The sequence below is a fragment of the Nocardioides sp. Arc9.136 genome (assembly GCF_030506255.1).
Classification (GTDB): Bacteria; Actinomycetota; Actinomycetes; order Propionibacteriales; family Nocardioidaceae; genus Nocardioides.
In genome coordinates this window covers 4052599-4109985 of record NZ_CP113431.1, presented here as the reverse complement: position 1 = coordinate 4109985, position 57387 = coordinate 4052599, and the positions used below count along the sequence as shown (strand labels likewise).

Here is a 57387-nt window from a genome sequence, read left to right as displayed (position 1 = left end):
GAGCTGGTCGTCGTGGAGTCCGGGGCGCACCGCCTCACCCGGGTGCCGCTGGGCTCGGCCGGCACCCGCACGGACGGCTTCGCGCACTCCACCCAGCGGCCGGTCACCGAGGTGACGGCGACCCTGGAGCTGGTGGTGGCGTTCACCCCGCCCCCGGGGCAGAAGGTCGACGACCGCTTCGGCCCGCCGTCGCAGCTGCTCGTCGAGGCGACGCCGCCCCAGCTGATCCGCGAGGGCGGGGGACGCGGCACGGACCTGGCCCGCACGATCGTCCTCGACCCGCACGTCGGCGACGGCGTGCTCCACGTCGCGGCGCGCGCGGCCTCCTGCGACGAGGCCGGCGGCGAGGGCGCCGCGTGCCACATGCACCAGCAGGACTGGGGCGTCCCGGTGCGGATCGCCGGGGGCGCCGAGCCGCGGCTGGTGCTGCCGCTGGGCGGCGTGGAGGGCTGACCCCGGTCAGCCGCCGGTGGCGAGCCGCAGCGCGATCGCGAGCATCGTCAGCCCGATGAGCACGTCGAGCACCTGCCAGGCCCGCGCGCTGGCGAGGAACCGGGCGAGCAGCCGCGCGCCGTACCCCAGCCCCGAGAACCACAGCACGCTCGCCAGGCAGGCGCCGACCGCGAACCACCAGCGACCGGGGTCGCCGTGGGTGGCGGCCACCGACCCGAGCAGCAGCACCGTGTCGAGGTAGACGTGGGGGTTGAGCCAGGTCAGCGCGAGCGCCCGCAGCGCCGCCGACCGGCGCGTGAGCCGCGCCCCGCCCGAGGCGGCCAGCGCGTCCGGGTGCCGCGCGCGGAGCAGTGACGAGACGCCGTACCAGCACAGGAACGCGACGCCGAGCCACCGCACCACGTCGATCGCCCACGGCGCCCGCTCGACGACCGTGCCGATGCCGGCCACGCCGGCGAGGATCAGCACCAGGTCGGAGACCGCGCAGATCGCGACGACCAGGCCCACGTGGTCGCGGGCCAGGCCCTGCCGCAGCACGTAGGCGTTCTGGGCGCCGATGGCGACGATGAGGGCGAGTCCGGTCGCGGACCCGGCGGCGAGGTCTCCGATGAGCACACGGCGACGCTAGACGGGGCTCGGGCTGCAGACCAGCGAAGGTTCCTGCACTACCTGTAGCGGTGCTTATGACCGTCCTGGTTGGGTGGGGCACGTGCACCTCGACCCGGCCTGGCTCTCGGCGCTGGCGGCGATCGCCGATCACGGCACCTTCGACGCCGCCGCGCGGCACCTCCACCTCACGCCGAGCGCGGTCAGCCAGCGGATCCGGGCGCTGGAGTCCGAGGTCGGCCAGGTCGTCGTGCGGCGCACGGTGCCCGCGGAGCCGACCCCGGCCGGCGAGGCGCTGCTCCGCCTGGCCCGCCAGACCACCCTGCTGCACGAGGAGACCGTCCGCGCGCTGGGCGGGGACGACGTCGGGGTGGCGCAGCTGCCGGTCGCCGTCAACGCCGACTCCCTGGCGACCTGGTTCCGTGAGGTGCTCGGCGCGGTCGCCGACCGCGGGGACGCCGCCCTGCGTCTGCACGTGCTCGACCAGGCCTGGTCCGCCGACCTGCTGCGCGCCGGCACGGTGCTCGCCGCCGTCACGAGCGACCCGGTCGCCGTCCAGGGCTGCTCGGTGGAGCCGCTCGGCACCCTGCGGTACGCCGCGGCGGCCGCGCCGGCGCTGGCGGAGCGGTACCGCCGGGGCCGCGGCACGGACTGGGCCCGGATCCCGGCCGTGGTCTTCGACGACAAGGACGCGCTGCAGCACGAGCTGCTCGCCGCACGGGGCCTGGGCCTGCCGCCGGTGGTGCACCGGGTGCCGACCTCGGCGGACTTCCTCGAGGCGGTCCGGCTCGGGCTCGGCTGGGGCGCCCTGCCCGAGCCGCAGCTGCGGCCCGACGTCGAGGCGGGTCGGCTCGTGCTGCTCGACCGCCGCCACCACCTCGACGTGCCGCTGCACTGGCAGCGCTGGCGGCTGCGCTCGGCGCTCCTCGACGCGCTGTCCGACGACGTGCGCGTCGCGGCGCGCCGCACCCTCAGGTGATCGGCACGACGCCAGGCTGCTCGCCCCGCCCGGTGCCGGCGCGGGAGAGGACCTCGACCCGGCCGCCGACGTGCAGCCGCACCAGCACGAGGCGCAGGTCCTCGTCGTGGACGACGGCCAGGATCGTCCGGCGCGACTCCCACACGGGGCCGTCGACGGCGCCGACCTGGTGCCGCCCGGTGAACACCGTCACCGGCGAGCCGGTGCGGGCGTCGCGCACGACGAGCCGGCCGCGGAAGCCGTACTCCTCCTCGGGGGACTCGGGGGTGTCGGTGTAGGTCAGCGCGTACCGGCCGCCGGGGGAGACGCCGTCGAAGCGGTAGCCGCTCCGGGTCCACGCGGACCAGTCGTCGCTCCGTAGCGGGATCGCCTTGAGGCCGCGGCGGCCGGAGTCGTCGCGCCACGCCACCCCGCTGCGCACGTCGAGGCCGTCGAGGCGCCCGAGCCGCCGCTCGGTCCGCACCGTGGGCTCCGAGCCCGGCCGCCACTCGGCGAGCCGCGGCGGCGCCCCGCCGCCGTACCGGTTGACGGTCACCCACACCCGGCCCTCAGCCCAGTCGAGCACCTCGGCCCCCTGGGTCGCGAAGCGGTCCACCTCGGTGCCGTCGACCCGGGCGACGACCACGTGGGAGGCGTCGTCACCGTCGCTGGCGTACGCCAGCCGCCCGCCACCGGGGCTGACGAGGAAGTCGAGGTCCAGCTCGCCCCCGGGCTCGTCGGGCTCGCGGACGACGGTCGACCAGCTCCCGTCCCGCCGGATCCGGATGATGCGCGTGTTGTTCACGCCGTACGCCGCGGAGACCCAGCCGCCGTCCGCCCGCTGGATGCCGACCAGCGGCACCCGCAGCCGCGGCTCGAGGGCGACCGTGCGCCCGTCGCTGTGGATCGCCTGCCGGCGCGGGTCGAACCAGTCGCCGCGCGGCGCCGGGCCGCGGGGCGCCCCGGCGAGGTCGATGGTCACGCGCTCGGGCGCGGGCGGCGGAGGCGTCGCCTCCGTGGCGCCGGACGTGCCCGGAGCGAGGGGGAGGGTGAGGGAGAGGGCGCCGACGAGGGCTTCCGAGACCAGGCTTCGCACACCGGTACGACGCGTGGCCGGCCCGGTTGGTTCGAACCGGCGACGACGAGCGCGACGACGACCGCGACGACGACGCCCCCGGACTCCTCGCGGGGTCCGGGGGCGTCGTGCGGCGTCGTGCGGCGTGCGTGCCTCAGGCGGGGATCAGAACGCCGACTCGTCGAGGTCCATGAGCGAGAGGTCGGTCGCCTCGGCGATCGCCCTCTCCGCGCTGACCCGCGGGAGGTTGGTGGCCGCGAAGAACTGCGCCGCGGCGACCTTGCCCTCGTAGAAGGCCTGGTCCTTGCCCGGATCGCCGCCGAGCTTCTCCAGCGCGACCTCGGCCTGGCGCAGCAGCAGCCAGGCGCAGACGACGTCGCCGAGCGCCATCAGCAGGCGCGTGGTGTTGAGGCCGACCTTGTAGATGTTGCGGAGCTCGTCCTGGGCCGACATCAGGTCGTTGATCAGGTGGCCGACCATCGCGTTGGCGTCGTCGAGCGCCGTGGCGAGCAGCTGGCGCTCGTTCTTGAGCCGCCCGTTGCCGGCCTCGCTCTCGATGAACTTCGAGATCTCGCCGGCGATGTGGCCGAGGGCGCGGCCCTGGTCCTTGACGATCTTGCGGAAGAAGAAGTCCTGGCCCTGGATCGCGGTGGTGCCCTCGTAGAGGGTGTCGATCTTGGCGTCGCGGACGTACTGCTCGATCGGGTACTCCTGCAGGAAGCCGGAGCCGCCGAAGGTCTGCAGCGACTCGGTGCCGAGCAGCACCCAGGAGCGCTCCGAGCCGTAGCCCTTGACGATCGGGAGCAGCAGGTCGTTGACTGCCTCGGCGAGCTTGGTCTCGTCGCTGTCCATCGTGCCGTCGTGCTGGGCGAGCTGGACCTTGTCCTGCCAGCTGGCGGTGTAGAGGACCAGCGAGCGCATCGCCTCGGCAAAGGACTTCTGGACCATCAGCGAGCGGCGCACGTCGGGGTGGTGGGTGATGGTGACGCGCGGGGCCGTCTTGTCCGAGGCCTGGGTCAGGTCGGCGCCCTGGACGCGGGACTTGGCGTAGTCCAGCGCGTTGAGGTAGCCGGTCGACAGCGTCGCGATCGCCTTGGTGCCGACGAGCATGCGGGCGTTCTCGATGACCTGGAACATCTGCGCGATGCCGTCGTGGACCTCGCCGAGCAGGTAGCCGCGGGCCGGCTCGCCGCCACCGACGGAAGAGTCACCGAACGTGACCTCGCAGGTGTTGGAGACCTTGATGCCCATCTTGTGCTCGACGTTGGTGACGTAGACGCCGTTGCGCTCGCCGGTCAGCTCGCCGGTCTCGACGTCGAAGTGGTGCTTGGGCACGAGGAAGAGCGAGAGGCCCTTGGTGCCCGGGCCGCCCGCGCCCTCGACGCCCACGGGGCGCGCGAGGGTGAGGTGCATGATGTTCTCGCTCATGTCGTGCTCACCGGACGTGATGAAGCGCTTGACGCCCTCGATGTTCCAGGTGCCGTCCTCGTTCGGGGTGGCCTTGGTGCGGCCGGCGCCCACGTCGGAGCCCGCATCGGGCTCGGTGAGCACCATCGTGGCGCCCCACTGACGGTCGATCATGTGGCCGGCGATCAGCTTGTCGCGGTCGTTGCCGTTGCGGTGCACGATGTCGGCGAACGACGGGCCGGCGGCGTACATCCACACGGGCGCGTTGGCGCCGAGGACCATCTCGCCGATCGCCCAGACCAGGCTCGAGGGGGCGGGGGTGCCGCCGAGGTCCTCGCTGATCTGCAGGCGCCAGTACTCGGAGTCCATCCAGGCCCGGTAGCTCTTCTGGAACGACTCGGGGACCGGCGCGGTGTGCGTGGCCGGGTCGAAGACCGGCGGGTTGCGGTCGCTGTCCTCGAAGGAGGCCGCCAGGTCCTCGCGAGCGAGCCGGTCGACCTCGGCGAGGATCGAGCGCGCCGTCTCGGAGTCCACCTCGGCGAACGGTCCGGTGCCGAGGACCTCGTCGCGGCCCAGCACCTCGAAGAGGTTGAACTCGATGTCGCGGAGGTTGCTCTTGTAGTGGCTCACTGCTCCACCTTCGTCTCGTGATGTGTCCCTGGATGTGCCAGCACAGATCTACTACTGGTCAGTAACTTCAATGGTAGGCGCGGCGTCCGGGCGGTGCAAGCGGCCGCGACCGACCCGGCCCGGGACGCGCCGACTGCGGCTCGACGACACGCCGATCCGACGTGTGTCTCGGTTAAGTCGACTGAAACACCCGAATAACGTGTTACGGTCTGCCAAGTCTTGTCCGCTCGGTGGAGGTGCAACCACCGAGAGCACACCTGGAGAACCCATGCGCAAGCTCATCGTCCTGGGGGTCGTCGGCCTCCTCGCCCAGCTCATCGACGGATCGTTGGGCATGGCGTACGGCGTCACGTCGTCCACGCTCCTGCTCGCCGCCGGCATCGCCCCGGCCGCCGCGTCGGCAGCGGTCCACTTCTCCGAGATCGGCACCTCGCTGGTGTCCGGGTTCTCCCACCACAAGCTCGGCAACGTGGACTGGCGGACCGTCTCGATCCTCGCGGTCCCCGGCTTCGTCGGCGCGTTCGCCGGAGCGACGTTCCTCTCGAACCTCGACGGCGACTCCGCCAAGCCCTGGGTCGCCGCGATCCTGCTCGGCCTCGGCATCTACGTCATCTGGCGCTTCCTGGTCCTCGGCGGCCGTCGTCCCACCTTCAAGTCCCGGCCCTCGGCGCGGATGCTCGCGCCGATGGGCCTCGTCGGCGGCGCGCTCGACGCGGTCGGCGGCGGCGGCTGGGGCCCGGTCGGCACCACGACGCTGCTGTCCTCGGGTCGCCTCGAGCCCCGCAAGGTGGTCGGCTCGATCGACACCTCCGAGTTCGTCGTCGCGGTCGGCGGCTCGCTCGGCTTCATCCTCGCCCTCGGCTCGCAGGGCATCGAGTGGGCCTACGCCGGCGCGCTGCTGGCCGGCGGCGTCGTCGCCGCCCCGATCGCCGCCTGGCTGGTCAAGAAGCTCGCCGCCCGCGTCCTCGGCGTCGCGGCCGGCGGCCTGATCGTGCTCACCAACTCCAAGACCATCACCGAGTCGCTGGGGGCCTCCGACGTCGTCGTCGGCCTGGTCGCCGCGGTCATCTTCGTCGCCTGGGTCACCGGCATCGCCTGGGCGGTCCAGCAGGAGCGCCGGGCGCGTGCCCTCGAGGCCTCCCGGTCCGCCGAGGCGGACCTCGCGCCGGTCGTCTGACCCTCGCCCGCCCTCTCGTCCGACCCCTCGGCCGGCCGCCGGACCCCCGTCCGGCGGCCGCCGCGCGGGAGGAGTCGAGTGTGTGGATCGACTTCTCTGCCAGACTGACCCCATGCGCGTCTCCGCCAAGTCCGACTACGCCCTGCGTGCGCTGATCGAGATGGCCTCGCGCGCTGACGGCAAGGCGGTGAGCGCCGAGGAGCTCGGCCGGCTGCAGGAGATCCCGCACGGCTTCCTGCAGGCCATCCTGGCCGACCTCCGCCGGGCGGGGGTCGTCATCTCCCAGCGCGGCCAGTCCGGTGGCTGGCGGATGGGTCGCCCGGCCACCGACGTGTCCGTGGCCGACGTGATCCGCGCGGTCGACGGCCCGCTCGTCTCCGTCTACGGCCTGCGTCCCGAGGCGGTCACCTACAACGAGTCGGCCGAGGTGCTCCAGCACGTGTGGATCGCCGCGCGGCGCTCGCTGCGCGACGTCTTCGAGCAGACCTCGATCCAGGCGCTCGCCGACGGCAAGCTCCCCAAGGCGGTCACCTCACGCACCGCGGACGAGGACGCCTGGCAGCCGCACTGAGCCGCCTGGTCTGCCCGACCGGCTGGTCCCGGCCGCGTGCGGCGGGGCCGGGAGCAGGTCGGCGAGGTCGCCGCGCACGTCGTGCCCGGAGGCGGCCAGCGCGCCGATCCAGGTGAGCGCCAGCCCGGTCAGCCGGGCGTGCTCCTCCTCCCGGTGGCCCGGGTCCGTCGCGGCCACCGGCTCCTCGTCGGCCCCGTCGGCCCCGTCGGCCCACGCGGCCGGCACCCGCAGCGCCAGGTCGTCGAGGCCAGCCACCTCCCCGAAGGCGCGCCACACGGCCAGCCGGGCGCGCTCGCGCGGGCCCGGCGGCACGACGAGCACGTGGATCCGCGCGGGGTCGCCGACGGCCGGCGCCCAGCGGTCGAGCACGTCGACCAGGTCGGTCCCGGGGTCGCCCGCGGTGCAGCCGGCGTCCGGTGCGGACGCGGTGAGCACCACGTGCGGGCGGAAGCCGGCGAGCTGGTCCAGCATCAGGTCGACCTGCGGCGGGCGGAGCCCGGCGAGCAGCCGCTCGGAGATGAGCACCGCCCGCGTGCGGCGGCGGTCCCGCTGGGCGTCGCGGCACAGCCCCGCCCAGGCGCCCTCCACCTCGCGCCGGCGGAACCCCCAGGCGCGGTGGTCGCGGCCGAGCTCCACCGCGGCGCGGAAGGCGGCGTCCGGCGTCCCGACGCGGCGTACTCCCCGGGTGGTGAGGACGTCGTGCTGGGCGTCGAGGGCCTCGTGCAGCAGGTCGGTCCCGAGCCGGGACGGCCCGAGGTGGAGGAAGGCGTCGCGGCGGCGCATGCCGCCACGGTGACCGGCGCGGCCGTCCTCCGGCCGGCCGTGCCGTGAACGTCGAGCGAAGCGTCCGTGACGAGGCACTAGAACGTGTTCTCGTCCGGCCCTACGATGCCCGGGTGATCACCTCCGACGCCGTCGTCTGGAACGCCCCGGACGACCCGCACCCCGCCCGCGCCGCCTCCCAGTGCTCCTACTCCGCGGTCGCGAAGGGGGACCTCGCGGAGTGGCTGACGGTGTACGCCGAGGACGCGGTCCTCGAGGACCCGGTCGGGCCGTCGATGTTCGACCCCGAGGGCCGCGGCCACCACGGCCACGCCGGCATCTCGGCGTTCTGGGAGAAGGCGATCGCGCCGATCGACACCTTCGAGTTCACCATCGAGCAGTCGATGGCGAACGGCCGCACCTGCGCCAACGTCGGCCGGATCCGCACGTCCTTCGCCGACGGCAGCCACACCACCACCGAGCTGGTCATGGTCTACGTCGTCGACGACGACGGCCGGGTCGCCTCGATGAAGGCCTACTGGGAGCCGGAGCGGACGATGGCGAGCTTCACCCCGGCCCCCTGAGCCCCGGGCCGCCGGTCAGCAGGTAGGGGTCGGCAGGCCGGACCGTCAGATCGTGGTGTGCCGGGCGACCCACTCGACGAGCGGGCGCAGGGCGCGCCAGTCGTCGCGCACGACGTCGAGCAGGTCGGGGGTGTGGACCACCGGCTCGAAGCCGATGACGCGTCCGAGGCTCAGCGAGCGGTGGCGGAGCAGGTCGATGCGCGGGTGGTCGGCGTCGTACCCGCGGGGGGAGGTCTTGAGGCGGTCGCCGCCGCGCTCCCAGCCGGCGGCCTCGAGCTCGGCGATCATCGCCTCGAGCTCCGGACCGAGCTGGTCGTGGTCGACGGCCCCGCGGAACGCCGCCAGCCGACCGGCGCTGGCCTCGTAGAACCCGCCGCCCGTGCGGACCCCGCGCGGCGAGACCTCGACGTACCACCCGGTCGACTCCGCGGCCCGCACGAAGGCGCCCTGGTGGGTCTTGTACGGCGTCTTGTCCTTCGCGAACCGCACGTCGCGGTACGGGCGGAAGACCTTCGCCGTGCCGAACTCCGGCTCGAGCGCCGCGCACAGCGCCTCCATCGGCGCCCGCACCTGGGTGCGGTAGGTGTCCTGGTGCTTCTCCCAGAACGACCGGGTGTTGTCGACCTCGAGGTCGTCGTAGAAGTCCAGGGCGGCGACGGGGATGCCCGCGAACGACGGAGTCTCGGTCACCGGTCCACCCTAGGCACCGCCGAGGGCGCCGGACGGGCGGGGTGAGGCAGCGGCGCACCGCTGCCACGCCGCTGCCCCACGAGGGATCAACGCGGCAGCGGGGAGGAGGTGACGGTCGCTCACCCGACGGGCGCGCTGACCTGCTCGTCGCCGGACTCGCCCAGCGCGGTGACCGCGATGTGCGACCCGCCGCACCGGGGCGGGGCGAGGAACGCGGGCGAGCCGGTGGTCTCGTACGCCGTCGACACCCCGTCCTCGGGGCTCCACCGGACCAGCCGGGCGGGGTCGCCGTCACGGACCGGGTCCTGGACGAACCACGCCGCGTCGCCGCAGGGCAAGAGCGTGCCCGACGTGCCGGGCCCGAGGTCGACGAGCTCGCCGTCGGCCGTGCGGGCGGCGAAGCGGGCGGCCTCGACGCGGTTCTCCTTCGGCACGACCGACCAGACCTGGGCGGTGCCGTCGCCGTCGGGGAGGACGAGTCCGTCCCAGCCGTGGCACTCCTCGACGTCCTGGAACGGCGTGAGGTCCTCGCCCCCGCCCGCGGGGGCGAGCCCGAGGGTGCGGCAGGAGGGGCGGGAGTCGTCGAAGGTCATCAGTGCGGTGCCGGCCGCCGTCACCCGGGCCCCGTTGAACCCGTGCCGCTCGGGGGCACACCAGCCGAGGGTGGACGCGCGGGTGCCGAGGTCGACCTCCGCCAGGCAGTAGGAGCCGGTGTCGGTCACGGAGGCGTGCGCGAGCCGACCGGCGCCCAGGGCCCAGGTCCCGCCGGTGGTCGTCGGGACGTCGCTGCCCCCGTCCACGGTCCACGTCTCGCCGGTCGCCAGCTCGGTGACCTCGGCCCGCGCGGGCCGGGTCTCCTGCCGGTCGGCGACCACGACGACGGCCCAGTCGTCGTCGAGCAGGGCGTCGCTGACGCGTTCCCGGCCGGTGGCCTCGGTGGTGGTCGTGCCGTCGGGGCCCTCCAGGGTCGCGGTGTCGCCGGCCTCGGTGACGGTCAGCGTCCAGCGTCCGTTGGTGGTCACCGTGTCCTGGACCCGGCCGGGGAGCGGCTGCCAGTCGAGCGCTGCGGGCGCGGGGCCCGGGCTCCCGGTGGGGCTGCCGGTCGGGCTCGAGGTGGGGCTCGTGCCGGTGCCGGGCCCGGCGTCCTCGCCGGAGCAGCCGGCGAGCAGGAGGCAGCCGGCGAGGCCGGCCACGACGGCGTGCCGCACGGCGCTCACACCCCGATGTTGTGCTGGAAGTGGTCCTTGTTGGCGCGGTAGCTCTTGTACGCGTTGCGCCACTGGACCCGCCCGACGTACGGCTCCGAGGGGTCGAAGCGCTGCTGGTTCCACGGCTCGAAGTAGCTGATCGCCGTCGGCCTGCTGCCGCGCTTGCTGTAGCCGCGACCGACCTGGAAGTGACCGGAGGCGTCGTCGTCGAGATAGGGGAAGTACTTCCGGTGCAGGATCGGGTGCAGCACGACGGGGGCGCGGTAGTCGGCGAGGTGGCGCATCTGCAGCAGGATCCACGTGTTGAAGCTGTAGTCGGCGATGTCGAGCACGACGTACGGCCCGGCGTGCGCCTTGCGGTCCCAGCCGGTGTTGTCGTTGACGACGCGGACCATGGCCCAGATCGACGTGCCGGCGGTGGTCGTGCGCAGCTCGTCGGCCCAGTGCGCCTGGCCCCGGTCCTTGTCCTTCCAGCCCCACGCGATCATCTGCATCGCGCCCGGGCCGCACCAGTAGGTGCGGACCTGCTCGGCGACCTGCTCGGTGTCGAGGACGACCCGGCGCTCGGGGTAGTCCTTCTGCCGCTTCCGCGCGGCCGGTGCGGCGGCGGTGGCACGGGCGGCGGTGGTGCCGGTGGCCGCGGTGGCGCGGGCCTCGGGGTGGGCGGCGAGGAAGCCGTCCGGCAGCGGGACGCCCTCGATCTCGTGCCGGAGCAGCCAGACCTTGGCGACGGACCGGGCGGCCATGGTCAGCTCCTCCCGCTCGCGACGGGCGCGCTCGGCCGGGCTCAGGCGCGCGGTCCGGGCCAGGGCGCCGGCCGCGTCGAGGTCCCCGGTCGTCTCGACCGGGCGGGTGCGGGCGGTGGTCGTCGCGGCCCGGGCGGCCGTGGCGACCCGTGCCTCGACCTCGCTCTCGCTCGCGGTCGTCCAGCCGGCGCCGAGGCAGTAGCGCTGGCCCTCGAGGTCGGCGCAGCGCACGAGGTCGGCCGCCACGGCGTCGGGCGCACGCCGCGCGGTGGTGGCGGGCACCCGGCCGACGGCGCGGCCGGCCGCGACCACGCGGTCGACCTCGGCCGCGAGCTGCCGGGTGAGCCGGCCGGTGCCGGCGGTGGCGGACGTGGCGAGCGGCGTCGTCGCGCGGGGCGTGCGGTCGCCCGAGGGGGTCAGGGCGCCGTCCGGCTCGTCGTCCCCGCGGGGGACGAACGGTGCGGCGGCGAGCAGGAGGACGAGGGCCGCGAGGGCGGCCTTGCGGGGGCGGGACATGGGGGCTCCGTCATCACGGCGGGGAAGGACCGGACGTCCCACTGTCCCCAGGCGCCTCTGGTCTAGTCAAGTTCCTCACCAGTCACACCTGTCCCACGTGCTCGTGGCGTGGCTGTCGGCGCCACCCGGATCGTTCAATTGCGCGATCGCGGTGCCGTGGAAGCGCTTCCTCGGGGCTCAAGGCCGCAACAACCCCGCAATTGAACGATCCGTGCGGCAGGAGAGTGAGCGGGCGCAGGAGGCGCGGGTCGAGAGAGCGTCGCGCTCGTGGACGCGAGCCGGCGCGGGTCGGCAAGGCCGGGGGAAGGACTGGAGCGGATGACGAGACTCGAACTCGCGACATCGACCTTGGGAAGGTCGCGCTCTACCAACTGAGCTACATCCGCACGTCGGGCGGACCCGACTGCGTGGAGTCTAGGGGATCACTCGCCGCCGGGTGAGACGACCCGGCCGATCGAGGGGAAGCGGGGCTCGATGCTGTCCCCGGACGAGGTGCCGGTGAGCCGCCGCTGCACCCAGGGGATCAGGTGGCCGCGGGTCCAGGCGGCGTCCGCGCGCAGCCGCTCGCGCCGGCTGGCCCGGGCCAGGGGCGGCAGCGGGAGCGGGGCGAGGTCGTGCGGCACGCCGAGGGCGTCGAGCACCATGATCGCGGTGACCTGGTGGCCGGCGGGCCCGAGGTGCATCCGGTCGATCGCCCAGAGGCGTGGATCGCTGGCGGCCACGTCGTACGGCAGGCGCTGGGCGACGCGCCAGGAGTCGGCGATGGTGGCGCCGTGCCGGTCGGCGATGGACCGGACGTGCTCGTTGTAGAGCGCGAACCGGCCGCGGATCGGGGCGTAGATCCCGCCGCTGCCGGGATCGAAGGCGGTGAACATGACGACGCGGGCGCCGGAGGCGGCGAGCCGGGCGATCGCGGCGTCGTACTCGGTGGCCAGGGCGTCGAGGTCGACCTTGGGCCGCACGATGTCGTTGGCGCCGGCGTAGACGGTGACCAGGTCCGGCTGCAGCGCGAGCGCGGGCTCCAGCTGCTCCTGGAGGATGCCGGTCAGCTTCCGGCCGCGGATGGCGAGGTTGGCGTAGCCGAAGTCCGGGTCCTGCTCGGCCAGCACCTCCGCGACGCGGTCGGCCCAGCCCCGCAGGCCGTTGGGACGGGTGGGGTCGGGGTCACCGACCCCTTCGGTGAAGGAGTCGCCGATCGCGACGTACCGCTGGAAGCCCATGGGCCTCATTCTCCGCGCCGGCCCGTGCCGACCGGCGGCGGGGGCGGCGGGTGCCCGGTAGGTTGAGCGCCGTGCTGCTCTCCGACCGCGACATCCTCGCGGAGCTCGACGCCGGCCGTGTCGCGCTCGACCCGTGGGACCCCGCGATGCTCCAGCCCTCGTCGGTCGACGTGCGGCTCGACCGCTTCTTCCGCGTCTTCGAGAACCACAAGTACCCCCACATCGACCCGGCCGCCGACCAGTCGGACCTCACGCGGATGGTCGAGCCGGACGGCGACGAGCCGTTCATCCTGCACCCGGGGGAGTTCGTGCTCGGGTCGACCTACGAGGTCGTGACGCTGCCCGACGACATCGCCGCGCGGGTGGAGGGCAAGTCCAGCCTCGGTCGCCTGGGCCTGCTCACCCACGCGACCGCCGGTTTCGTCGACCCGGGGTTCTCCGGGCACGTGACGTTGGAGCTGGCGAACGTCGCCACCCTGCCGATCAAGCTGTACCCCGGGATGAAGATCGGGCAGTTCTGCTTCTTCCGTCTCTCCTCGCCCTCCGAGCACCCCTACGGCTCGGCGAAGTACGGGTCGCGCTACCAGGGCCAGCGCGGCCCCACCCCGTCGAGGTCGTTCCAGTCGTTCCACCGCACCGAGATCTGAGGGTCCGCGGCCTTTCGTCCGATGTTAGGCTGACCTAACTTAGGTCTGCCTCGCTCCGAACGGACACCCGATGACCACGCTCAGCTCGCCCGCCCTGCCGCTCCTGCTCGAGCAGGTGGAGGTCGCCTCGGTGCAGCGGCTCTCGCCGAGCTTCGTGCGCGTCGAGCTCGGCTCCCCGGCGCTGGCGGAGTTCGGCGTCGACCAGCCGCTCTACGACCAGCGCATCAAGCTCATCTTCCCGCCGGCCGGCGGCGCGCTGGACTCCTTCGTGGGGGCCGACGAGGGGTGGATGCAGCAGTGGTACGCCCGCCCCGCCGAGGAGCGCGGGCACATGCGCACCTACACCGTCCGCGACGTCCGCGGCGAGGGCGCCGACACGCGGATCGTGGTGGACATGGTCCTGCACGAGGCCGACGGGCACGCCGGCCCGGGCTCGTCCTGGGCCGCCCGTGCGGCGGTCGGGGACCGGATCGCGCTGATGTGCCCGCGCCGGGGGATGCCGTTCGGCGGCATCGAGTTCGTGCCGGGCTCGGCGAGCCGGGTCGTGGTCGTCGGCGACGAGACCGCGGTGCCGGCGGCGTGCGCGATCCTCTCGATGCTCCCGAACGACGCGCAGGGCGCGGCGTTCCTGGAGGTGCCGACGGCGGGCGACGTGCAGACCGTGCAGCACCCCGAGGGGGTCACGGTCACCTGGCTGCCGCGCGACGGCGCCGAGCTCGGCTCGCTGCTCGGCCCGGCGGTGCTCGAGCACCTCGGTGCGCCGACCGCGGTCGAGGAGGTCGCCGACGACGAGGTCGACCCCGACCTGTGGGAGACCCCGATGTACTCCTCCTCCGGGGAGATCGAGGGGCCGGTGGAGGTCGCCGCCACCGACGGGGTCTACGCCTGGATCGCCGGGGAGTCCAAGGTGGTCACCACGCTGCGCCGGGCGCTGGTCAACGAGCTCGGCATGGACCGCCGGCAGGTGTCGTTCATGGGGTACTGGCGCCGCGGCGTCGCCATGAGGTCCTGACCGCGGCGCGCCTCACCGGCCTGTCCGCCAGCCCCGTCACGCGGGCGACGGCACCGCGGCGGGCGCCAGCACGACGTCACCACTGACCGTCCGGGCGCGCAGCTCCACGTGGTCCTGGCCGGGCCCGGGCGCCCCCGTGCTGGGGAGGTCCGAGCGGACCGCGCCGGACACCGTGCTGACGTCGGTCCACACGGGCGTGCCCGGCCGCACGCCGACCAGGACGTGGCCGGAGGCGCCCCTGACCGTCACCCGGCCCCGCAGGGCCGCGCCGATGCGCAGGTCGCCGCTGCCCGTCGCGAGCGTGACGTCCGTGCGGGCCTCGCCCACCGCCAGGTCCCCGGACCCGGTCTTCACCGCGACCGGTCCGTCGTTGCTGCCGACGCTCACCCCGCCCGATCCCGTCGACACCGCGGCCGAGGAGGCGGCGTGCCCGAGGCGTACGTCGCCCGAGCCGCTCTTGACCCGCAGCTCCCCCTGCGCCTCCTCGACCTCGATCCGGCCCGAGCCGGTCTCGACCGTGGCCGGGCCCGCGAGCTCCTCGACGCGCACGTCGCCGGAGCCGGTGCGGAGCTGTGCGGGACCGGCCCGTCCGTCGAGCACGACGTCCGCGCTCCCGGTGCGCACGACGACCCGGCTGTACGGAGGCACCTCGACCTCCACCAGCAGCGACCGCTCCCCGCCGAGGAAACCGGCGCGGCGCCGTGGGCCGACGACCGTCACCCGGTCGTCGGCCAGCTCGACGACGGCCTGGTCGGCGTCGTGCCCGGTGACCCGGACGGAGGAGTGGCCGGCGCCCGTGGCGGTCACGTGCACCCGGCCCTCGCCGAGCTCGACGTAGAGGTCGACCGGCTCGGGGGTGGTGTGGTCGCGCTCGACGACCTGGTGGTGGGGCATGAGGGCTCCTGGGGTGGGGTGGGTGGGTGTGGTGGCTAGAGCCAGCCGTTCATCCGGCGGCTCCCGCGACCGCCGCGGCGGCCCAGCGGGTCGCCGCCGCCGAGGAAGGGGATGCTGGACAGGTCGATGTCGACGCTGATCGCGCCTTCCCGGGTGGCGCCGCGCACGACGCCGACCAGCCAGGTGTTGAGCGACTGGCCGGAACGGGCGGCGAGCTCCTCGGCCCGGGTCTTGACCGACTCGGGCAGGCGCAGGGTGATCCGTGCGACCGAGTCGTCCTCCGGCTCGGCGTCCGTCTCGGGCGCTCCTGGGCCGGCCGACACCCCTGACGCCCCGGGTGCGGCCGGGGCGGCCGGCGCCAGTGCCGGGGCCGGTGGCGTGCTGTCGACGACGAAGTCGAGGTCCCGGCCGCTCAGGCGCACGTCGACGCTGCCGGCCGGCATCTCGGCGGTGATCTCCGCGGCGGCCTGCGAGACGGCCTCCATCAGCGCCAGCCGGGCGGCCGGGTCGAGCGCGAACGTCAGCCGCTCCGCGGCCTGGCGTGCCTCGGGGCCGGCCGCCTCGGCGGCGGCCAGCAGGTCGCGGCGCAACGACTCGACGTACGGCGTGATGTCCATGCGCACCACTGTGACATCACGGTGACGTCACGTCAAGCACCGTGTGACGTCGAGCATGGTGCCGTTTGGTGCGACCGCTGAGCGGGCATCGGCCCAGACGGCCGTGCCCACCGGCACCCGGGCGGCGGCCGGCACTCGAACCGTCGTCATGAAAGGCCGTCCATGGCCAGCTGGGCACCGACCGTCCTCGCGAGCGACACGCTGATCGACGCGCGAGCCGTCGACTACCTGATCGTCGCTCTCTACTTCGCCGTCGTGCTCGGGATCGGGGTGATGGCCCGGCGGCAGGTCTCGGACTCGGTGGACTTCTTCCTGTCCGGGCGCTCGCTCCCGGCCTGGGTCACCGGCCTGGCGTTCATCGCGGCCAACCTCGGCGCCGTGGAGATCATGGGCATGTCGGCCTCCGGCGCGGAGTTCGGCCTGCCGACCGTCCACTACTTCTGGGTCGGCGCGATCCCGGCGATGCTGTTCCTCGGCGTCGTGATGATGCCGTTCTACTACGGCTCGAAGGTCCGCTCGGTCCCGGAGTTCATGTACCGGCGGTTCGGCACCGGCGCGCACCTGGTCAACTCCTTCTCCTTCGCGATCGCCCAGCTGCTGATCGCCGGCATCAACCTCTACCTGCTCGGCACGATCATCCAGGCGCTGCTCGGCTGGCCGCTGCTCGTCGCGCTGCTGGTCGCCGCGGTCGTCGTGCTGTCCTACATCACCCTCGGCGGCCTCAGCGCCGCGATCTACAACGAGGTGCTGCAGTTCTTCGTCATCGTCGCGGCGCTGCTGCCGCTGACCCTGATCGGCCTCGACCGCGTCGGCGGCTGGGGCGGCCTGAAGGACAGGATCACCGACGCCGCGGCGGACAACCCCGAGAGCGCGACGGCGGCCCAGCAGCTGAACTCCTGGCCCGGCAACGCCCTCTCCGGCTTCGACTCCGACCTGCTCTCGGTCGTCGGCATCGTCTTCGGCCTCGGCTTCGTGCTGTCCTTCGGCTACTGGACCACGAACTTCGTCGAGGTCCAGCGCGCGATGGCCACCGACTCGATCTCCTCGGCGCGGAAGACGCCGATCATCGGCGCCTTCCCGAAGATGTTCGTCCCGTTCATCACGATCCTGCCCGGCATGATCGCCGCGGTGCTGGTCTCGGAGATCGCCGACACCAAGGCCGGCGAGGAGGTCGCGGGCGGCACCGGCGGCACGGTCACCTACAACGACTCGCTGCTCTACCTGATGCGCGACCTGCTGCCCAACGGCCTGCTCGGCGTCGCCATCGCCGGCCTCCTGGCGGCGTTCATGGCCGGCATGGCGGCCAACATCTCCGCGTTCAACACCGTCTTCAGCTACGACCTGTGGCAGCGGTACGTCGTCAGGGACCGCGACGACGACTACTACCTGAAGATCGGCCGGCTCGCGACGGTCGGCGCGACCGTGATCGCGGTCGGCACGGCGTACCTGGCCACGAACTTCTCGAACATCATGGACTACCTCCAGACCCTGTTCGGGTTCTTCAACGCCCCGCTCTTCGCGACCTTCATCCTGGGCATGTTCTGGAAGCGGATGACCGCCACCGCGGGCTGGGTCGGCCTGGTCTCGGGCACGCTCTCGGCCGTCGCGGTCGCCTTCCTCAGCGAGGACGCGTTCGGCTCGCTCAGCACCGGCGTCATCCCGGTCGGCGGCCAGGGTGCGGCCTTCTTGGCGGCCGGCGCGGCGTTCGTCGTCGACATCGTGCTGAGCATCGTGGTGTCGCTGGTGACCAAGCCGAAGCCGGTCGAGGAGCTCCGCGGCCTGGTCTACTCCGAGACCCCGCGCGAGGACCTCGTCGACGCCGACGAGGCGTCCTACCCGTGGTACCGCCGCACCCTGCCCCTGGCCGGCGTCGCCCTCGCCATGGTCGTCGTCCTCAACGTCATCTTCTGACCGGCTCCCAAGGAGTTCTCGTGCCCACTGCACCCGTCCCCGCGGCTCCCCGGAGCCGGCACCGCGCCGGCGCCCTGGACATCCGCAACATCATCGGCGGCCTGCTGGGGGCCTACGGCGTGATCCTCACGCTCGTGGGCCTCTTCGGGGACGCCGAGACCGAGAAGACCGGCGGCACCAACGCCAACCTCTGGTCCGGCCTGGTGATGCTGGGCGTCGGCCTGCTCTTCATCGGCTGGGCGTCCCTGCGCCCGACCTACGTGCCCGACGGCGGCGCCGAGGCGGACACTGACGACGCCTGAGCCGGCCTGGGTCAGTGCTGCTGCTGGGTGATGTCCAGCCCGCGCGGCGCCGTCAGCCACACCACGGCCGCCATGGCGAGCATCAGCAGCCCACCCACCAGGCAGGTGTCGACCAGGGCGTCGGTGAACGCCACGGCGGCCTGCTCGGCCAGCCCGGGGAAGCCGGTGGCGGCGGCGGTGTCCGCGGCGGCCCCCAACGAGTCCGCCGCGGCGGTCGCGGCGTCGGCGGGCAGGCCGTCGGCGACGAGGTCGTCGACCCGCAGGTGGTCGCGGTAGACGACCGAGGCCACGCTGCCGAGGACCGCGACGCCGAGGACGCTGCCCACGTCGTACGCCGTCTCCTCGATCGCCGCCGCGCTGCCCGCCCGGTCCGCGGGCGTGCCGGCCATGATCATCGCCGACCCGATCGCCAGGGAGCCGGCGCCGGCGCCGACGAGCGCCATCGCGGCGGCGACCGTCCCGTAGCCCAGGGTGCCGGGCGCCAGCGGGACCAGGAGCGCGCCGAGGCCGGCGACCGCCAGGCCCGAGGCGAGGACGGTGCGCGCGCCGAGCACCCGCGCGAGCGGTGAGGCCAGCAGGGACGCCACCAGCCCGCCGGCGGCGAGCGGCAGCAGGCGTACTCCCGCCTCGAGCGGCGAGTGCCCCTCGACCAGCTGCAGCCACTGGGCCAGCAGGAGCAGGATCGCCGCCATCGCGAACATGGCGCTGAGCGCCGCCACCACGCCGGCGGTGAACGGACGCCGCCGGAAGAGTCGGACGTCGAGCAGCGGGTCGGGCCGGTGCAGGCACCGGCGGACGAACGCGACGAGCACGACCAGGGCCGCGACCAGCACGGTCCACCCCAGCGGGTCGGTGAGCGACTCCTCCTCGGCGAAGTGCTTGACCGCCCACACCAGGCCCACCATCCCGGTGACCGACATGGCGACGCCGGGGACGTCCCAGCGCGACGCGTGCGGCGCGCGGGCCTCGGGCAGGATCGTCGCGCCGGCCACGACGGCGACGAGCATGAGCGGCACGTTGACGAGGAACGCCGAGTGCCAGCTGAAGTGCTCGAGCAGCAGTCCGCCGGCGATCGGGCCGATGGCCGCGCCCAGCGAGGAGACCGCCGCCCACACGCCCAGGGCCGTCGCCCGCTCGGCGGGGTCGGTGAAGACCGACCGGAGCAGCGACAGCGTCGTCGGCATGATCATCGCGCCGCCGGCGCCGAGCAGGCAGCGGGCCGCGACGACCTCCCAGGGGGAGTCGGTGAGCACGACGAGCGCCGAGGCGGCGCCGAAGACGGCGAACCCGAGCAGCAGCAGGCGCCTGCGCCCCCAGCGGTCGGCCAGCGCCGACATGGGGATGAGCAGCCCGGCGAGGACGAGGGAGTAGCTGTCCACGATCCACAGCTGCTCGGTCGCCGAGGGACGGATGTCGGCCGCGAGCTCGGGCAGGGCGACGTTGAGGATGGTCAGGTCCATCGTCACCACGAGCAGGCTGGCGGAGAGAACGGCCAGCGAGGCCCAGCGGCGGGCGGGCGACACCTCGACGGTGCCCCCGGCGGTGTCGGTGGCGGCGCTCATGCCTCGCCCCCCTCGACGGTGCTGAGGGCGGCGATGACCGCCGCCAGCGACGCCAGGTCGAGCGGCTCGTCGTGGAACGACGCGTGCATGGCCGCCCCGTCGAGGTAGACCGCGAGCGCGACGGCCGCCCGCGGCGACACGTGGTCGCGCAGGACGGCGGTGAACCCGTCGTACCAGTGGCGCACGAGGCGGTGGAGCTCGGCGTCCCGCAGCGCGGCGGCCCACAGGGCGTTGTCGGCGCGGAGGCGCTCCTCGTCGGCGATGTAGCGGTGGAGCAGTGCAGCCAGGGTGTCCGGGCCGCTGTCCGGCGCGGCGAGGGCCTCCCGGATCTCGACCAGGCCGGCCTCGTTGGCCGCCGCGATCTGCTCGAGCGCGGCCGTGCGCAGGTCGGCCAGGGTGGCGAAGTACTGCGTCGTGGAGCCCAGGGGCACCCCGGCGCGGGCGGCGACCCGGCGGTGGGTCAGCTCGGCGCCGTCGCCCTCGAGCAGCAGCTCGACGGCCGCCTCGACGATGGCGCGGCGGCGCCCCTCGGGGTCGCGCTTGCGGGCGGGGGAGGTCATCGGGTCCTCTCGTTCTGTACGGACGTACATGTACGAGCGTACAGGACTGTGGGGCCGGCCCAGGACGCCGACGGGGTCGTGTGCCCCTCGCCGCGCCGGAGCGCGTCCTGGGGCACACGACCCCGTCGGTCGTGCGGTGCTGCCTCGGTCAGAGGTCGAAGAGCGACCCGCCCTCGGCGATCTCCACGTCGGTCCGCGGCTGGTTGGCCGCGCCGCTCGAGGTCGGCTTCGGCTTCTCCTCGGCGGGCTCCTCGTCCTCGGCGTCGGCGGCCTCCGCCTCGGCGTCGGCCTGCTCGGCCGCCGGCTCCTCGGACTCGGAGCGGGCCTCCTCCTGGGCCTCGACCTCGGCCTCGACCTCCGCCTCGACCTCTGCCTCGGGGGTGGCCTCCGCGGCCGGCTCCGGCATCGGGTCGTCGCTGGCGGCGGCCGTCGCGGCCGCGGTCAGCTGCTCCCCGCTGGGGGCGTCGACCGGGGTGGCCGGCTCGGCCGGCTTCTCGGTCGGCGTCTCGGTCGGCTCCTGCGCGGCGGGCTGCTCCGCCGGGGCGGCGCGCTCCGGCTTCCGCTCGGGCTGGGCGACGGCCGCGGGGGCGGCGATGTCGAAGAGCGAGCCGCCCTCCGGGATCGACGCCGACGGCGCGGCAGCCGCCTTCCGCGACTCGACCTCCGGGGCGGCGGTCTCGGTCTCGACGACCTCCTCGGCCGAGGTGTCCGCGGACTCGGGGCTGTGCGAGGACTCGACCACCTCGTCCTCGGTGGCCGCCGGGGCGACCTCCTCGGGCTGGGACGCCGCAGGCTGCTCGGCCTGGGGCTCCGGGGCGGCCGGTGCCTCGATGTCGAAGAGCGATCCGCCCGAGGACAGGTCGGTCTCGTTCAGCTCCGGCGCGGGGGCCTTCGACGGGGCCTTCGGCTCCTCCGCCTTGGGCTCCTCGGCCTTGGGCTCCTCGGCCTTGGGCTCCTCGGCCCTGGGCTCCTCGGCCTTCGGTGCGGCCGGAGCCGGAGCGTCGGCGGAGATGTCGAACAGCGAGCCGCCGGAGCCGAGGTCGGTCTCGTTCATCTCCGGCGCCGGCTCGGACGCGGCCTCGGACGCGGCCTTGGGCTCGGGCTGAGCCTCGGGCTTGCTCGCCGGCTCCGCCTTCGCCTCGGCCGGCTCGTCGCCGCCGAGGTCGAAGAGCGAGCCGCCGAGGGCCGGCTCGGCCTTCGACTCGGGCTTCGGCTCGGTCTTCGCCGGCTCGGTCTTCGCCGGCTCGGTCTTCTGCTCGGCCTTGGCAGGCTCGGCCGGCGCCTCCGCGGCGTCGTCGCCACCGAGGTCGAACAGCGAGGACCCGCCGCCCTGGCCGGCGGAGGAGGCGGCCTTCGCCTCCTGCGCCGGGGTGGACTCGGTCGAGGCGCTCGTGGCCTGGTCGCCGGACGCGGCGTCCGGTGCCGGGGTGTCGAACAGCGAGGAGCCGCCCGATGCCTTGGCCAGCGGCCCGGCGTCCGCGGTGTCGGTCACGACGTCGTCGGAGGCCTGCGTGTCGTCGCCGGCCTCGGGCTCGGCCTTGACCTCCTCGGAGGGCGCGGCCTTCGCCGCCGGGGCGCCGCCGCCGGGCTTGACCTTCGTGGCCACCTCGCCCTTGACCGAGGCGAGCAGCATCTGCGCGACGTCGAGGACCTCGACCTCCTCGCGGGCCTCGCCCTTGGACTGCTGGGCGGTGAGGCCGTCGGAGAGCATGACCCGGCAGAACGGGCAGCCGACCGCGATCTGGTCGGCGCCGGTGCCGACGGCCTCCTTGGTGCGGTTGAGGTTGATCCGCTCGCCGGTGTTCTCCTCCATCCACATGCGGGCGCCGCCGGCGCCGCAGCAGAAGGACCGCTCGGAGTTGCGCTCCATCTCGACGTACTCCGCGCCCGGGAGGACCTGGAGCAGCTCGCGCGGCGGCGAGTAGACGCCGTTGTGGCGACCGATGTAGCAGGGGTCGTGGTAGGTGATCGAACGCTTGTGGGCGCCCTCGCCGTCGGTGACCGGGGTCAGCTTGCCCTCGCGGACCAGGCGGTTCAGCAGCTGGGTGTGGTGGACCACCTCCAGCTCGATGCCAAACTCCTTGTACTCGTTCTTCAGCGTGTTGAAGCAGTGCGCACAGGTCGTGACGGCCTTCTTGACCTTGTACTCCTGGAAGGTCTCCACGTTCTGCTGGGCCAGGCCCTGGAAGACGAACTCGTTGCCGGCGCGTCGGGCCGGGTCGCCCGAGCAGGTCTCGCCGTTGCCGAGCACGCCGAAGGAGACGCCGGCCATGTCGAGCAGCTCGGCCACGGCGCGGGTGGTCTTCTTCTGGCGGTCCTCGTAGGCGCCGGCGCAGCCGACCCAGAACAGCCAGTCGACCTCCTCGAGGGACTCGATGTCCTCGCCGACGACCTTGACGTCGAAGTCGAGGCCCTTGGCCCAGTCCAGCCGCGCGTTGGGCGACATGTTCCAGGGGTTGCCCTTGTTCTCCAGGCCCTTGAACAGCCCGTTGAGCTCGGCGGGGAAGTTCGACTCGACCAGCACCTGGTAGCGGCGCATGTCGATGATGTGGTCGACGTGCTCGATGTCGACAGGGCACTGCTGGACGCAGGCGCCGCAGCTCGTGCAGTTCCACAGCACCTCGGAGTCGATGACCGCGGCGCCGCTGTCGGGCATGTAGAACCAGTCGTCGCCGGTGTCGCCGACGAGCGGGCGCTCCACCTCGCGGGCGAGCTTCTCGTCCTTCTCCAGCAGCGCGGTCGCGGCCTCGCTGCCCTCGCCGCCGGCGTGGACGTACGGCGCCTTCTGGTAGGTGTGGTCGCGCAGCGCGGTGATCAGCAGCTTCGGCGACAGCGGCTTCTCGGTGTTCCAGGCAGGGCACTGCGACTGGCAGCGACCGCACTCGGTGCAGGTGGTGAAGTCGAGGATGTTCTTCCAGCTGAAGTCCTCGATGGTGCCGACGCCGAGCGAGGCGTCCTCGTCGAGGTCGTCGATGTCGTCGAGGCTGACCCGCTCGCCCTTGTTGGTGAGCGGCTTGACCGCGCCGAGCGCGGTGCGCCCGGAGGCCTCGCGCTTGAAGAAGATGTTGAAGAAGACGGTGAAGCGGTGCCAGGCGACACCCATGTCGAGGTTCAGCGAGATCGTGATCATCCAGGCGAAGGAGATGAGGATCTTCAGCATCGCGACGAGGTAGATGAGGTTCTCCACCGTGCCGACCGAGAGGCCGGAGAAGGCCTGCCCGAGCCAGGCGGTGAAGGGGAAGTGCAGCAGCGAGGCGTGCTCGGAGCCCTCGTGGTCGAGCAGGGCGTACTCCAGCCCGCGCAGGACCATGATGCAGAGGCCGACGCCGAGGATGACGCTCTCGACGAAGTAGCCCTGCCACATCGTGGAGCCCCAGAACCGGCCCTTGACGCCGCGGGTGCGCTCCTTGGGACGGGTGGCGCGGTACACGATGAACGCGATGATCGCCGCGAGCATCACGACCGTGAAGAGCTCGGAGACCCACTCGTAGAGGAAGAACTCACCGATCAGCGGCAGCGTGAAGTGGGAGTCGAAGAGCTGCCCGAACGCCGTCAGCAGCGTGAAGAACAGCAGGCCGAAGCCCACGAAGATGAACCAGTGGGCGATGCCTACCAGCTTCCACTGGAGCATCCGGGTGTGGCCCAGGGTCTCCTTGACCACGACCCAGGCGCGGCGCCCGGGCTGGTCGGTGCGGTTCATCGCGGGCTGGCCGACGCGGATGACGCGGAGCATGTTCCTGATCGCTCTCGCGAACAGGGCGATGCCCACCGCCGCGATGGCGAGTGACACGACGATGGCGAAGATCTGCATGCTGCTCCTCGTAGTGGTGCCCGCCCGCAGAGCGCGGACGCGTCCGCGAGCCTAGGTGCCGCGCTCCGGCCCGTCATGGCTCGGCAGCGTGACAATCATCCTACGGACCAGTAACTTACGCGCCAGTCGAACCCGGGACGCGGGTGCGTCCCATCGGCTCATCCGAGGCGCCGGACCCCGGTCACCTCGCCCGCGCGGGAGAACGCCACCCGCACGACCACCTTCGGGTCGCCCGGGGCCTTGGCGCAGAAGCGGTACGACGCGCCGAGCCGCTGGTAGGGCTGGCCGACCGCCCGCATCACCGCGGTGGTGGTCATCCCCGGCCGGACCAGGCCGCGGACCTTCGACCACTGCCGGCGCAGCCCGGGGTTGCGGCAGGAGTCGGGACGCACGCCGTACGCCCGCTCCCAGGTCTGCAGGTAGGCCTCCGCGCCGCGGGCCATGTCGTCGACGATGTCCGCGCCGTCCTTGCCGGCCACCTGGCGCAGGTCCTCGACCCAGTCGGGGTAGAGGCCGTACTGCGCGACGCCGTCGACGTTGATGTCGAAGACCCGCTGGCCGGCGCGCTGCCGGTCGACCCGGACCCCGCCGAGGCCCCGGAACGGGTAGGTGACCTTGTTCCGGACGTCGGCGCCGCGCGGGTTGCCCTGCGCGCCGAGCCCGTTGATGTCGGCGCCGAACCCGAGGCCGAAGTAGTAGCGCTCGTCGGCCCAGCCGACGTGGCGGCGCCACTTCTCGACGAACCCCGTCGAGTCGCCGGCGTACGGCGCGACGAACCCGCCGGCGCGGTAGATCCGCGGGTAGGTGTCGGGGGTGGACCAGGAGTGGCTGGAGAGCACGCCGGGGTAGCGCATCGCCTCGATCTGGTCCATCGACTGGCGGCGGGCCTTGACGCTCATGTGGTCGGGGTCGAAGAGGATCCTGCGCTTCGCCAGCTCCTCGATGGTGTGCTCACCGAGCGTGCTGAGGCCGCGGTTGTTGCAGTGGTCGGGGCTGGGGTAGAGCGGCAGCGGGACGGTCGGGAGCCCGAGCGAGGCGATCGCGCCGAACAGCGCGTCCTGCACGCCGGCGGTGATGTCGGGGACGGCGACCTGGTTGTTGTCGTGGGACTCCCGGTCCGCGGGCTCGCAGTGCCGCATGTCCCAGAAGGTGCCGGTCTCGAGGAAGTTCGCGACGTTGACGACCGGGCCGATCGCGCCGGCGTCGCCCGCGACCCCGGAGAGCGCGTTGTCGAACTTGTTGACCAGCTCCATCTGCCGCACGCCCATCCGGTGGACCTCGGCGATCTGCCGGTCGATGTCGGCGGCGTCGCAGGCCGGGACGCCCAGCTTCATCGTGCAGCCGAACGGCACCGAGGTCTCGATGCCCATGACCACCGCCATCTTGCCGGCGTTGATCACCCGGCGCGCCTGCCACGGGTCCTTGACGATCCGGTAGAAGCCCTTGCCTGGGCCGCCGGCCTGGGCGTCGATGTAGTCCTGCATCGCGTACATGTCCTCGGCCTGCAGCCGCACCGAGTCCATGTCGTCGCAGGAGTTGCGCTTGAGCGGGTAGAGCTGGCAGAGCTGGTTGTTCTCGACGAGCAGGTTGACGAAGAGCCGCTGACCGCCGCGCCAGGCGCGCTCGAGCCACCGGTAGTAGGTGCCCTCGTGGGTGAGGGAGTTCGGCGCCGGCCAGTCCTCGAACGTCGGCCAGCCCACGGGGTCGTGGCTGGGCGTGCCGCTGAGCACCGACTCCAGCACGCCGCCGTACCCGCCGGTGACGGTGTGGTCCTCGCAGTCCACCAGCGCGTACGGCGCGCCGTACTCGTGCCAGGGGCGACCGCAGTGCGCCTCGCCGCCGAGGAACTCGAACGCCATGCCGTGGGTGTGCGCGTCGGCGTACCCGCGGACCTCCTGGAACGACGTGACGCCGGCGTGCGGACCGCCGGAGACGTCGATCTGGGACTCGGGGTACGCCGCGCAGCCCGTCGTGCGGGTGAGGGCGAACGTCGACGCCGCCCCGATCCGCAGCGGGCCGCGGTCGTTGGTGAAGGTGAACCGACCGCCCCGCTCGCGCGCGGTCCACACCGTCGCCGGGGACGGCTCGGCGACCCGCTCGCCGCCGGCGGCGAGGAAGCCGCGGTCGGCGGTGTGGAGCAGGTAGCTGCCGAGGTCGGTGGGCTTGAAGAAGACCGGGCGCCCGGCCAGGCGGTAGCAGCCGTTGGCCATCGCCCAGCGGTCCTGGGGCCGGGCCCGGCGCGGCTGCGCTACCGCGGCCTCCCGCAGCCGCGGGTCGGGCAGGGCCCGCTCGGCCTCGACGTACGCGGCGGCGGCGCGGGCCTCGGCGGCGGTCGTCGGGTCGCTGGTGTCCTCGGCGCCCACCGAGCGCGAGATGGAGTTCTTCGAGGCGTCCATGGCGACCTTGGTCGCGGTCGCGTCGGCGAACTGCTGCTCCAGCGAGCCACCGCGCAGGCCGGCCGCGCCGGGGAGCGCGAGGGCCGCGGCGAGCACGCCGCCGGCGGCCGCGCCGGTGACGGCGAGCCGCCCGGCGGTGCTCCACCGGCGGCGCCGGCCCTCGGGACGGTCGGACGGCGTGCGGCGTGCGGGCATGCGGGCTCCCCCGGGTAGCGCAGCGTTCCGCCCCGGAACGGACGGGGCAGGACGTGGAACCTAGTCAGGTTCCGTTGCCGGGGTCAACGGTCCACCGGCATCGGGGCTACGGCGTCCGAGCCCGCCGACGGCGGCCAGGATCAGCAGGGTCCCCACGACGCCGCCGACGCCCACCCGCTCGTCGAGGAACACCGCCGCCACCAGGGCGGCGGTGACCGGTTCCAGGAGGGTCGCCACGACCGCCGCGCTGCCGTCGGCCGTGCGCAGGCCCGCGTAGAGCAGGCCGTAGGCCAGAGCCATGGTCATCAGCCCCAGGTAGACCAGCGTGGTCACGACCACCGGGTCCGAGGTGAGCACCGGTTCGCCCCGGACGGCGTCGGCGAGGAGGAACGGCGCCAGCGCGAGGGCACCGACGCTCGTGGTCGCGGTGGTGAGCGTGAGCGGTCCGGTGGCGCGGGCCAGCGGCTCGCCCAGCGCGGTCGCGAGCGCGTACGCCGCCCCCGAGGCGACGGCCAGCGCGACACCGAGCCCGGGGTGGGGGCCGGTCGTGCCGCCGCCGTGGCCGGCGAAGACGCTGACCAGCACCAACCCGGTCAGGGCCGCGGCCAGGACCAGCAGGCGCTCGCCGGTGGGCCGGCGGCCGTGCCGGACGGCGTCGGCGACGGTGAGCAGCACCGGGGCCAGCCCGAGGCTCACCACCGTCGCCACCGTGACGCCGACCGCGACGACCGCGCCGAAGTAGAGCGCCTGGTAGGCCGCGGTCCCGCACCCCACGAGCAGGACCCGACGCGGACGCTCCCGCAGCAGCCGGGCCAGGGACCCGCCCGCCCGCAGGGCGACCACGGCCAGCAGGAGGACGGCGGCCGCGAGGCCCATCCGCCAGGCGCTGATGGTCAGCACCGACATCGGGACGTGGTCGCGGACGACCCGCACGCCGAGCCCGCCGGTGCCCCACAGGACGCCGGCCAGCGAGATCTGCAGCAGGCCCAGCCGCGGGTCGTGCCGGCCGGCCGCTGCGCTCACGCGACGCCCCCGAGCCGGCGGGTCAGCTGCGCCGCGGTGCGCCGTACCTCCTCGGCGAGGGCGGCGGCGTCGACCGCAGCCCCGGCCGGGCCCTCGGACGGGGTCTCGGACGGGTAGGTGACCGCGACCCCCGCCATCGGGTGCCCGTTGTGGTCGACGACCGCGGAGGCGACGCTGGCCAGCCCGGGGGTGACCTCGCCGTCCTCCGTGGCCCACCCGCGCTGGCGGGTCTCGGCAAGCATCACCCGCAGCGCGCTGAGGGTGCGCGGCCCCTGCCCGTGCCGGTCGACGAAGGCGTCCGGGGAGGGGTAGAGCGCCCGGACCTGGGCGGCCGGGAGCCGGGCCAGCAGCGCTCGACCGCTCGCGGTGAGCGAGGCCGGCAGCCGTACCCCGACGTCGGTGACGAGCGGGGGGCGGCCGGGGGCGCGCTCCTCGAGGACGTAGAGGACGTCACGGCCGTGCAGGACGGCGAGGTGCGCGCTCTGCCCGACCCGGTCGACGAGGGCGGCGAGCGGCCGCCGGGCGATCCGCTGGAGCGGCTCCTGGCGGGAGTAGCCGCTGCCGACCTCGAAGGCGGCCACGCCGAGGCCGTACCGGTGCTCCTCGGCGAGGTGGACGACGAAGCCCTCGGCGATCATCGCGTTGAGCAGGTGGTACGCCGTGCTGCGCGGCAGGTCGCAGGCGCGCACGATGCGCTCGAGCGGCGCCGGGTCGGGCTGGCTGGCCAGGAAGCGCAGCACCCGCAACGCACGCGTCGCCGCCGGCACCTGACCCATGGCCGGAGAGCCTAGGGGTGGTGCCGACGGCGCTCGCGCGGCGTCGCGGGTGTCGGGCCGGGTGTCGGGCCGGGTGTCGGGCCGGGTGTCGGGCCGGGTGTCGGGCCGGGTGTCGGGCCGGGTGTCGGGTCAGACGTCGCGGCGGTGGGCGCCGGTCTCGCCGGTGCTGCCGTCGGTGGGGAGCCCGCTGGTCGTGCCGGGGGTGGTGTCAGGGGTGGTACCGGGGGTGGTGCCGGTGGTGGACCCGGGGGTGCCGGGGGTCTGCGGGCCGGCGGTGGTCGGCGGCTCGGGGGTGTAGTCGGAGGAACGGTGGTCCACGTCGGGGTCGAGCCGGTCGGCCTCGCGCAGGACGTCCTCCTGGCGAGCTTGCTCGTGGGCGAGCCCGGTGTTGGCGTGCTGGGCGCGCAGCTCGGCCTTCTCCGCCTCGGCGCGCGCCAGCTCGGCGCGGGCCTCGGCCTCGCGGGCCTCCACCTCGGCCTGGGAGACGCCGGTCGAGTGGGTGACGGCCTGGTGCCGCAGCTGCTGCGCCTCGACCCGCTGGTGGGCCTCGCGCTGCTTCTTCTTCTTGCGCATCAGCGCCGCGAGCAGTGCCGCCAGCAGCAGCACCACGACCACGGCCACGATGATCCAGATCCACTTGTCGTCCATGCGGGACCCGGTACCCCCTGCGCGGGCCGTCACGCCCGCCGGGCCGGAGGGTCAGACCAGCTCGGTCTCCTCGCGGACCGGGACCAGCGGGGCCGCCACCAGCGGGAACAGGGCGGCGAGCCCGAACGCCGCGGCGTACCCCCACGTCGCGACCATGACGCCGGCCACGGGCGGGACGGCGGAGGCGGCGAGGTACTGCGCGGTGTTCTGCACCCCCAGCGCGCGACCGCTCCAGGCAGGGCCGGAGCGCTCCGCGACGGCGGTGAAGGCCAGGCCGTTGTCGGCGACGGTGATCACCGTGGCCAGCACGACCAGCGGGACGGCGACCGCGGAGTCCGTCCCGGCGGCGACGCCGAGCAGCCCCATGGAGACGCCGGCGGCGACCGCGACCCAGCGCAGGGGGCGCATCCGGGCGCCCACGACGTCGGAGAGCCAACCCGCCGCGATCCGGCCGAGCGCGCCGACGACCTGCGCGCCGGCGACCAGCGACCCGGCGGCGGCGGCCGACCAGCCGCGGTCCTGGACCAGCCAGACCAGCGCGAAGGTCCACACGAGGAACTGGGGGACGACGAGGAGCACCGAGACGCCGTGGATCCGGGCCAGGTAGGAGTCCGCCCGGTAGGGGTTCGGCGCCGGCTCGGCGCGCGAGTCGGGCCGCGGCGGGTCGACGACGACCGCGGCGACCAGGGCGGCGGCCAGCGCGGCGGCGATCGTCGGGACCCACAGGGCGGCGCCGACACCGTGCCGCTCGGCGACGACGGCGATCGAGATCGCGGCGATGCCGACGCCCGCCGGCTGGGCCATCTGCCGCACGCCCATCGCCAGGCCGCGCCGCTCGGGCGGGAACCACCCGACCACGACGCGGCCGCTCGCGGACCCGGTGCTGGCCGCGGCGGCGCCGGCGAGCAGCAGGGTGAGCGCCAGCGGCACGGTGCCACCGACGAACGTCGCGACCGCTCCGACCGCGGTGGTCGCGCCCAGCCCGGTCAGCAGGACGAACCGCTCGCCACGCCGGTCGACCACGAGGCCCCACAGCACCAGCGCCAGCATCACGCCGACCGTCGGCGCCGCGGCCACCACGCCCGCCTCGGCCAGGCTCAGCCCGACGCGGTCGTGGAGCGCGGGGATGAGGAACGCCGGTCCGTGGATCATCACCGCGGCCGCGCCCTGGGCGAGCGTGCTCGCGCCCAGCATCGCCCAGCGACGGGTGCCGCTGATGGCCGAGGTGTCCGACGTGGTGCCCGGTGCTGCGCTCACCGGGCCAGTCAACGCCCGGCCGCGCGCCGTACCCGCCCGATCCCGTCCTGTGGCCCTGTGAGAAATCAGCCAGGCCGCGGCCGGGACCCGGGAGCGGACAGAGGAAGGGGACGCCCGGAGGCGTCCCCTTCCTGGTCGTGCGGGGTGGAGCTGGTCGAGCGGGCCGCTACTTCTTCACACCCGACGGCTTGATCTCGAGCCGGGCGTTGCCCAGGTTGACCGTGGCGCCGGTGCCGTCGAGCAGCGTCAGCCGCACGGCCGTCACCCTGATGCCGAGCCGGGTCTTGTCGACGACGTTGGCCTCGAGGCGCACCAGGCCCGGGATCTCGAGCGCCTGGCCCGGGTCCGGGATCGCCTGCGCCTCGCCGTTGAGGACGATCTCGCCGATCGTGGTGCCCGAGGCGTTGCGCTTGACCCGCCCGTCACGGAAGCGGGTCACGTTGGCACGGGCCTTGATCGCGTTGATCGTGAGCGGGCCGAGCTTGATGCCGGCGATGGTCGACTCCTCGAAGCCGGTCGCCAGCTCGTTGGTCTGGCGGCCCATCTGGCGGTTGCGGACCGCGCCGACGACGATCTGGTCGGCCAGGTCGAGCCCGGCGACGGACTTCTCCTTGACCTTGCCCTCGGTGCCCTGGCACGGCATGTAGGACAGCGGGAGCGGGCCGGACTTGATGTTCTGGTCCAGGGCGTCGACCTGGGTGCCGTGCGCCTGGCCGCGGAAGCGACCGACCTTGACGCCGCGGTTGATCCGGGCGGCGGAGTGCGCGATCCGGACGACGGTGTCGGTCGGCTCGAGGACGACCTTGATCGCGTTGCCCGCGGCGTAGGCGCCGGACGCGTTCGCGTAGCCGTGGTGGTCGCCGAGGGAGATCGTGGCGAGGCCCGGGATCCGGATCGGCGTGTTGGGGGTCGGGATCGGGAAGGTGTCGCCACCGGCCCGGATGCTTCCGATCGTCGTCTCGACCGACTTGTGGAAGCCGGACCCGTCGTGCCAGACGGTCGCCTTGGAGGTGACGCCGCGGAGCGTCAGGGCGCCGCCGAGGCTGATCCGGGCGACGTCGTGCTGGGAGACGACGGTCGTGCGGCTCCTCGACTTGTTCGTGAAGGTGTTGACGCGCGTGCGCACGCCGTCGACCTGCCCGAGCCCCGGCAGGGTGACCCCGGCGACGTCGTTGCGCCGGGCGATGCCGGCCTTGTTGGTGCAGCCGATCACCTGGTACGCCGTGGTGCCGGACGTGGCGGGGATCGAGCCGCCCTGGACGCGGGTGCCGTAGCCCGCCGCCTTCATGGCGAACTCGGTCCGCACCTTCGCGGCGGGTGCGCGATCGACGGGGGCTGCCTGGGACGTGCTGGGGACGACGAGGATCGCCGAGGCGACCGCGAGGGCGGTGGTCGCCCCGAGGGGGAGGTACCGACGCATGTGAGCTCCTGGGTTGGTGGGACGCACCCCCCGTGCGCCCCACGATGTGCTGCTGGCCTGGGTGGAGTCCCCTGAGGAGCCGTGGGCGAAACCTCGGGGGACCGTGCTGTCCTGGCAGGCGCCGGGGCCCTGGGTGCGGGCCTGGTGCGTGCGGAGGATCGGTGTACCAACGCGGCGACGCCGGAATGGTCACGCCGGACGATCCCGCCCGCCTGAGGTCTCGGATCCGAGACGCGTGGGCGGCCGGGCCCCTGGTGACGCCCCGCGCGGCGTCCGACGATGGCGGCATGTCCAGACAGGTGAGCGGTGCGGTGGTCGTCGGTGTCGGGCCGGTGAGCCCCCGCGACGTGGTGCGGGTCGCCCGCGGAGGCGCGCGGGTCGAGCTCGCCGAGGAGGCGCTCGCGGCGCTCGACCGCGCCCGCCGGGTGGTCGAGGAGCTCGCGGCGGGGCCGGTGGCGACGTACGGCGTGTCGACGGGGTTCGGTGCGCTGGCGACCCGGCACATCCCGACCGAGCAGCGGGCGCAGCTGCAGCGCTCGCTGGTGCGCTCCCACGCCGCCGGGTCGGGCCCGGAGGTCGAGCGGGAGGTGACCCGGGCGCTGATGCTGCTGCGGCTCTCCACCCTCGCCACCGGCCGCACCGGCGTCCGGCCGGGGACCGCGCGGCTGCTGGCCGACCTGCTCAGCCACGGCATCACCCCGGTGGTCCACGAGCACGGCTCGCTCGGGTGCTCCGGCGACCTCGCCCCGCTGTCCCACTGCGCGCTCGCCCTCATGGGCGAGGGGACGGTGCGGGACGCGGCGGGGGAGCTGCGCCCGGCTGCGGACGCGCTCGCCGACGCCGGCCTGGAGCCGGTCGAGCTGGCGGCCAAGGAGGGCCTCGCGCTGATCAACGGCACCGACGGCATGCTCGGCATGCTCGTGCTGGCCGTCGAGGACCTGCGGATGCTGCTGCGCACCGCCGACGTCGCCGCGGCCATGTCGGTCGAGGGACAGCTCGGCACCGACCGGGTCTTCGCCGCGGACCTGCAGGCCCTGCGGCCGCACCCGGGCCAGGCCGCCTCGGCGGCGAACCTGGTGGGCCTGCTCGCCGGGTCCGCGATCGTCGCCTCCCACCGTGGCCCGGACTGCAACCGGGTGCAGGACGCCTACTCCCTGCGCTGCTCGCCGCAGGTCCACGGCGCGGCGCGGGACACCGTCGAGCACGCCGCCCTCGTCGCCGGGCGCGAGCTGGCCTCGGCCATCGACAACCCGGTCGTCGTCACCGACGGCGGGCCGGGTCGGGTGGAGTCGAACGGCAACTTCCACGGCGCACCGGTGGGCTACGTGCTCGACTTCCTCGCGATCGTCGCCGCCGACGTCGCCTCGATCAGCGAGCGGCGCACCGACCGGTTCCTCGACAAGGCCCGCAACCACGGGCTGCCCCCGTTCCTCGCCCACGACGCGGGGGTCGACAGCGGCCACATGATCGCGCAGTACACCCAGGCCGCGATCGTCTCCGAGCTCAAGCGGCTCGCCGTCCCGGCCTCGGTCGACTCCATCCCGAGCTCGGCGATGCAGGAGGACCACGTCTCGATGGGCTGGTCGGCCGCGCGGAAGCTGCGCCGGGCCGTCGACGGGCTGACCCGCGTCGTGGCCATCGAGGTCCTCACCGCCGCCCGGGCCCTGGACCTGCGTGCCCCGCTGACCCCGTCGCCGGCCACCGGCGCCGTCGTGCGCCTGCTGCGCGACGCCGGGGTCGAGGGCCCCGGGCCGGACCGCCACCTCGCCCCCGAGATCGAGACCGCCGTCGGCCTGGTCGCCTCGGGAGCCGTCGTCGAGGCCGTCGAGACAGTGGTCGGAGAGCTGGCATGAGGGAGATCAACGCGCCGCGAGGCACGGCGCTGAGCGCACGGTCCTGGCAGACCGAGGCGCCGCTGCGGATGCTGATGAACAACCTCGACCCCGACGTGGCCGAGCGGCCCGAGGACCTCGTGGTCTACGGCGGCACCGGCCGGGCGGCGCGGTCGTGGGCGGCGTACGACGCCATCTGCACGGCCCTGCGCGACCTGGCCGACGACGAGACCCTGCTGGTGCAGTCGGGCAAGCCGGTCGGGGTCATGCGCACCCACACCTGGGCCCCGCGGGTGCTCATCGCCAACTCCAACCTCGTCGGCGACTGGGCGACCTGGGAGGAGTTCCGGCGGCTGGAGGACCTCGGGCTGACGATGTACGGCCAGATGACGGCCGGCTCGTGGATCTACATCGGCACCCAGGGGATCCTCCAGGGCACGTTCGAGACCTTCGCGGCGGTGGGCGAGAAGCTCGCCACCGGGGCGGTCACCGGCCGCGGCGGCTCGCTGGCCGGCACGATCACCGTGACGGCCGGCCTCGGCGGGATGGGCGGCGCGCAGCCGCTCGCGGTCACCATGAACGACGGCGTCGTGATCTGCGTGGAGTGCGACCCCGCGCGGATCCAGCGGCGGATCGACCACCGCTACCTCGACGCCCGGGCCGACTCCCTCGAGCACGCCCTCGAGCTGGCCGTCGCCGCGCGCGACGAGCGCCGGGCGCTCTCGATCGGCGTGCTCGGCAACGCCGCCGAGGTGCTGCCGCGGCTGGTGGAGATGGGGGCGCCGGTCGACGTGGTCACCGACCAGACCTCGGCGCACGACCCGCTGGCCTACCTGCCGGTCGGCACCGCCTTCGAGGACTGGGAGCGGGAGCGGACCGCCGACCCGGCCGGCTTCACCGAGCGGGCGCGCGCGTCGATGGCGGCGCACGTGCGGGCGATGGTCGAGCTGCAGGACCGCGGCGCGGAGGTCTTCGACTACGGGAACTCCATCCGCGACGAGGCGCGCAAGGGCGGCTACGACCGGGCGTTCGACTTCCCGGGCTTCGTGCCGGCCTACATCCGGCCGCTCTTCTGCGAGGGCAAGGGACCCTTCCGCTGGGCCGCGCTCTCGGGCGACCCGGCCGACATCGCCGCGACCGACCGGGCGGTGCTCGAGCTCTTCCCCGAGGACGAGAAGCTGCGCCGCTGGATCACGCTGGCCCAGGAGCGGGTCGAGCACCAGGGGCTGCCGGCGCGGATCTGCTGGCTGGGGTACGGCGAGCGGCACCGCGCGGGGCTGCGCTTCAACGAGATGGTGGCCAGCGGGGAGCTCTCGGCGCCGGTCGTCATCGGGCGCGACCACCTCGACTGCGGGTCGGTCGCCTCGCCGTACCGCGAGACCGAGGGGATGCTCGACGGCTCCGACGCCATCGCCGACTGGGCGCTGCTCAACGCCCTGGTCAACACCGCCTCGGGCGCCACCTGGGTCTCCATCCACCACGGCGGCGGGGTCGGCATCGGCCGCTCGATCCACGCGGGCCAGGTGTGCGTGGCGGACGGCACGGCGCTGGCGGCGGAGAAGATCGAGCGGGTGCTGACCAACGACCCGGCGATGGGCGTGGTGCGGCACGTGGACGCGGGCTACGAGCGGGCCGACCAGGTGGCGCGCGAGCGCGGCGTACGGGTGCCGGTGCCGTTCAGGTCGCGGCAGGCCTGAGCGCCGTACGCCGCACGAGCGGCGCGACGGGGGAGAACAGCAGGGCGTCGGGCAGGACCAGGAGCACCTCGCGGCGTCCGCTGAGGCCCACGAGGCCGTCCCGCACGGCGGAGCGCAGCTCGATCCGGCCCTCCCAGACCTGGTAGAGCGTCGAGAGCGAGGAGTCCACCCAGACGTCGACCTCGTGCCCGGGATCGGTGAAGCACAGCGACACGTCGTGGGGCGAGATCACGAACCAGAACCGGCGCCGCCGCCCGTCGGAGAGGCGCACGTGCAGCACGACCCGCCGCCCGCCGAACGGCGCGGCGTCGATCCCGCCGCGGATCCACCACATCAGCACCGTCGGGTCCAGCTCGTCGGAGCGCGGCTCGCCGAACGCCCACCGGGCGCCCCACTCGGCGAGGCCGAAGATGATCGGGTGCAGCTCCTGGCAGGCCGGGGTGGGGCGGTACTCCTCGCCGTCGTGGACGAGCAGCCCGTGCCGCTCCAGCAGGTCGAGCCGCTTGGAGAGGATCGCCCGGGACATCGTCGGCAGGCCGCGTGCCAGCTCGTTGAACCGGTTCGCGCCGAGCAGGAGGTCCCGGACGATGAGCAGGGTCCAGCGGTCGCCGAGGATCTCCAGCGACCGGGTGATCGGGCAGTACTGCCCGTACCGGGACATCCCTCCATGGTGGACCCGGGGGTTCAGTTTGTGAACTAGCGGCGACCACCCGATCGGCGCACCGTCGAGGGATGACCCAGACACTCAGCACACCCCCCGACGCGACCAGCACCCCGACCGTGACCGACGAGCAGGTGGTCGCCCTGGCCGCCGAGGTCGGCGCCGTCGCCGCCGAGCACGACGCCCGCCACGACCGCGACGCGACCTTCGTGACCGAGGCGTACGACGCCGCGCACGCCAACGGCTACCTGCGCCTGGCCGTGCCGGCCGACCTCGGCGGCGGCGGTGCGACCCTCCGCCAGCTCGTGCTGGCCCAGGAGGAGCTCGGCCGCTGGTCGGGAGCCACCGCGCTGTCCTCGACCATGCACCTCTACCTCACCCTCGTGCAGCGGTGGCGCCGCCGGCGCGGTGCGCCCGGTGCCGAGGCGGTGCTCCGCGCGGTGGCCGACGGGCTCGTCATGGCCACCAGCGGGGGCTCGGACTGGGTGAGCCCCACGACGGTGGCCACGCCGGTCGAGGGCGGCTACCGGCTCGACGGTCGCAAGACCTTCTGCAGCCAGGCGCCGGTCGCCGGCGTCGTCTCCACCAGCGCGGTGGTCGGCGCGCCCGGCCCGGGGGGCGGAGGTGGTCCACGCGGGCGTGCCCCTCTCGGCGGAGGGGGTGTCGATCGTGGAGACCTGGGACACCCTCGGCATGCGCGGGACCGCCAGCCACGACCTCGTGCTCGACGGCGTGTTCCTGCCGGCCGCCGGGGTGCTCGGGACCCGGCCGTACGGCGTGCTCGCGGGTCCGCTGCTCGTGGCCGCGATCCACTTCGCGCCGCTCGCGGGCGCGGCGTACCTCGGCGTCGGCCGGGGCGCCTGCGACGAGGCGGCCCGGCTGCTCCGCACCCGGCCCGACCCGGCCGCGGGGGCGGTCCGCGCGGTGGGCGAGATGCGGGCGCGGCTGCGGGTGGCGCGCTGGGCGCTGCTCGGCGCGGTGGCGGAGACCGGCGACGACCTGGCCGCCGACGCGGAGACGCTCACGACGCTGATGACCGCCAAGCGCGAGGCGGTGCTCGCCGCCCGCGCGGTCGTCGACCAGGCGATGGAGGTGGCGGGCGGGGCGGCGTTCTTCAAGCGGTCGCCGCTCGAGCGGGCCTACCGCGACGCCCGGGGCGGCCCGTTCCACCCGCTGACCCCGGAGGCCACCCTCGACCTCGTCGGCCGGCGGACGCTCGCCGAGGGGTGAGCCCGGGCCCGGCGGGGCACCGTGTCGCCCGTGAGCGCACCAGACGTCGACCAGTGGGGCATCCAGCAGGACTGGGTGGACGCCGACGACCAGCCGCAGCGGTCCGGCGACGAGACCGTCGCCCGGCTCCGCGAGGTGATCGGCGAGCCGCCGGCCGACCTGGAGGACCGCGCGCCGGTGGTGACCCGGCCGGGCCGGTCGACGGGGCTGAGCTCGACGGTGTCGTGCGAGGACGGCTCGACCCGCGAGCTCGACGACGTGGTGCCCGACGACTTCCCGCTCGGCTACCACCGGCTCGCCGACGGGCGCCGCCTGATCGTCTCCCCGGGCCGCTGCCACGTGCCGCAGGAGCAGGCGTGGGGCTGGACCGTGCAGCTGTACGCCGCGCGGTCGCGCCGCAGCTGGGGGATCGGCGACCTGCGCGACCTGCGCACGCTGCGCGAGTGGACCGAGCAGCTCGGCGGCGGGTTCCTGCTGGTCAACCCGTTGCACGCCGTGGCGCCCACGGTGCCGCAGGAGACCAGCCCCTACCTGCCCGCGACCCGCCGGTTCCGCAACCCGGTCTACCTCGCCGTCGAGGACGTGCCGGGCGTCGAGGACGCCGACCTCGAGCGGCACGACGCCGAGCTGGCGACCCTGCGCGGCGCCGACCTGGTCGAGCGGGACGGGGCATGGACGCTCAAGCGGTCGGTGCTGCGGTCCGCCTTCGACCGGGCCGCCGCGGACCCCGGGCTGAGCGCCGACCTCGCCGCCTGGCGCGAGGCCGCCGGGCAGGCCGTCGAGGGCTGGGCGACCTGGTGCGCGCTGGCCGAGGAGCACGGCCCCGACCGGCTCGCGTGGCCCGAGGCCGTCCGCCGGCAGGACGCCGGCGGGGTGCCGGCGTTCGTGGCCGACCACGCCGACGACATCTCCTTCCACGTGTGGCTGCAGTGGCAGCTCGACCGGCAGCTGCGGGCCGCCACCGGCTCGACGACCGTGCTGCAGGACCTCCCGATCGGCGTGTCCGGCAGCGGCGCGGACGCCTGGGCCTGGGACGACGTGCTCGCCGCCGACGTCACCGTGGGTGCGCCGCCGGACAAGCTGAACTCCATCGGGCAGGACTGGGGCTCCCCGCCGCTCGTCCCGTGGCGGCTCCGCGAGGCCGACTACGAGCCGTTCGTGGAGTCGATCCGCGGCACCATCGCCGGCGCGGGCGGCCTTCGCATCGACCACGTCATGGGGCTCTTCCGCCTGTGGTGGATCCCCGGCGGCTCGGGCCCGCAGGAGGGCGCCTACGTGCGCTACCCCGCCGACGACCTGCTCGACATCGTCGCGCTGGAGTCCCACCGGGCCGGTGCGGTCGTCGTCGGCGAGGACCTCGGGACCGTCGAGCCGGGGGTGCGCGAGGCGCTGGCCGAGCGGGGGATCCTCTCCTACCGGGTGCTGTGGTTCGAGGACGAGACGCCCGACGACTGGCCCGTGGCCGCGCTCGCCGCCGTGACGACCCACGACCTCCCGACCGTGGCGGGGCTGTGGACCGGGTCGGACGCCGAGGACCAGCTGGCGTCGACCGACATGGCCGAGGCGGACGTCCGCTCCGGGCGCGGGGAGCTCCTCGAGCGGCTGCGCCGGGACGGCCTGGCGCCGGACGCGCCGGTCGAGGACGCCGTCACCGAGGCCTACCGGCAGCTCGGCACGGCCCCCTCGCTGCTGCTCTCGGTGGCGCTCGAGGACGCGGTCGCCGAGGAGCGCCGCCCGAACGTCCCCGGGACCACCGAGCGCGACAACTGGCGGCTCCCCCTCGGCGTACCCCTCGAGGAGCTGCCGGACCACCCCGGCGCCGCGCGGCTGCTGGCAGCGCTGCGCGGGCCGTCTGCCGCAGACGCCTCCGCGCGCGGGAGGTCCGTGGGAGGGTGAGGCGGTGACGACGCAGCCGGCGCGCCAGCGCACCATCCTCCGCGACATCTCCTCCCGCGCCTGGGAGCACCCCGCCGACCGCGGCGCGCTGGTGGCGCTGCGCAAGCTCAAGGGATTCGACGCGGTGCTGAAGGCGGTGTCCGGTCTGTTCAACGAGCGGGCCGTCCGGCTGGTCTTCCTCTGCTCGGCGGTGCGGGCCGACGAGCACCAGTTCCCCACGCTGCACCGGCTGCTCGGTGAGGTCGCCGAGACCCTCGACGCCCCCGACCTCCCCCACCTCCCCGAGCTGTACGTCGCGGCGAACCCGGTCCCGGGGGCGCAGACGCTCGGCATCAACGAGCCGTTCATCGTGCTGACCTCGGGCCTGGTCGACCTGCTCGACGACGAGGAGCTGCGCTTCGTCGTCGGCCACGAGCTCGGCCACGCGATCAGCGGCCACGCGGTCTACCAGACGCTGCTGCAGCGGCTGATCCGGCTCTCCGGCGTGACGGCGTTCATCCCGATCGGCGGGCTGGGCGTGCGGGCGATCGTGGCCGCGCTGCACGAGTGGTCGCGCAAGTCCGAGCTCTCCGCCGACCGGGCCGGGCTGCTCGCCACCCAGGACCCGGCCACGGCGTTCCGCGTGCACATGAAGCTGGCCAGCGGCGGGCGGCTCGAGGACCTCGACACCACGGCGTTCCTCGCCCAGGGCCGGGAGTACCTCGAGGCCGGCGACCTGCGCGACTCGGTCCTCAAGCTGCTGCTCATCGAGAACCAGACGCACCCCTTCGCGGTCGTCCGGGCCGCCGAGCTGCGGCGCTGGGTGGACTCGGGGGAGTACACCCGCATCCTCGCCGGCGACCGGCCCAGCCGCTCCGCCGACGACGACGCCACCGTGTCCGAGGCCGCCCGCGAGGCCGCGCGCAGCTACTCAGAGAACTTCGCGCAGAGCCAGGACGCCGTCGGCCGCCTCGCCCACGACCTCGCCGGCTTCCTCGGCAGCGCCAAGGGCTGGCTCGACGAGACCTTCCGCCGCCGGGGCGCGTGACCGCTCGCGACCTCCCCGCGCTCTTCGACCGGCTGCCCGAGGGCTGGTCGGAGGTGACCTACGCCGGGCGCCGGTACGGCGTCACCCGCACCACCCGCGTCGGCGGGCGCCAGCAGAGCGTCTACGCCGAGGAGCTCGGCGGCACCCACGTCGTCAGCGCCAACCTGTACGCCACCTCCGCCGGCCCGCTCCTCAAGCCGTGCGAGATGCCGGCCGACGTGGTGCTGGAGTTCCTGGAGGGGTGGGTGTGACGCGCAACATCCCAAGTTAACTTGGGATCTTCACGCTTCCCTGCTGTTGCAACGGCCGGGAAGCATCAACATCCCAAGTGAACTTGGGATGTTGAACACCGCCTCAGCCCAGCGCCAGGACCGCCTCGTGGATGGCGAGGGTGCGGCGGGCGGAGTCGACGTGGAGGTTCTCGACCATCCGGCCGTTGTATGTGACGACACCCGCCCCGCCCCCCGCGGCCGACCGGGCGTCCTCCCAGGCCTGGACGAGGCCGCGGGCGTCCTCGACGGCCTGCTCGGAAGGGGCGAAGGCGGTGTTGGCGCCCTCGACCTGGCCGGGGTGGATGAGGGTCTTGCCGTCGAAGCCCATCTCGCGGCCCTGGCGGCACTCGGCGAGGAACCCGTCGGTGTCCTTCACGTCGTTGTAGACGCCGTCGAGGACCGCGATGCCGGCGGCGCGGGCCGCGAGCAGGGCCGTGTGCAGCGACGGCAGGATCGGGGCGCGGCCGGGGACGTGCTCGGCGTACAGCTCCTTGACGAGGTCGTTGGTGCCGATCACGAACGCCGTGAGCCGCTCGCTGGCGCGGGCGATGGCGAGCGCGTCGAGGACGGCGACGGGGGTCTCGATCATCGCCCAGAGCTTGGTGTGGTCGGGCGCGCCGGCCTTCTCCAGCGCGGCGACGAGCTGGTGGACCTCCTCGGCGCTGCCGACCTTGGGCACGACGACCGCGTCGGGGCCGGCCTGGGCGATCGCGGCGAGGTCGGCGTCGTGCCACTGGGTGCCGATGCCGTTGGCGCGGATGGTGACGGTACGGCGGCCGTACTCGCCGCTCGCGGCCGCGGCGCAGGCCGACTCGCGGGCGGCGTCCTTGGCGTCGGGCGCGACGGCGTCCTCGAGGTCGAGGATGAGCGCGTCGCAGGCGATCGACTTGGCCTTCTCCAGCGCCCGCTCGTTGGAGCTGGGCATGTAGAGGACGCTGCGCAGGGGCGTGAAGGTGGACTCGCTCATCTCAGGCCTCGCTCGGGTCGGTGTCGATCGCGTCGTACTGCTTCTTCAGCTCCGGGTCGACGGCCGCCAGCTGCTCGGCGAGCTCGACCATCACCAGGCACTGCTTGAGGGAGGCGTCGTCCTCCATCTTCCCGTCGAGCATCACCGCGCCGGTGCCGTCACCCATGGCGGCGACGACGCGGCGAGCGTGCGCGACGTCCTCGACGCTGGGGCTGAAGACCTTGTTGGCGATCGCGATCTGCTTGGGGTGCAGGCTCCAGGTGCCGACGCAGCCGAGCAGGAAGGCGTTGCGGAACTGGTCCTCGCACGCAGTCGTGTCGGAGATGTCGCCGAACGGCCCGTAGTAGGGGTAGATGCCGTGCATCGCGCAGGCGTCGACCATCCGGGCGATCGTGTAGTGCCAGAGGTCCTGCTGGTACGTCGCCCGGCCGGCCTCGAGGTTGGCCACGCCGTCGAGGCGCGGCGGGTCCTCGCGGACCAGGTAGCCGGGGTGGCCGCCGCCGACGCGGGTGGTCTTCATCCGGCGGTCCGCGGCCAGGTCGGCCGGACCGAGCGAGAGGCCCTGCATCCGCGGGCTGGCGCCGCAGATCTCCTCGACGTTCGCCACGCCGCGCGCGGTCTCGAGGATCGCGTGGACCAGGATCGGCTCGTCCAGGCCGGCCTTGGCCTCCAGCTGGGCGAGCAGCCGGTCGACGTAGTGGATGTCCTCGGCGCCCTGCACCTTCGGGACCATGATCACGTCGAGCTTGTCGCCGATCGCCGGCACGAGCCTGGTGAGGTCGTCGAGCGCCCACGGGCTGTCCAGGGCGTTGATCCGCGTCCAGAGCTGGGTCGGCCCGCTCCGCCCACCGAGATCGGCCGTCTCCTGCGCGATCCGCACGAGGCCCTCGCGGGCTGCCTCCTTGTTGTCGGCCTTGATCGCGTCCTCGAGGTTCCCGAGCAGCACGTCGACCTTGCCGACCATGTCGGGGACCTTGGCGGCCATCTTCGGGTTGCTGGGGTCGAAGAAGTGGATCGCCCGGCTGGGGCGGGCCGGGATCTCCCGCAGCGGCGTCGGCGCACCGACGGCGAGGGGCCGGAAGAAGTCCTTGGGGCTGCGGCTCGCGGCGGTCATGGGGCGGAAGTTAGCAGCGTGCGGTTACCCGCGGGTATGACGGATCTGACAGTGTGCGTCAGCCCGCGACCGGCACCGGTCCCGGAACCGGCGCTCCCCGCTCCAGGGTGCGTACGTCGCGCGAGAGCAGCGAGCCGAGCGAGGTCGCCGCGATGACCACCGCGACCACGACGAGCCACGCGTCGAGCCCGACGACCGCGGCGACCGGTCCGGTCAGCGCGAGCCCGACCGGGCGCGCCACGAACGACCCGACCAGGTCGAAGGAGTAGACCCGGGCCAGCTTGTCGGTCGGCACGTTCTCCTGGATGGCGAGGTTCCAGAAGACGTCGAAGACCTGCAGGCCGAACCCGTGCAGGAACGCGCCGAGCAGCACGACCTCCAGCCGGTCCGAGAGCGCCATCGCCAGCGGGAACGCGGCGGTGAGGCTCAGCAGGGGCACCCCGACCAGCATCGTGCGGCGGGGGCGCCACCACAGGCAGACCAGGCCGCCGGCCACGAAGCCGGCCATGAGGGTGCCGAGCGCGACGCCCCACGCCGTACGGCCGAAGTCGTCGCCGACCACGATCGGGCCGAGCACGCTCTGCGCGCCGCCGTAGAAGAGGTGGTAGAGCAGCGCCTGGCCGATCAGCAGCCAGAGCCAGGAGTGCCGGACCACCTCGCGCCAGCCGTCGCCCAGGTCGGCGAGCATCGACGTCGTGCTGCCCCCGCGACCGCCCTCGACCCGCAGCCGGCCGTAGCAGAGCGCGGCGAGGGCGAAGGTCAGCGCGTCGAGCCCGATCGCCCAGCCCGCGCCGACGGCGGCGACGAGGACGCCGCCGAGGGTGTAGCCGACCATCGCGGCCGAGGTCTGCACCAGCGGCCGGAGCGCGACCGCCGAGGCGAGGTCCTCGGCCGGCACGGTGAGGCGGGTCATCGCCTGCGAGGAGGGCTGGCTCAGCGCGGCCAGGCAGCCGTTGAGCACCCCGGCGGCGCCGATGAGCGGGATGGTCGCCCAGCCCTGCAGCAGCGCGAGGGCCAGCACCACCTGGGTGAGGGCGCACGCGGCCGCGGACCCCTCCATCAGCAGCCGGCGCGAGACCCGGTCGCCGAGGACGCCGCCCAGCAGCGCGGTCACCACCTCCGCCAGCGCGAAGGCGGCCACGACCAGCCCGAGGTCGGTGGCCGAGCCGCCGAGGTCCAGCACGGCGAACGCCAGCGCCACCGGCGTGACGGCGTTCCCCAGCCCGCTCGTCGCGGACCCGGTCACCAGCAGCCGGAAGTCGCGGTGGCGCAGGGCGGCGGTTCCGGCGGGCACCGGGGGAGGATATGCGCCCGGCCGCCGGCGTCGCGCGGGGTTTCCGGCGGGGTCGGTCGCGGGGCTCGGGTCGGCTGGCTGGGCGGAAGATCCAGCGGCCAGCCGCTGAACCTGTCGCTGGGCCGACGAAGTTTCAGCGGCCCACCGGGAGTTTCATCGGCCAGCCGATGAAACGTCCCCCGATCAGCCCCGCCGCCGCTGCCACCACCGCCGCTTCGGCTCGGGGCGGGAGGCGGCGAGGGCGGCGCGCTGGGCGGCGAGGCGGGCGGCCCGGCGCTCGCGCCACGCCTCGACGGTGGGCTCGACGTCGCGCGGCATGGTGATCAGCGGCGGGCCGGGGTGGAGGGAGTACCGGGCGCGGACGACCCGCTCGTTGAAGTCCTCGACCTCGCGACGGACGTCGCCCTCGAACGCGATGGCGTCGAGCCGGTCGTCGAGCTCGGCGTCCTCCTTGCGCAGCGCCAGGCTGGGCGGCAGGACGGCGATCTGCTCGCGCTCGACGAGGCGCTTGATCCACCAGTCCGGGTCGTGCTCGGTGCCGAGGTCCTTGATCGGCTTGCCCTTGCCGGGCAGGTCGTCGAAGTCGCCCTTGGCCATCGCGACCCGGATCTGCTGGTCGACCCAGGAGGCCTGGTTGGCGATCCGGGCGTGGGCGGCGGAGTGGCCGCTGCGCTTGCGGCGCTCCGCCTCGTCCTCGACGCGGGAGCGCTCGGTGGGTCGGGCGTCCTCGGGGCGCTCGGTGGGCTCGCTCACCCCTCCGATCGTACGACGCCGCGCGCGCCGCACCAGGGCCTCCGGCCCGGCCCCTGGCCGGCTGCTAGGACGTGCTGGTGACCGGCCGCTCGGTCGCGGCGGCGGGCATCCGGAGCAACACCAGGGCGGCCAGCACGGCGGCGACCGCGCAGATCGACCAGACGGCGAGGTAGCCGCTCAGCGGTGCCTGCCCCTCGTCGGGCCCGTCGAGGGAGCCGGTGGAGGCCAGCGCGATCGCGAAGACCGAGGAGGCGAGCGCCCCGCCGACGGTCTTGGTCGCGTTGGTCATGCCGGTCGCGAAGCCGGTCCGCCCGGGCGGGGCCGCGGCCGCGGCGGCCGCCGGCAGCGCGGCCACGAGCGCGCCCGAGCCGAGGCCGACCACCGCCATGTTGACCAGGGCCTGGGCGGTGGTGTCGTGCAGCGGCAGCCAGAGCCCGTAGCCGACGCCGACCAGCAGCGCGGAGCAGACGAGCGCGTTGCGCGCGCCGAGCAGGCGCGAGGTCAGCGGGAGCGTGAACGCGCCGACCGCCATGAAGACGACGTAGACCCCGATCAGGGTGGAGACGAACGACGCGCTGGCGCCGAGGCCATAGCCGGCGGCCGCCGGGTCGGTGCGGGCGAACGTCGAGAGCGGGATCTGCGCGCCGAGCACCGACATCCCGAAGAGGAAGGCGGTCAGCTGCACCGGCCACTGCCCGGGCGTGCGGAGCAGGCGGACGTCGATGATCGGGTCGGGGCGGGCGTCCTCGTGCCGCACGAAGGGGACGAACGTCGCCAGGCCCGCCAGCACCAGCAGCCACGCCAGGACGCTGGTGGGGCCGTCGAGGCGGACGACGACCAGGCCGGCCATCACCAGGCCGAGCGCCGCGGTGACCAGGCCCAGCCCGCCCCAGTCGAAGCGGCCCCAGGCGAACCCGTCGGGCGACTCGCCCGGCACGTCCTCCACCCCGAACCAGACCACGACCAGGCACAGGGTCACCGCGACCGCCGGCAGGGCGAGGAGGACGGTCATCGAGGTCGCCTCGACGAGCGCGCCGGAGGTCAGCGCGCCGATGATGACCGCCAGCTCGAGCGCGCCGACGAGCACGGCGGCGGCGCGGCGGGTCAGGAGCGCCTGGCGGCCGGTGCCGGCGGTGCGCCGGTGGATGATCGCCACCTCGAGCGGCAGCCACACGACGTACGCGCCCTGCAGCGCCCACCCGACGAGGAACGTCGTGAAGCCCGGGGCCAGGGCGAGGACCCAGGAGCCGAGGGCGGTGACGGCGGTGGAGACGAGCAGGACCTTCTTGTGGCCCACCAGGTCGCCGAGCCGGGCGAGCGGCGGCACGACGAGCGCGGAGACGATCAGCTGGGCCGCCTCGAACCAGTTGACGTCGGCGTCCTGGATCCCGAGGTGGTCGGCGATGTCGGTGAAGATCGGGGTGTAGTAGCCCTGCAGGATCCCGCTGGCCAGCTCGACGCAGACGAGGAAGCCGACGATCGCGGCCAGGCCGCGCACCCTCGGGTCGGAGGTGAGCCGGGTCGGGGCGCTGGTCATCGGGGCAGCCTCTCGACCAGGCGGCGGTACCACCGCACGCCGTCCAGGAACGCGTCGACGCCGAGGTGCTCGTCGTAGGAGTGGATGGACTCGCGCTGGGCCTTGGTCATCCGGAACGGCGCGAAGCGGTAGACCCGGTCGCAGATGCGGGTGAAGAAGCGGGAGTCGGTGGCCGCCATCATCACGTACGGCGCGGGGACGGCGTCGGGGAACAGCTCGCCGATCGTGGTCTCGATGAGCGCGAACGCCTCGTCGCGCGGGGAGACCGGGCTCGGCTCGTTCTGCTCCACGACGTCGATGTGGACCTCGTCGTCGGCCACGACCTTGCGGACGTGCTCGAGCACGCCGGCGACGGAGTCGCCGACCATGATCCGGATGTTGACGCCGGCCTTCGCGGTCGCGGCGACGACGTTGAGCGCCGGGCTGCCCGAGAGCGTGGTCACCGCGAACGTCGTGCGGGTCATCGCCGCCGGCTCGGGGCCCGCCGCGACGAGCGCCCGGGTCAGCACCGGGCCGAGGCGGCCGGCGTTGGCCATCAGCGCGCGCAGCGGCAGCGGTGCGTGCGGCGCCATCCGGCGGAACAGCTCGATGGTCGGCTCCGGCGTGCTGGCCGGCATCGGGGACCGGTCGATGCGCGTGATCGCGCGCGCGATCCGGGCGGTGGGTCCCATCCGGGCGGGGGTGGAGGCGTGGCCGCCGCGGCCTTCGACGCGCAGCTCCAGGGAGGTGACGCCCTTCTCGGTGACCCCGACGACGCCGATCGGCGCCGCCACGCCGGGGAAGGCCTCGCTCGCGACCGCACCGCCCTCGTCGAGCACGAACCAGGGTCGCACGCCGCGGCGCACCAGCTCCTCGACGGCGAGGGTGGCGGCCTCGCCGGAGACCTCCTCGTTGCAGCCGAAGGAGAGCCAGACGTCCTGGGCGGGGACGAAGCCGTCCTCGAGCAGCGTCTCGACCGCCTCGCAGATCGCGGCGACGCAGCCCTTGTCGTCGAGGGTGCCGCGCCCCCAGATGCTGCCGTCGACGACGTCGCCGGAGAACGGCGGGTGCTGCCAGGTGCCCTCGACCGGGACGACGTCGAGGTGCGCCATCAGCACGACGGGCCGCTCGCTGCTCGCGCCGGGCCAGCGGAACAGCAGCGCGTGGGTCGGGATGCGGGTCAGCTCGAGGCGCTGGTGCAGGAGCGGGAACTGCCGCTCGAGCTCGGCCAGCAGCCGGTCGAAGGCGTCGGTGTCGACCTGGGACCAGTCCCGGTGGCTCACCGTCGGGATCCGGACCAGTGCCTGCAGCTTCGCCACGGCGCGTGCGTGCTGGTCCACGTCCCCGCCCGCGTCGTCGCCCGCAGTCTCCCTCGCTGTCACCGGCCGGACGCTACTCCTCCGCGTGAGTCTCGGATGCGAGATCGGAGGACCCGGCCGGCGCTTGTCCGTCGCGGCCGGGGCCGGTGGGATGGGCGGGTGCCCGACTCACCAGCGCCCGCGGTGGACCACCTCGTCGACCGGCTTGCGCGGTCGCCGCGCGGGCGAGCCCGGCGCGCCGGCGTCCGGCACCCGGTGGCCGACGGTGATCGCGCCGACCGGGTCGAACTGCGGCGGGATGCCGAAGGCCTCCTTCAGGGCCGGGCAGGCGTCCGGCGGCACGCCGAAGAAGCAGGCGCCGAGGCCCTCGTCGACCGCGGTCTGCAGGATGAGCAGGCTCGCCATGGCGGTGTCCATGTGCCAGAACGGCACCGGCCAGCGCGACTCCTCCTGGTCGGTCCAGCCCTTGTCCGGCTCGGCGTAGCGGCCCAGGTAGGCGGCCTTGCTGCTGCACGGCACGACCAGGACCGGCGCGGTCATCATCCCGGCCAGCCAGGTGTCGGGCGCGGCGACCGCTTCCGGGCCGGCGGTCGCCTCCCAGTAGCGGCGGACGTCCGCGGGCGTGTCGAGCACCAGGAACCCCCAGCCCTGGCTGAACCCGGCGCTCGGCGCCCGGGTGGCGTTGTCGACCAGGCGGGTCACCACGGCCGGGTCGACCGGCCGCTCGTCGTACCTGCGGATCATGCGGCGGCGGCGGACGACGTCCTGGAACTCCATGGCGGGAAGTATGAGGTGCGGCGTGGTCGATGACCTCGAGCGGATGTGGGCCGACCTGCGGCCGGTGGGCCGGTCGGCGGCCTCGGGCGGGTACCTCCGCCAGCCCTGGACGACCGCCGAGGCCGAGCTGCGGGCCTGGTTCGTCGAGCAGGCCGCAGCGCGCGGCCTGGTGGTGGAGACCGACGGGGTCGGCAACACCGTCGCGTGGTGGGGCCCGGACCTGCCCGGCGAGCGGGTGGTGACCGGTTCCCACCTGGACTCGGTGCTCGACGGCGGTGCGTACGACGGCCCGCTCGGTGTGGTCTCGGCGCTGGCGGCGGTCGACCTGCTCCGCGAGCGCGGGGTCGTCCCGCAGCGGCCGCTGGGCGTCGGCGTCCTCGTCGAGGAGGAGGGCTCGCGCTTCGGCCTGGCCTGCCTGGGCTCGCGCCTGGCCACGGGCGCGGTCGCCTGGGCCGACGTCGAGGGGCTGGTCGACCGCGACGGGGTCCGGCTGGGCGACCTGGTGCCCGGGGCCGCCGAGGACGGGCCCTCGCGCCTGCTGGCCGGCGTCGGCACGTTCGTCGAGCTCCACGTCGAGCAGGGCCGTGCCCTCGTCGACCTCGGGGCAGCGGTCGGCGTCGCGAGCGGCATCTGGCCCCACGGCCGGTGGCGCCTGGACGTCACCGGCACCGCCGACCACGCCGGCACGACCCGGATGGAGGACCGCGCGGACCCGATGCTCACCTACGCCGCGACCGCCCTCGCCGCCCACGAGCAGGCGCGGCTGGCCGCGCCGGACGCCCGCGCCACCTTCGGCCGGGTCGAGGTCGCGCCGAACGGCACCAACGCGATCCCCTCCCGGGTGACCGCCTGGCTCGACGCCCGGTGCGCCTCGGAGGAGGCGCTGGCCGCGCTGGTCGCGGGCGTCTCCGAGCACGCGGCGTCGCGGGCGGAGCGGGACGGCACCACGGTGACGGTGACCCCGGAGTCGGTGTCCGGCGCGGTGACCTTCGAGCCCTCGGTGGTCGCGCCGGTCGCCGGGGCGCGGCGGTGGCCGGTGCTGGCGACGCAGGCCGGCCACGACGCCGGCGTGCTCGCCGCGGCCGGCGTGCGCAGCGCGATGCTCTTCGTGCGCAACCCGACCGGCGTCTCCCACTCGCCGGCCGAGCACGCCGAGACGGCCGACTGCCTGGCCGGCGTCGAGGCGCTGGCCGACGTGCTGGCCCCGCTCGTGACGGGTCCGGCGACCGGTCGGGGAACGGGGGCGGTCCGGTGACGGCGTACCTCCTCGAGCGGGCCTGGGTCGACGGGACCGTCCGCGACGACGTGCTGGTCGAGGTGGTCGACGGGCGGTTCGCGACCGTCGCGCCCGACGCCCCGGGGGCCGACGCGGAGCGGGTCCCCGGCCTGGCGCTGCCCGGCCTGGCGAACTGCCACAGCCACGCCTTCCACCGGGCGCTGCGCGGGCGCACGCAGCGGGGGAGCGGCACCTTCTGGACCTGGCGCGAGCAGATGTACGACGTGGCCGCGCGGCTCACGCCGGAGACCTACCACCGGCTCGCGCGGGCGGTGTTCCGGGAGATGCTCGCCGGCGGGGTGACGACCGTGGGCGAGTTCCACTACCTGCACCACCGCCCCGACGGGACGCCGTACGACGACCCGAACGCGATGGGCCACGCGCTGGCCGCCGCGGCCGAGGAGACCGGCATCCGGCTGGTGCTGCTGGACACCTGCTACCTCAGCTCGGGATTCGGGGCGCCGGTGACCGGCGCCCAGGTGCGCTGCTCCGACGGGTCGGCGGCCGCGTGGGCGCAGCGGGTGGCGGCGCTGAGCGGGGTGCGCGTCGGGGCGGCGGTGCACTCGGTGCGGGCCGTGCCCCGCACGGAGCTGGCCGCCTTCCGCGGGCTGGCGCCGCTCCACGTCCACCTCTCCGAGCAGCCGGCGGAGAACGACGACTGCCGCGCGGCGTACGGCGTGACCCCGACGCGGCTGCTCCACGACGAGGGCCTGCTCGGCCCCGGCACGACGGTCGTCCACGCCACCCACCTGACCGACGAGGACGTCGCGCTGCTCGGCGACACGGGCACCACCGCGTGCTTCTGCCCCACCACCGAGCGCGACCTCGGCGACGGCATCGGCCCCGGGCGCCGCCTGCACGAGGCCGGCGCGCGGCTGAGCCTGGGCTCGGACAGCCACGCGGTGGTCGACCTGTTCGAGGAGATGCGCGCCCTCGAGCTCGACGAGCGGCTCGCGAGCCGCACCCGCGGGCACTGGCCGGCCGCCGACCTGCTCGCCGCCGCCACCCGGCACGACAGCCTCGGGGTCGACGACGCCGGCGCCCTCTCCGTCGGTCACCGGGCCGACCTCGTCGTCCTCGACACCGGCACCGTCCGGACCGCCGGCACCGGCGCCGACGAGCACACGGCCGTCTTCGCCGCGGGCGCCGAGGACGTCGTCGCCACGATGGTCGACGGGCGCTGGGTGGCCCGCCGCGAGGACCGGCCGGCCATCGGCCGGGAGCTCGCCGCCGCGGTCGAGGAGGTGCTCGCGTGACGAGCACGGTCATCACCGGCATCGGCGAGCTGGTCACCAACGACCCCGCGCGCCAGGAGGCCGGCGGGCTGCTCGGCACGCTCGAGCGGGCCGCCGTGGTGGTCGAGGGCAGCCGGGTGGCCTGGGTAGGCCCGGCCGCGGCGGCGCCGGCGGCCGACGCGCAGGTCGACGTGGGCGGGCGGGCGGTGGTCCCCGGTTTCGTCGACAGCCACAGCCACCTGGTCTTCGGCGGGGACCGGGCCGGTGAGTTCGCGGCCCGGATGGCCGGCACGCCGTACGCCGCCGGCGGGATCCGGACCACCGTCGCCGCCACCCGCGCCGCCACCGACGAGCAGCTGCTCTCCGGCGCCCGGCGCCTGGTCGACGAGATGCTCCGGCAGGGGACCACGACCGTCGAGGTCAAGAGCGGCTACGGGCTGACCGTCCGCGACGAGGCCCGCAGCCTGGCGGTCGCCCGGCTGCTGACCGAGGAGACGACGTACCTCGGGGCGCACGTCGTCCCCGACGGCACCACGCCCGAGGAGTACGTCGCGCTGGTGACCGGCCCGATGCTCGCCGCCGCGGTCGAGCACGCCCGGTGGATCGACGTGTTCTGCGAGCGGGGCGCCTTCGACGCCGACCAGGCCCGCGCCGTGCTGCGGGCCGGCGCGGCGGCGGGGCTGCGCGGGCGGCTGCACGCCAACCAGCTCGGGCCGGGGCCGGGGGTCCGGCTGGCCGCCGAGCTCGGCCTCGTGGCCGTGGACCACTGCACCCACCTCGACGACGCCGACGTCGCCGCGCTGCGCGACAGCGGCACGGTGGCGACGCTGCTGCCGGGCGTGGAGTTCTCGACCCGGCAGCCCTACCCTGACGCGCGCCGGCTCCTCGACGCCGGCGTCACGGTCGCCCTCGCGAGCGACTGCAACCCGGGGTCGTCGTTCACCAGCTCGATGCCGTTCTGCGTCGCGCTGGCCGTCCGGGAGATGGGGATGACGCCGGCCGAGGCCGTCCGCGCGGCGACCGCCGGGGGCGCCCGCGCGCTGGACCGGGACGACGTCGGCGTGCTCGTCCCCGGCCGCCGGGCCGACCTCGTGGTGCTCGACGCGCCCTCCCACGTGCACCTCGCCTACCGCCCCGGCGTCCCCCTCGTCGCGGGCGTCTGGCAGCGCGGCAGGCCGGTGCTCGGCGCCGTCTGAGGTGGTCGCGGCGGGGCCTGAGGTGGTCGGGCCGGCGCGGGGTACGTCGCACGCCCGATGTGGGCGCCTACCTCAGCGGCGCAGCCTCGGAGGCACGAACCGAGACGAGGAGCCACCGTGATGTACACCCCGTTCGCCTACGAGGCCGAGCTGCAGCACCGCCGCGACCAGATCCGTGAGGAGGTCGCCGCCGCACGCCGGCGCAGGCACCCGCGGGTGCGCTTCCCGCAGCTCCCGGTGGGGACCCTGCTCCCGGGCCCCGGGCACTGGTCGACCGCTTGACCGCGCGACCGTCCGTGGAGCGCGCCAGGATGGGGCCCGTGACCATCTCCCGGACCCTCGTCGGCCGCGACGCCGAGCTCACGGAGACAGCCGTGGCGCTCGGCGTCCTGGCGTCCCCGGCGCAGGACCAGGGCCCCACGCCGGCCGGTCGCGTCGTGCTGCTGTCCGGGGACGCCGGCGTCGGCAAGACCCGCCTGCTCACCGCGCTGCGCGACCTCGCCGTCGACCGCGGGTGGCGGGTGCTGGCTGGCCACTGCCTCGACCTGGGCGACAGCGCGCTGCCGTACCTGCCGTTCTCGGAGGTGCTCGGCCGGCTCGCCGCCGACCGGCCCGAGCTCGTGGAGCGGGTGACCGCCGAGCAGCCGGTGCTCCTGCGGCTCCAGCCGGGGCGCCGGGTGCTGGGCGCCGGCGCTGGACGCGCGGAGGGTGCGGACCGGGACGAGACGTCCGCGCTGGCGCGCGGGGACCTCTTCGAGGCGGTCCACGCGCTGCTCGGCGCGGCGGCCGAGGAGGCACCGGTCCTCCTCGTCGTCGAGGACGCCCACTGGGCCGACCGGTCGACCCGCGACCTGCTCAGCTTCCTGTTCGGCCGGCCCTTCGGCGGCCGCGTCGCCATCGTCGCCTCGTACCGCTCCGACGACTTGCACCGCCGCCACCCGCTGCGCCGCCAGGTGGCGGAGTGGAGCCGGCTGCAGGGGGTGGACCGGGTCGCGCTGGGTCCGCTGCCCGACGCCGCGGTCCGGGAGCTGGTCGCGCAGCTCGCGCCGGACGGGCTCGACGAGCGCGCCCTCGGGGCGATCGTCGACCGCGCCGAGGGCAACGCCTTCTTCGTCGAGGAGCTCACCAGCGCGGCGAGCGGCTCGGGGGACTGGGTCCCCGCCGACCTCGCCGACCTGCTCCTCGTGCGGCTCGACCGGCTCGGCGACGCCGCCCGCCGGCTCGTGCGCACGGCCAGCGCCGCCGGGCGCAAGGTCTCCCACGAGGCCCTGGAGGCCGCCTCGGGACTGGATCCAGTGGCGGTCGACGAGGGCCTGCGCGAGGCCGTGGAGATGAACGTCCTGGTCGCCGACGACGACACCTACTCCTTCCGGCACGCGCTGCTCGGCGAGGCGGTCTACGACGACCTGCTGCCGGGCGAGCGGGTGCGGCTGCACGGGCAGTACGCCGAGGCGCTGCGCGAGGGCCGCGCCCGCGGCACGGCCGCCGAGCTGGCCCGGCACGCCCGGCTCGCCCTCGACCTCGACACCGCGCTCGTCGCGAGCGTCCGCGCCGGCCGGGAGGCCACGGCGGTCGGTGGCCCCGGGGAGGCGGCCCACCACTACCAGCAAGCCCTGGAGCTGCTCGCCGACCCGCGGCGCGGCGCCAGCGCGGACGTCGACCTCTCCCAGCTCGTCGTCAGCGCCGCCGACGCCCTCACTCAGAGCGGCGAGCCCGAGCGCGCGGCGGCGCTGCTGCGCGAGCAGCTCGACCGGCTGCCCGCGGACGCCTCGCCGCTGTGGCGGCCACGCCTGCTGACGGCGTACGCCGGGGTGCTGCTGATCATCGAGACCGACCTCGACCCCGCGGCGGTCGCGGCGGAGGCGGTCGCGCTCACGCCGCCGGGGGAGACCCCGTTGCGGGCGCGGGTGCTCGCCAACCAGGCGGGCGTCCTCGGCTCCCTCGGACGCTGGGACGAGGCGGAGCCGGTCGGGCTGGACGCCCTCGCCCTGGCCGAGCGGCTCGACCTGCCCGAGCTGGCCTCCGACGCGATCACGACCCTGTCCGCGCTGAAGAAGAGCGGCCCCAAGGAGGGCCTGCGCGCGGCGCTGGTCGACGCGGTCGACCGCGCCGAGCGGACCGGCGCCGTCCACGCCGAGCTGCGCGGCCGGTTCTTCCTCGGCCGGTCCTACCAGGACTGGGGGGAGCTCGACACCGCCGCCGAGTGGTTCCGCGGCGCGATGGACCGGGCCACCGCGGTCGGGCTGCCGTGGGCGCCGTACGGCTTCGAGTCGCGGTGGCAGCTCGCGCTCGTCGACCTCGTCCGGGGCCGGTGGGACTCCGTGCTGGAGCTGACCGCGGTCGCCGACGGGTCGGCGCCGCCGGTGCCCCGCGCGATGCTGCGGACCGTGCGGCTCCTGGTGCTGCAGGGGCGCGGCGACGAGGTCGGCGCGCAGGTCCGGGAGCTGCGCCGGTTCTGGGAGCGCGAGGGCGGCGTCGCGATCCACGCCGCGGAGCTCGAGCTGGTCTGCGCCGGCCGCGCGGGCGACCCGCGGGCGGTGCTGGCGGCGTACGCCGACGCGGTGGAGGTCCTGGGCCGCATCTGGCACCCGTGGTTCACGGCGCGCATCCGGCTGGCCGCCACGGCGCTGCGCGAGCTCGCCCCCGCCCTGCCCCGGCTGGCCACGGCCGACCGGGCGGTGTGGGTGGGCGAGGTCGAGCGGCTGCACGCCGACGGGCGCGCGGTGCTGGACCGGGCCGACCCGTCGGTGCACTGGGGGCCGGAGGGCCGGGCGTGGGCCGCCCGCCTGGAGGCGGAGGCGCTCCGCGCCCGCTGGCTGCTCGGGACCGGTGCCCCGGAGCAGGACGCCCTGGTGGGCGCGTGGCGCGCCACGGTGGCGGCGTTCGAGGAGCACGGGCACGCGCACGAGCTGGCGCGCAGCCGGGCGGCGCTGGCCGGCGTGCTGCGCGCGGTCGGCGACCCGGCCGGCGCGCGGGAGGAGGGCGACGCCGCCCGGGCCGCCGCCCGCCGGCTCGGGGCGCAGCCCCTCCTCGACGAGCTGCGGGCGCTGGGCGGGACCGCCGCGCGGGCCGACGAGGCCCCGGACGCCCTGACCGCGCGGGAGGCCGAGATCCTGGCGCTCGTCGCCCAGGGCCGCTCCAACGGGGAGATCGGGCGGCAGCTGTTCATCAGCACCAAGACGGTCTCCGTGCACGTCTCCCGGATCCTCGCCAAGCTCGGCGCCGCCGGCCGGACCGAGGCCGCGGCGATCGCCCGGCGCCGCGGCCTCGTCGACTGACGCGGCACCTGCCGCGGCCGTCGTGTGCTCCCCGGCGGGGCGGGGTATCGGACGGGCGACCCGGACCCCGAACCACGTTGTGGAGGCCGTCATGACCAGCACCCCCGAAGAGCCCCTGTCCGACGACGACATGACCACCGTCCCCGCCGGGGACCCCACGATGGGCCTCGCCGAGTCCGGTGACTCCGACGGGAGCGACGGCGACGCCACCGACAGCACCGACGGCGACGCGGGTGACGCCGACGGCACCGACGGCGGCGACTCCGACGGCGGCGACTCCGACGGCACCGACGGTGACGCCTCGGACGGCGACGCGACCGACACCACCGACGGCGACGCGGGTGACTCCGACGGCACCGACGCCTGAGCGTTGACCGACCTCGCCCCGACGCCGGACCGCAACCCGGCGCTCGACCTGCTCAGCGGTGACGCCCGGACCTTCCTGGAGAAGGTCTGGGCGTCCCGCGTGCACCTGCACCGCACCGCCCCCGCGGACCTCGTCGGGCTGCTGTCGCTCGACGACGCCGACCACCTGCTGACCTCGACCGCGATCCGCACGCCGTCGGTGCGGCTGGCCCAGGACGGGTCAGTGCTCGCGGAGTCGACGTACACCCGCTCGGCCACCCTCGCCGGGAAGCCCCTCACCGGCCTGGTCGACGGCCGCAAGGCGCTCGAGGCCTTCGCCGGCGGCGCCACCGTCGTCCTCCAGGGACTGCACCGCTACCACCCGCCGCTGACCCGGCTGGTCGCCCAGCTCGAGCTGGAGCTGGGCCACCCGTGCCAGGCCAACGCGTACCTCACGCCGCCCGGCTCGCAGGGCTTCGCGGTCCACTCCGACTCCCACGACGTGTTCGTCTTCCAGACCGCCGGCACCAAGCAGTGGGAGGTCCACGGCGAGGACGGGCCGGAGGAGGTCCTGCTAGAGCCCGGCCTGTCGATGTACCTCCCGACCGGCACGCCCCACGCCGCGCGTGCCCAGGACACCGTCTCGCTGCACGTCACCATCGGCATCAACCAGCTCACCTGGCGCGGCCTCGTCGAGCGCGCGGTGCGCCCGCTGCTCGCCGAGGTCCCCGACGACCACCTGCCCGCCGGCTACCTCGACGACCGGGCGCCCCTGGCCACCGGCCTCGCGGACCGGCTCGAGGCGCTGGCCGCCCGGGTCCGTGAGGTCGACGCCGGGGCCGCGGCGGCGCAGGAGGTACGGCGCTTCCTCACCACCCGCCCACCGCGGGTGCCCGGCGGGCTGCACGACGTGCTCGCGCTCGACTCCCTCACCGACGACACCCTGCTGCGGCGACGGGCGGGCCACCCCTGCGTGCTGCTGCCCGCCGACGGCGGGCGGCTCGAGGTGCTGCTCGGCGACCGGGTGCTCGAGGTGCCCGCCCGGCTCGCGCCGGCCCTCGAGGGGGTCCGCGCCCGCGCGGAGCTGCGGCCGGCCGACCTGGCCGACCACCTCGACCCGCAGTCGCGGCTGGTGCTCTGCCGCCGCCTCGTCCGGGAAGGGCTGCTCGAGGTCCTCCGGTGACGACCGCGCCGTTCCGCTGCTCCGCGGCCAGCACCGGCCGCGGCGAGGAGCCCGCCGGCACGGCCTCCACCGTCCGCGCCTTCCTGCTCCTCGAGCACGCCGGGCCGTGGGGCGTCGACGCGCTGCGCGACGCCCGGCTGCCCGACGGGCTCGGCGCGCGGATCGCCGCGGCAGCGGCCGCGGCCCGCGTGCGACCACTGCTCGTCCGGCGCCCCGCGCTCACCCGCGACGCCGGCTCCGGACTGCGGGTCTTCGCCGCGTCCTGCCTGCCGCAGGGCACCCGCCTGGAGGCGGGGACGCTGGCCGACCCCCACGAGGTGCTCGACCTCGACCTCGCCTCGCTCCGCGGGGGCGGCAGCAGCGGCCTCGACCCGCACGACGGCACCGTCCTCGCGGTCTGCACGCACGGTCGCCACGACGCCTGCTGCGCCGAGCTCGGCCGGCCGGTCGCGGCCGCGCTCGCGGCCGTCCACCCCGAGGAGACCTGGGAGGTCTCCCACATCGGCGGCGACCGGTACGCCGGGAACCTGCTGCTCCTGCCCGACGGGCTCTACTACGGCCGGCTCGACCCCGCCGCCGCCCTCGCCGTGGCCGCCGCGTCCACCCGGGGCCACCTCGAGCTGGACCACCTGCGCGGGCGCACGGCGTACCCCATGCCGGTCCAGGCCGCCGAGGTCGCGCTGCGTCGCCACCTCGGCGAGACGCGGCGCGACGCCGTGCGCTGGGTGGACCGATCCGTCGGGGGCTCGGCGACGAACCGGGTGACGAACGCAGTGTTCGAGGTCGCCGGCGGGGTCTGGTCGGTCCGGGTCCGCACCGTCGAGGGACCGCCGGCCCGGCTCACCTGCCGTGCGACGCGCGAGAACCCCACGCCCCGGCACGAGG

The 57387-nt window shown here is 74.7% G+C and carries 50 protein-coding genes, 1 tRNA gene and 1 pseudogene (2 of these 52 cut by a window edge); 24 read left to right on the top strand and 28 right to left on the bottom strand.

Annotated features, from left to right (window positions below):
- Positions 1 to 453: the end of a thioredoxin-like domain-containing protein gene (locus OSR43_RS19855; RefSeq protein WP_302268526.1), read on the top strand. 1308 nt of this gene lie to the left of the window's left edge; the window shows 453 of its 1761 coding nt (coding positions 1309-1761); its start codon lies beyond the left edge, outside the window; its stop codon occupies positions 451 to 453.
- A 6-nt stretch (positions 454 to 459) separates the two neighbouring features.
- On the opposite strand, the gene OSR43_RS19850 is transcribed toward OSR43_RS19855, so the two are convergent.
- A complete protein-coding gene (locus OSR43_RS19850; protein WP_364867803.1) occupies positions 460 to 1068 on the bottom strand; it encodes a LysE/ArgO family amino acid transporter in 609 nt (202 codons plus the stop codon).
- Positions 1069 to 1162: 94 nt separating this feature from the next.
- On the opposite strand from OSR43_RS19850, the gene OSR43_RS19845 reads away from it, so the two are divergent.
- Positions 1163 to 2038: a LysR family transcriptional regulator ArgP gene (locus tag OSR43_RS19845; protein WP_302268525.1), complete on the top strand. Its 876-nt coding sequence runs from the start codon at positions 1163 to 1165 to the stop codon at positions 2036 to 2038.
- Here the strand turns inward: OSR43_RS19845 and OSR43_RS19840 are convergent.
- Together OSR43_RS19840 and OSR43_RS19835 are read right to left on the bottom strand one after the other, a co-directional pair.
- A complete protein-coding gene (locus tag OSR43_RS19840; RefSeq protein WP_302268524.1) occupies positions 2031 to 3113 on the bottom strand; it encodes a hypothetical protein in 1083 nt (360 codons plus the stop codon). The two genes, OSR43_RS19845 and OSR43_RS19840, sit on opposite strands and share 8 nt — an antisense overlap.
- 144 nt (positions 3114 to 3257) lie before the next feature.
- Complete coding sequence (locus OSR43_RS19835; protein WP_302268523.1) at positions 3258 to 5129, bottom strand: acyl-CoA dehydrogenase; 1872 nt, start codon at positions 5127 to 5129, stop codon at positions 3258 to 3260.
- Between the two features lie 268 nt (positions 5130 to 5397).
- Between OSR43_RS19835 and OSR43_RS19830 the strand changes: the two genes are divergently transcribed.
- A complete protein-coding gene (locus OSR43_RS19830) occupies positions 5398 to 6306 on the top strand; it encodes a sulfite exporter TauE/SafE family protein (protein WP_302268522.1) in 909 nt (302 codons plus the stop codon).
- A gap of 112 nt (positions 6307 to 6418) precedes the next feature.
- A complete protein-coding gene (locus tag OSR43_RS19825; RefSeq protein WP_300959746.1) occupies positions 6419 to 6877 on the top strand; it encodes an Rrf2 family transcriptional regulator in 459 nt (152 codons plus the stop codon).
- Here OSR43_RS19825 and OSR43_RS19820 read toward each other — a convergent pair.
- On the bottom strand, positions 6839 to 7660 hold the full coding sequence (locus tag OSR43_RS19820; protein WP_302268521.1) for a hypothetical protein: 822 nt from the start codon (positions 7658 to 7660) through the stop codon (positions 6839 to 6841). The two genes, OSR43_RS19825 and OSR43_RS19820, sit on opposite strands and share 39 nt — an antisense overlap.
- Positions 7661 to 7773: 113 nt before the next feature.
- Here OSR43_RS19820 and OSR43_RS19815 point away from each other — a divergent pair, with 113 nt between their 5' ends.
- Positions 7774 to 8223 (top strand): nuclear transport factor 2 family protein, encoded by a 450-nt coding sequence (locus tag OSR43_RS19815; RefSeq protein ID WP_302268520.1) that lies wholly within the window; start codon positions 7774 to 7776, stop codon positions 8221 to 8223.
- A gap of 45 nt (positions 8224 to 8268) precedes the next feature.
- Here the strand turns inward: OSR43_RS19815 and OSR43_RS19810 are convergent, their stop codons facing one another.
- The 5 genes from OSR43_RS19810 to OSR43_RS19790 all read right to left on the bottom strand — a co-directional run bounded on the left by OSR43_RS19810 (position 8269) and on the right by OSR43_RS19790 (position 12603).
- On the bottom strand, positions 8269 to 8913 hold the full coding sequence (locus OSR43_RS19810; protein ID WP_302268519.1) for a DUF2461 domain-containing protein: 645 nt from the start codon (positions 8911 to 8913) through the stop codon (positions 8269 to 8271).
- A gap of 119 nt (positions 8914 to 9032) precedes the next feature.
- Entirely contained in the window at positions 9033 to 10130 is a 1098-nt protein-coding gene (locus OSR43_RS19805; RefSeq protein WP_302268518.1) for a hypothetical protein, read from the bottom strand.
- Complete coding sequence (locus OSR43_RS19800; RefSeq protein WP_302268517.1) at positions 10127 to 11383, bottom strand: hypothetical protein; 1257 nt, start codon at positions 11381 to 11383, stop codon at positions 10127 to 10129. Before OSR43_RS19800 ends, OSR43_RS19805 begins: the two co-directional genes overlap by 4 nt.
- A gap of 310 nt (positions 11384 to 11693) precedes the next feature.
- A tRNA-Gly gene (locus OSR43_RS19795) sits at positions 11694 to 11769 on the bottom strand.
- 36 nt (positions 11770 to 11805) lie between these two features.
- Positions 11806 to 12603, bottom strand: a complete 798-nt coding sequence (locus tag OSR43_RS19790; protein WP_302268516.1) for an SGNH/GDSL hydrolase family protein — start codon at positions 12601 to 12603, stop codon at positions 11806 to 11808.
- A gap of 71 nt (positions 12604 to 12674) precedes the next feature.
- Here OSR43_RS19790 and dcd point away from each other — a divergent pair, with 71 nt between their 5' ends.
- Both dcd and OSR43_RS19780 read left to right on the top strand, forming a co-directional pair.
- Positions 12675 to 13250 carry a dCTP deaminase gene (gene dcd / locus OSR43_RS19785; protein ID WP_302268515.1) on the top strand — a complete coding sequence of 192 codons (576 nt, stop codon included), beginning with the start codon at positions 12675 to 12677 and terminating at the stop codon, positions 13248 to 13250.
- Positions 13251 to 13320: 70 nt separating this feature from the next.
- Positions 13321 to 14262, top strand: a complete 942-nt coding sequence (locus OSR43_RS19780) for a siderophore-interacting protein (RefSeq protein ID WP_302268514.1) — start codon at positions 13321 to 13323, stop codon at positions 14260 to 14262.
- 36 nt (positions 14263 to 14298) lie between these two features.
- Here the strand turns inward: OSR43_RS19780 and OSR43_RS19775 are convergent, their stop codons facing one another.
- Positions 14299 to 15156 (bottom strand): DUF4097 family beta strand repeat-containing protein, encoded by an 858-nt coding sequence (locus OSR43_RS19775; protein WP_302268513.1) that lies wholly within the window; start codon positions 15154 to 15156, stop codon positions 14299 to 14301.
- 35 nt (positions 15157 to 15191) lie between these two features.
- Positions 15192 to 15773, bottom strand: coding sequence for a toxin-antitoxin system HicB family antitoxin (locus OSR43_RS19770; RefSeq protein WP_302268512.1), 582 nt, complete (start codon positions 15771 to 15773; stop codon positions 15192 to 15194).
- A 162-nt stretch (positions 15774 to 15935) separates the two neighbouring features.
- On the opposite strand from OSR43_RS19770, the gene OSR43_RS19765 reads away from it, so the two are divergent.
- Complete coding sequence (locus OSR43_RS19765) at positions 15936 to 17684, top strand: sodium:solute symporter family protein (protein ID WP_302268511.1); 1749 nt, start codon at positions 15936 to 15938, stop codon at positions 17682 to 17684.
- 20 nt (positions 17685 to 17704) lie between these two features.
- Positions 17705 to 17986, top strand: a complete 282-nt coding sequence (locus tag OSR43_RS19760) for a hypothetical protein (RefSeq protein ID WP_302268510.1) — start codon at positions 17705 to 17707, stop codon at positions 17984 to 17986.
- An 11-nt stretch (positions 17987 to 17997) separates the two neighbouring features.
- On the opposite strand, the gene OSR43_RS19755 is transcribed toward OSR43_RS19760, so the two are convergent.
- The 9 genes from OSR43_RS19755 to OSR43_RS19715 form a co-directional block, all read right to left on the bottom strand.
- A complete protein-coding gene (locus OSR43_RS19755) occupies positions 17998 to 19548 on the bottom strand; it encodes an MFS transporter (RefSeq protein WP_302268509.1) in 1551 nt (516 codons plus the stop codon).
- Positions 19545 to 20108: a TetR/AcrR family transcriptional regulator gene (locus OSR43_RS19750; protein ID WP_302268508.1), complete on the bottom strand. Its 564-nt coding sequence runs from the start codon at positions 20106 to 20108 to the stop codon at positions 19545 to 19547. Before OSR43_RS19750 ends, OSR43_RS19755 begins: the two co-directional genes overlap by 4 nt.
- Positions 20109 to 20256: 148 nt before the next feature.
- Positions 20257 to 23919 (bottom strand): heterodisulfide reductase-related iron-sulfur binding cluster, encoded by a 3663-nt coding sequence (locus OSR43_RS19745; RefSeq protein WP_302268507.1) that lies wholly within the window; start codon positions 23917 to 23919, stop codon positions 20257 to 20259.
- Positions 23920 to 24077: 158 nt separating this feature from the next.
- On the bottom strand, positions 24078 to 26510 hold the full coding sequence (locus OSR43_RS19740; protein ID WP_302268506.1) for a hypothetical protein: 2433 nt from the start codon (positions 26508 to 26510) through the stop codon (positions 24078 to 24080).
- Positions 26511 to 26570: 60 nt separating this feature from the next.
- Entirely contained in the window at positions 26571 to 27533 is a 963-nt protein-coding gene (locus OSR43_RS19735; RefSeq protein WP_302268505.1) for a DMT family transporter, read from the bottom strand.
- On the bottom strand, positions 27530 to 28309 hold the full coding sequence (locus OSR43_RS19730; RefSeq protein ID WP_302268504.1) for an IclR family transcriptional regulator: 780 nt from the start codon (positions 28307 to 28309) through the stop codon (positions 27530 to 27532). The genes OSR43_RS19735 and OSR43_RS19730 overlap by 4 nt, the downstream gene beginning before the upstream one ends.
- Before the next feature lie 129 nt (positions 28310 to 28438).
- On the bottom strand, positions 28439 to 28957 hold the full coding sequence (locus tag OSR43_RS19725) for a hypothetical protein (protein ID WP_302268502.1): 519 nt from the start codon (positions 28955 to 28957) through the stop codon (positions 28439 to 28441).
- Between the two features lie 51 nt (positions 28958 to 29008).
- Positions 29009 to 30214 carry an MFS transporter gene (locus OSR43_RS19720; RefSeq protein WP_302268501.1) on the bottom strand — a complete coding sequence of 402 codons (1206 nt, stop codon included), beginning with the start codon at positions 30212 to 30214 and terminating at the stop codon, positions 29009 to 29011.
- A gap of 166 nt (positions 30215 to 30380) precedes the next feature.
- A complete protein-coding gene (locus OSR43_RS19715; protein ID WP_302268500.1) occupies positions 30381 to 31634 on the bottom strand; it encodes a choice-of-anchor P family protein in 1254 nt (417 codons plus the stop codon).
- 287 nt (positions 31635 to 31921) lie between these two features.
- Between OSR43_RS19715 and hutH the strand changes: the two genes are divergently transcribed.
- Together hutH and hutU are read left to right on the top strand one after the other, a co-directional pair.
- Positions 31922 to 33487: a histidine ammonia-lyase gene (gene hutH, locus OSR43_RS19710; RefSeq protein WP_302268499.1), complete on the top strand. Its 1566-nt coding sequence runs from the start codon at positions 31922 to 31924 to the stop codon at positions 33485 to 33487.
- Complete coding sequence (hutU, locus tag OSR43_RS19705; RefSeq protein ID WP_302268498.1) at positions 33484 to 35163, top strand: urocanate hydratase; 1680 nt, start codon at positions 33484 to 33486, stop codon at positions 35161 to 35163. Before hutH ends, hutU begins: the two co-directional genes overlap by 4 nt.
- Here hutU and OSR43_RS19700 read toward each other — a convergent pair.
- Positions 35144 to 35824 (bottom strand): helix-turn-helix domain-containing protein, encoded by a 681-nt coding sequence (locus tag OSR43_RS19700; RefSeq protein WP_302268496.1) that lies wholly within the window; start codon positions 35822 to 35824, stop codon positions 35144 to 35146. The two genes, hutU and OSR43_RS19700, sit on opposite strands and share 20 nt — an antisense overlap.
- Before the next feature lie 71 nt (positions 35825 to 35895).
- Here OSR43_RS19700 and OSR43_RS21330 point away from each other — a divergent pair.
- The 5 genes and pseudogenes from OSR43_RS21330 to OSR43_RS19680 form a co-directional block, all read left to right on the top strand.
- Positions 35896 to 36186 (top strand): annotated as a pseudogene (locus tag OSR43_RS21330) (acyl-CoA dehydrogenase family protein); the annotation flags it as partial.
- Positions 36187 to 36463: 277 nt separating this feature from the next.
- Positions 36464 to 37054 carry an acyl-CoA dehydrogenase family protein gene (locus OSR43_RS19695; RefSeq protein ID WP_302268494.1) on the top strand — a complete coding sequence of 197 codons (591 nt, stop codon included), beginning with the start codon at positions 36464 to 36466 and terminating at the stop codon, positions 37052 to 37054.
- A gap of 30 nt (positions 37055 to 37084) precedes the next feature.
- The gene (gene malQ, locus OSR43_RS19690; RefSeq protein ID WP_302268493.1) at positions 37085 to 38950 is read left to right on the top strand and encodes a 4-alpha-glucanotransferase; all 1866 of its coding nucleotides are present in this window, start codon (positions 37085 to 37087) and stop codon (positions 38948 to 38950) included.
- 4 nt (positions 38951 to 38954) lie between these two features.
- On the top strand, positions 38955 to 39977 hold the full coding sequence (locus OSR43_RS19685; RefSeq protein WP_302268492.1) for a M48 family metallopeptidase: 1023 nt from the start codon (positions 38955 to 38957) through the stop codon (positions 39975 to 39977).
- Positions 39974 to 40228, top strand: coding sequence for a peptide methionine sulfoxide reductase (locus tag OSR43_RS19680; RefSeq protein WP_302268490.1), 255 nt, complete (start codon positions 39974 to 39976; stop codon positions 40226 to 40228). The genes OSR43_RS19685 and OSR43_RS19680 overlap by 4 nt, the downstream gene beginning before the upstream one ends.
- A gap of 103 nt (positions 40229 to 40331) precedes the next feature.
- On the opposite strand, the gene OSR43_RS19675 is transcribed toward OSR43_RS19680, so the two are convergent.
- The 7 genes from OSR43_RS19675 to OSR43_RS19645 all read right to left on the bottom strand — a co-directional run bounded on the left by OSR43_RS19675 (position 40332) and on the right by OSR43_RS19645 (position 47989).
- Positions 40332 to 41216, bottom strand: a complete 885-nt coding sequence (locus OSR43_RS19675; RefSeq protein ID WP_302268489.1) for a CoA ester lyase — start codon at positions 41214 to 41216, stop codon at positions 40332 to 40334.
- Between the two features lies 1 nt (position 41217).
- Positions 41218 to 42330 carry a CoA ester lyase gene (locus tag OSR43_RS19670; RefSeq protein WP_302268488.1) on the bottom strand — a complete coding sequence of 371 codons (1113 nt, stop codon included), beginning with the start codon at positions 42328 to 42330 and terminating at the stop codon, positions 41218 to 41220.
- Between the two features lie 58 nt (positions 42331 to 42388).
- The gene (locus OSR43_RS19665) at positions 42389 to 43624 is read right to left on the bottom strand and encodes an MFS transporter (RefSeq protein ID WP_302268487.1); all 1236 of its coding nucleotides are present in this window, start codon (positions 43622 to 43624) and stop codon (positions 42389 to 42391) included.
- Positions 43625 to 43807: 183 nt separating this feature from the next.
- Positions 43808 to 44377, bottom strand: coding sequence for a DUF1992 domain-containing protein (locus tag OSR43_RS19660; RefSeq protein WP_302268486.1), 570 nt, complete (start codon positions 44375 to 44377; stop codon positions 43808 to 43810).
- Between the two features lie 64 nt (positions 44378 to 44441).
- Positions 44442 to 45914, bottom strand: a complete 1473-nt coding sequence (locus OSR43_RS19655) for an MFS transporter (protein WP_302268484.1) — start codon at positions 45912 to 45914, stop codon at positions 44442 to 44444.
- A complete protein-coding gene (locus OSR43_RS19650) occupies positions 45911 to 47275 on the bottom strand; it encodes a M20/M25/M40 family metallo-hydrolase (protein ID WP_302268482.1) in 1365 nt (454 codons plus the stop codon). The genes OSR43_RS19655 and OSR43_RS19650 overlap by 4 nt, the downstream gene beginning before the upstream one ends.
- Before the next feature lie 105 nt (positions 47276 to 47380).
- A complete protein-coding gene (locus tag OSR43_RS19645) occupies positions 47381 to 47989 on the bottom strand; it encodes a nitroreductase family protein (protein WP_302268481.1) in 609 nt (202 codons plus the stop codon).
- 22 nt (positions 47990 to 48011) lie between these two features.
- On the opposite strand from OSR43_RS19645, the gene OSR43_RS19640 reads away from it, so the two are divergent.
- From OSR43_RS19640 to OSR43_RS19605, 8 genes are all read left to right on the top strand, one after another.
- Entirely contained in the window at positions 48012 to 49244 is a 1233-nt protein-coding gene (locus OSR43_RS19640) for an allantoate amidohydrolase (RefSeq protein WP_302268480.1), read from the top strand.
- Positions 49241 to 50521, top strand: coding sequence for a formimidoylglutamate deiminase (locus OSR43_RS19635; protein ID WP_302268479.1), 1281 nt, complete (start codon positions 49241 to 49243; stop codon positions 50519 to 50521). The genes OSR43_RS19640 and OSR43_RS19635 overlap by 4 nt, the downstream gene beginning before the upstream one ends.
- Positions 50518 to 51696 carry an imidazolonepropionase gene (hutI, locus tag OSR43_RS19630; RefSeq protein ID WP_302268478.1) on the top strand — a complete coding sequence of 393 codons (1179 nt, stop codon included), beginning with the start codon at positions 50518 to 50520 and terminating at the stop codon, positions 51694 to 51696. Before OSR43_RS19635 ends, hutI begins: the two co-directional genes overlap by 4 nt.
- 120 nt (positions 51697 to 51816) lie before the next feature.
- The gene (locus OSR43_RS19625; RefSeq protein ID WP_302268477.1) at positions 51817 to 51978 is read left to right on the top strand and encodes a hypothetical protein; all 162 of its coding nucleotides are present in this window, start codon (positions 51817 to 51819) and stop codon (positions 51976 to 51978) included.
- Positions 51979 to 52016: 38 nt separating this feature from the next.
- Positions 52017 to 54974 carry a helix-turn-helix transcriptional regulator gene (locus tag OSR43_RS19620; protein ID WP_302268476.1) on the top strand — a complete coding sequence of 986 codons (2958 nt, stop codon included), beginning with the start codon at positions 52017 to 52019 and terminating at the stop codon, positions 54972 to 54974.
- Between the two features lie 91 nt (positions 54975 to 55065).
- Entirely contained in the window at positions 55066 to 55341 is a 276-nt protein-coding gene (locus OSR43_RS19615) for a hypothetical protein (RefSeq protein ID WP_302268475.1), read from the top strand.
- Between the two features lie 3 nt (positions 55342 to 55344).
- Positions 55345 to 56502 carry a cupin domain-containing protein gene (locus tag OSR43_RS19610; RefSeq protein ID WP_302268474.1) on the top strand — a complete coding sequence of 386 codons (1158 nt, stop codon included), beginning with the start codon at positions 55345 to 55347 and terminating at the stop codon, positions 56500 to 56502.
- A protein-coding gene (locus tag OSR43_RS19605) for a sucrase ferredoxin (RefSeq protein ID WP_302268472.1) crosses the window boundary here: on the top strand, positions 56499 to 57387 show its 5' portion. Its footprint extends 32 nt past the window's final position; the window shows 889 of its 921 coding nt (coding positions 1-889); the start codon lies at positions 56499 to 56501; the stop codon falls past the right edge of the window. The genes OSR43_RS19610 and OSR43_RS19605 overlap by 4 nt, the downstream gene beginning before the upstream one ends.

Excerpts from the sequence above, each read along its gene's own strand:
- OSR43_RS19725 (WP_302268502.1), bottom strand. The coding sequence starts at position 28,957 with ATGGACGACAAGTGGATCTGGATCATCGTGGCCGTGGTCGTGGTGCTG.
- OSR43_RS19820 (WP_302268521.1), bottom strand. The coding sequence starts at position 7,660 with ATGCGCCGCCGCGACGCCTTCCTCCACCTCGGGCCGTCCCGGCTCGGG.
- OSR43_RS19645 (WP_302268481.1), bottom strand. The coding sequence starts at position 47,989 with ATGGAGTTCCAGGACGTCGTCCGCCGCCGCCGCATGATCCGCAGGTAC.
- OSR43_RS19830 (WP_302268522.1), top strand. The coding sequence starts at position 5,398 with ATGCGCAAGCTCATCGTCCTGGGGGTCGTCGGCCTCCTCGCCCAGCTC.
- OSR43_RS19790 (WP_302268516.1), bottom strand. The coding sequence starts at position 12,603 with ATGGGCTTCCAGCGGTACGTCGCGATCGGCGACTCCTTCACCGAAGGG.
- OSR43_RS19765 (WP_302268511.1), top strand. The coding sequence starts at position 15,936 with ATGGCCAGCTGGGCACCGACCGTCCTCGCGAGCGACACGCTGATCGAC.
- OSR43_RS19825 (WP_300959746.1), top strand. The coding sequence starts at position 6,419 with ATGCGCGTCTCCGCCAAGTCCGACTACGCCCTGCGTGCGCTGATCGAG.
- OSR43_RS19715 (WP_302268500.1), bottom strand. The coding sequence starts at position 31,634 with ATGCGTCGGTACCTCCCCCTCGGGGCGACCACCGCCCTCGCGGTCGCC.
- OSR43_RS19740 (WP_302268506.1), bottom strand. The coding sequence starts at position 26,510 with ATGCCCGCACGCCGCACGCCGTCCGACCGTCCCGAGGGCCGGCGCCGC.
- OSR43_RS19670 (WP_302268488.1), bottom strand. The coding sequence starts at position 42,330 with ATGACCGCCGCGAGCCGCAGCCCCAAGGACTTCTTCCGGCCCCTCGCC.
- hutU (WP_302268498.1), top strand. The coding sequence starts at position 33,484 with ATGAGGGAGATCAACGCGCCGCGAGGCACGGCGCTGAGCGCACGGTCC.
- OSR43_RS19750 (WP_302268508.1), bottom strand. The coding sequence starts at position 20,108 with ATGACCTCCCCCGCCCGCAAGCGCGACCCCGAGGGGCGCCGCCGCGCC.
- OSR43_RS19800 (WP_302268517.1), bottom strand. The coding sequence starts at position 11,383 with ATGTCCCGCCCCCGCAAGGCCGCCCTCGCGGCCCTCGTCCTCCTGCTC.
- hutH (WP_302268499.1), top strand. The coding sequence starts at position 31,922 with ATGTCCAGACAGGTGAGCGGTGCGGTGGTCGTCGGTGTCGGGCCGGTG.
- OSR43_RS19615 (WP_302268475.1), top strand. The coding sequence starts at position 55,066 with ATGACCAGCACCCCCGAAGAGCCCCTGTCCGACGACGACATGACCACC.
- OSR43_RS19745 (WP_302268507.1), bottom strand. The coding sequence starts at position 23,919 with ATGCAGATCTTCGCCATCGTCGTGTCACTCGCCATCGCGGCGGTGGGC.
- OSR43_RS19675 (WP_302268489.1), bottom strand. The coding sequence starts at position 41,216 with ATGAGCGAGTCCACCTTCACGCCCCTGCGCAGCGTCCTCTACATGCCC.
- OSR43_RS19780 (WP_302268514.1), top strand. The coding sequence starts at position 13,321 with ATGACCACGCTCAGCTCGCCCGCCCTGCCGCTCCTGCTCGAGCAGGTG.
- OSR43_RS19770 (WP_302268512.1), bottom strand. The coding sequence starts at position 15,773 with ATGGACATCACGCCGTACGTCGAGTCGTTGCGCCGCGACCTGCTGGCC.
- OSR43_RS19755 (WP_302268509.1), bottom strand. The coding sequence starts at position 19,548 with ATGAGCGCCGCCACCGACACCGCCGGGGGCACCGTCGAGGTGTCGCCC.
- OSR43_RS19775 (WP_302268513.1), bottom strand. The coding sequence starts at position 15,156 with ATGCCCCACCACCAGGTCGTCGAGCGCGACCACACCACCCCCGAGCCG.
- OSR43_RS19625 (WP_302268477.1), top strand. The coding sequence starts at position 51,817 with ATGTACACCCCGTTCGCCTACGAGGCCGAGCTGCAGCACCGCCGCGAC.
- OSR43_RS19655 (WP_302268484.1), bottom strand. The coding sequence starts at position 45,914 with ATGACCAGCGCCCCGACCCGGCTCACCTCCGACCCGAGGGTGCGCGGC.
- OSR43_RS19730 (WP_302268504.1), bottom strand. The coding sequence starts at position 28,309 with ATGGGTCAGGTGCCGGCGGCGACGCGTGCGTTGCGGGTGCTGCGCTTC.
- OSR43_RS19700 (WP_302268496.1), bottom strand. The coding sequence starts at position 35,824 with ATGTCCCGGTACGGGCAGTACTGCCCGATCACCCGGTCGCTGGAGATC.